This window comes from Bacillus sp. DX4.1 (assembly GCF_030348195.1).
Taxonomy (GTDB): Bacteria; Bacillota; Bacilli; order Bacillales; family Bacillaceae_G; genus Bacillus_A.
Window position 1 is genome coordinate 2,175,161 of record NZ_JAUCFT010000008.1, and the last position, 57,671, is coordinate 2,232,831.

Here is a 57,671-nt window from a genome sequence, read left to right on the forward strand (position 1 = left end):
ACACATTACGGCTTATACAAATAGTAAAATGTGGATAGCGATAAACATCGTTAAGAGTGAACGGTATCAACAACCGTATTGAACAAAAACATCCCTCATGAAAAGCCTTCAACGCTTATATTATCGGTAATCATTAAAGTATGCACAGTGTTATCGATACATCGTCCACATCCCAATATCCCTAAACCCTAATCGCTTATAAATCCGCCCAGCAGCGGGATTGTTATAAAATAGACAAAGTGTTCTTCCTTCAGAAGTGAAATCTCGAATCATTTTTTGCAATATAAGTGAAGCATATCCTTTCCCGCGGTGACTCGGATGTGTACATACACCAACGACCATAGCGGATAATAAGTTTTCAGCGGACGTTGAGGCAGAAGCAATGATTTCTCCATCTTTTTCAATAAAATACGTTCGGCCTGTATTGGTTTCAAGTGATTGCCGCAAAATCTTTTCTGACTGTTCGGTATGGGGAAATTCATCAATTTGGTTTCGAAGCTTCATAATTCGTTCTACGTCATGTATTGTTGCAAGTTGAATCGTAGAATCAATTGTTGTTTCAGGTAGTGCAGTGTCATTTGTACATTCGCAAAAGTACATTTTATTTTTTGTACTAAGCTGCAATGCCGGAATGTGTTCAAATTGCTCTACTATATTTGATTTTCCAGAGATTTTGAGTGGTCTATGAGAAGAAAGAATCGTTGTATAGTCAGTTGCAGAGAAGTCACTTTTTCCATATGGTATGAACGCATCATGAAAGCGTAGTAAGACGGATTGTAACGTCCCATTTTTTGTGAATATGCCCCACAATTCTTGAAAATCTGCTTCGTAACCGAATGCTTCAATGTCTCCAATGATAAATAGGTTAATTGCTGCTTCTTGTTTTAGAAAAGTAAGAACAAGTTCATGGTCTGCCTTTGTTAATTTTCGAATCATAATATCTCCTCTTTATTTGTTTTTTCTAAATATTAGTACTTATTGTTTTGGAAATCAATACAAAATTTTATGTTTAGTTCACAAGGTTTCGGAAAAACTAGGAAAGATATGACAAAGGAGGTTATGAACGGTGGATCATCCAATTCAAGGATTAATGAAAGCAGCGATGGAGAATTTAAAGGAAATGGTCGATGTCAATACAATCGTTGGGGAGCCTGTTCAAACGGCAGATGGCGGAGTAGTATTAACCGTTTCGAAAGTGGCGTTTGGCTTTGGCGCAGGTGGATCGGATTTTCAGACGAATGATGGACAGCGGGCACAAGGGAATCCGGCATTTGGCGGTGGTAGTGCGGGTGGTGTTTCTATTACACCAGTAGCTTTTCTTGTGGTAAATAAAGATGGCGTAAATATTCTCCATTTACAAAATGCAACACACTTAGCTGAAAAGATGATTGAGCTTGCACCACAAACGATTGATAAGATCCAATCTATTTTTCAAAAGAATGAAAAACAAAATGGAACGCAACAGCGACAAAATCCAGACGAAATCGCGTAAAAAATGCCTGTTTTCTAACAGGCATTTTTTCTTGTAATCAGTATGTAATAAAACTCATGAAATTGTAAATAGTTTTTGAAGTTTTTTCTATGTTTCTAAAAATTTTCATGATAAAATATGCTATAGAATTGAAACATATAAAACGAAGGTGGCTAGGTGCTTTGTCTGGAGGATCTGACCAAGTAAAGAATATGATATATATTAATGGTAATCGTCGAGGTCATTGTTTTATTACATCTGGAATAACGTTTGAAGAGTTTGCAAGTAACATCCCTTCACCACTTCATCAAGTTTTACTTTTAAAGCATAATTTTGAGTGGACAGATTTTCATTATCATACTTTATTCGAATATGTCGAAGAAGAGAACATACATAAATTAATTAAAGCAGAGATTGATGAATTTGATGAGTTTTGTTGGGTTGATTTTGATGATGCAAGCGATTTAGATGAATTGGAGCCAAAGGAAATTGCGGAATTGCTATATTTGGCTCACAAAAAAGAACCACTTGGAAGAGCGTTTTTCCCACTCTTGAAAAATAGATTTGTATATTTTTCACATGATGACGATTGGTACAATAAAGTGTACTACCGCAGAATGACGGATTTTGTAGGGATGCTTAGTAAAGTTATTCCATATAAGCTCGGTTCATTTGGGAAAAAACGATTTTCTTTCTTTCAAAAATCGAAAATATTTCCAGCTATTTCAAAAGAAGTTATTATTGGGCTTGTTCCGTTAATGGAAGATGGCATGTATATTGATTTAGCGGGGAAAATTGAGACAAGACGAGGTCTAGAAATTCCTGTATACGTAATCGGTTCGTATGAAAGTACGGATGAGGTGCTAGATAATATACAAGAGTTAAAAGAGGGCGCGTCAGAAACTGGTTGGCTCATTTTTGATAAGAAAGAACAAGAGTGGCAATGGGTTGTGGACTGAGAGAACTTGACGGTATGAGTCAAGTTTTCTTTCTTTTTAGAAAGGAGAAAAAATGAAGAAATATTATACAGCAATGGGTATTGTAAGTATTATCCTTGTTGCAGTACTACTTTTAACTTGTCCGAAAGAATCTGATTTTCAAGCTTATTTAGAAGACAAGTACGCTTTAATTTGTAAGGAAGATAATTTTGAATGTACGCAAAATATAAACAAACAAGAAGAGAAAATGAAGTTTGTGAGTAGCGACACGCGAAACGGTGTGTTCTTTATGAACGTAAAGCAAACTTTTGAAACAGAAGCTGGGAAAAAGAAAGAATACAGTGGAGTTGGGCTCTTCGGCATGTTCCTCTTTGTTTCGGAAAAGACTTTCTAATTATGATTAGAAGGTCTTTTTTTTGTGCGTTCGTTCATATAAATGAAATAAGACGAGCTAAGGGGGCATTGTGATGAAGAAAACATGTATTGTTTGCGGAGGAGAGGAATTCTTTTCATCCACCTTATATGCGCGAACAAAACAAGATTGGGCGTATGCACCAAATATGTATCGTTTTGAAAAGGTATTTATTGAGCATCGGGATGAAGAAAATTATCCTGTTTTCCAGGAGATTACTGCCAACCACTGCTGTGGATGTGGGCATATTATGTTATTTCACCAATGAACACACCAAGTGAAACTTGGTGTGTTTTTTAGAGTGCAGATAAAGCAAGTGGATACAATAGCGTGAATAAAACAGAAAAACTGCCAAATCCAATTGCTGTATATCCAAGTGTTTTTGCTCCGAAATTTACAGCTAATAAACCAATCAATATGGAAAGAGATCCTAACGTAACTGGATAGAAGGCAATCGAGAATAAAGAAAGAAACAGTGCTGCATAGCCGATAAGCGTACCAGTATCCGTTCCTTCTATTTCATGTGCAATCTCTTTACGACGACTTCTAATCGGAAGATGTTGCGGTGAGATTTCAGCTGCATATTCTTCCTTTTTTTCACCACTTTTAAAATGATGCGTCCGTTTTTTGTGCAATGTACATCCCTCTCTTTCAATTGGGTGTATCTTTATTATTTTGCATATCGAAGAAAACATGAGTATGAGTTATATCCAAATAAAGCAAAATTTGGAGAAACCGTTGGTCTGTTGCTATCTTATCCATCTCTCACTCAGAATAAACAGGAATTTGGGAAAATGATGTAGAATGAAATGAATGATAAAGTGAAACTTTTCTCAGGGTGGGGGCTTCATCACCCACTGAGAATGAGTCCGCACCAATCGGGTTCTTATAGGCAGTTTATCCCTTTACCTCACTTCTTTGCTTCTTGCAGAACTTAGAGGTGGCGGATTACTGCCCATTAGTGCGGGATAAATAAGTGAAAGTAGGGGGAGAAATGACAAAGTTTAATTGGCATGAAGCAGCACAGAAGAAATGGGATGATCGAGCGGACTTTTGGAATCAAAATAGTCAAGAAATGTGGGATCACGGGAGCCGTAGCACAATTATTCCTTTTTTTGAAACGTATGTACAAAAGGGAGTGGCAGTTCTAGATGTCGGCTGTGGTGATGGATACGGTACATACAAATTAAGCCATGCAGGATATAAAGCATGTGGTGTAGATTTATCAGAACAGATGATTCAAAGAGGAAAAGAGCGAGGCGAAGGCCCTAATTTGTCATTTGTAAAAGGAGACCTGTCATCTTTGCCGTTTGAAAATGAACAGTTTCCAGCAATCTTAGCCGTCAATTCATTAGAATGGACAGAAGAACCACTGCAAGCATTAAGTGAAATAAAGCGTGTTTTACAGCAAGATGGATATGCATGTATTGCTATTTTAGGTCCTACAGCGAAGCCGCGTGAAAATAGTTATCCTCGCTTATACGGAAAAGATGTGATTTGTAATACGATGATGCCATGGGAGTTCGGACAGCTTGCTCAGGAACAAGGATTTACACTCATCGATGGCATGGGTGTGTATAAACGAGGTGTAAACGAGCAAATGCTTGGACAATTATCGTTAGAATTGCAACAAGCATTAACATTTATGTGGGTGTTTATGTTCAAAAAATAAAAAAACTATTTTATTAGTTTTTTAACCAGGTAAATAAGTGCAGAAAATACAAAAAACTGATACAATATGGGCAGAAACAATTAAAGGGGGACTAGGGTATATGACAACTACTACAACAGTAAAATCCGATATTGAAATTGCACAAAAAGCAAGTATGAAGAAAATTCAAGAGATTGCAGCTGAATTAAACCTTTTAGAAGAAGAGTTAGAGCCGTATGGCCATTATAAAGGTAAGCTATCACTTGATATTTTTAAGCGCTTACAAACAGAGAAGGATGGAAAAGTTGTTTTAGTAACAGCAATTAACCCAACTCCAGCCGGAGAAGGTAAATCAACAGTAACAGTTGGTTTAGGTCAAGCTTTTAATAAAATTGGTAAAAAAGCAGTCATTGCACTTCGTGAACCATCTCTTGGACCAACGATGGGATTAAAAGGCGGTGCAGCAGGTGGCGGTTATTCACAAGTTGTGCCAATGGAAGATATTAACCTGCACTTTACTGGTGATCTTCACGCGATTACAACTGCAAATAACGCATTAGCAGCGTTCATCGATAACCATATTCAACAAGGAAATACACTTCGTATTGATACGCGTAAAATCGTTTGGAAACGCTGTGTAGACTTAAATGACCGTGCTCTTCGTAACGTTGTCATTGGTCTTGGTGGACCAGTTCAAGGTGTACCTCGTGAAGATGGCTTCGATATTACAGTTGCGTCTGAAATTATGGCTGTATTCTGCCTTGCTACAGATATTCAAGACTTAAAAGCACGTTTAACTCGCATTGTAGTAGCTTATAATATGGACAATGAACCTGTAACAGTAAAAGATTTAGGTGTAGCAGGTGCATTAACACTTCTGTTAAAAGATGCGCTAAAACCAAACTTAGTACAAACATTAGAAAATACACCAGCAATTATTCATGGTGGACCATTCGCAAACATTGCTCACGGTTGTAACAGCGTAATTGCAACAACAATGGCAGCCAAACTTGGTGATTATGTCATTACAGAAGCTGGCTTTGGTGCAGATTTAGGTGCTGAGAAATTCCTAGACATTAAAGCACGCGCAGCTGGTATTAAACCAGAAGCAGTTGTAATCGTGGCAACAATTCGTGCGCTTAAAATGCACGGTGGCGTAGCGAAAGATGGATTGAAAGAAGAAAATGTAGATGAGTTAGCAAAAGGAATGGGGAACTTACAAAAACACGTAGAAACAATTCAAGCGTTCGGTGTTCCATTTGTTATTGCAATTAACAAATTTATTACAGATACAGATGCAGAAGTTGCATACTTACAAAACTGGTGCAACGAGCGTGGCTACGAAGTATCCTTAACAGAAGTTTGGGAAAAAGGTGGTCAAGGCGGTGTGGACCTTGCAGAAAAAGTAATAAAAGTAATTGAAAAAGGTGACAACAAATACGCACCACTCTATGACTTAGAAGCATCATTAGAAGAAAAAATCCGTACAATTGCACAAAAAGTATACGGCGCAAAAGATATTGAATTTGCTCCGAAAGCTCGTAAGCAGTTGGCGCAATATGAAGGAGAAGGCTGGAGTAATCTACCAGTTTGTATGGCGAAAACACAATATTCTCTTTCTGATGATGCAACAAAATTGGGTCGACCATCTGACTTTGTTGTGACGATTCGTGAATTAAAACCATCTATCGGTGCAGGCTTCATCGTAGCGTTAACAGGAACAATGTTAACAATGCCTGGTCTTCCAAAAAAGCCAGCTGCACTGCAAATGGACGTAAATGAAGATGGGAAAGCAGTTGGTTTATTCTAAAAGGTTGTAATTCCTCTCTTTTATCTGTAAACTATATATACATCACACATGGCGCCTTTCGATGGAAAGGCGCCTGTTTTTTGGAGGAAATTATGTTTGATCCAACTGCTTTTGAAAATTTAAAAGTAATCGTTGAAGGAGCTGTCTATGATTTTGATTTGCATGGCGACATCCTTGTAACAGATCGAAAAGATATGATGGACCTTGCTTCGCTTAGTCGTATATATAACATTTCATTTCAACTGAATGAGCAAATTGAACCGTTAGTAGAAGCTACATTTTCACTAGCAGTTGATGCGAAGAATTTATCAGGTGAGATATTAGAGGTACCACAGTTTGTACCAGGTTGTGAAATGAAACTATTTTTTTCATTCCCGTTGCAGCATCCAGAAAAAGATTGTCAAGAAATCGAAGCGTTGTTACAATCCATATGGGGAAAAGAGCGAATGATTACGCAACAAATTTCATACGAATATAATAAGCAAGCGATTTCATATCATAACAAGGTAGGTATCGTATTCCAAAAAGCGATTACAGAAGACCATGTTGATGACTTAATAGCTGTTATTTCTCACATGATAGAAACGATAGGGACAATACAACATTTTCTTCAAAAATAGAGATAAAGGAGAAAACAAAATGATAAAAGACATGCAACCATTTTTACAACAAGCTTGGGAGAAGGCGGGTTTTAAAGAGTTTACAGAAATACAAAAACAAGCCATTCCAACTATTTTAGAAGGACAAGACGTTATTGCTGAATCTCCAACTGGAACAGGAAAAACATTAGCATACTTGTTACCACTTTTACATAAAATCAATCCGGAAGTGAAACAGCCACAAGTTGTGATATTAGCACCAACACGTGAACTTGTGATGCAAATTCATGAAGAAGTACAAAAATTTACGGCGGGCACTGATATCTCAGGAGCATCATTAATTGGTGGTGCGGATATTAAACGCCAAGTAGAAAAGCTAAAGAAACATCCAAAAGTAATTGTCGGCTCACCAGGACGTATTCTAGAGCTCATTCGTATGAAAAAATTAAAAATGCATGAAGTAAAGACAGTTGTATTTGACGAATTCGATCAAATTGTAAAACAAAAGATGATGGAAGCTGTGTTGGATGTGATTAAATCAACAATGCGTGATCGTCAACTCGTATTCTGCTCTGCAACAATGACAAAAGATGCAGAAGAAGTAGCGCGTGATTTTGCAGTTGAGCCACAATTGGTTCGTGTTAAACGTGCGGAAACGAAGAACCTCGTTGAGCATACGTATATCGTTTGTGAACGTCGTGAAAAAAATGATTACATTAGAAGAATTATGCATATGGGCGATGTAAGAGCAGTTGCCTTCTTAAATGACCCATTCCGCTTAGATGAAATTGCTGAAAAGCTGAAATACCGTAAAATGAAAGCTGCAGCTCTTCATGCGGAAGCAAACAAGCAAGAGCGTGAAGCAACAATGCGTGCATTCCGTACTGGGAAATTAGAAATCCTACTGGCGACAGATATTGCTGCACGTGGATTAGATATTGATGATTTAACACATGTAATTCATTTAGAATTACCAGATACACTAGATCAATATATCCATCGTTCAGGACGCACAGGACGCATGGGCAAAGAGGGTACAGTCGTTTCTCTTGTAACACCGCAAGAAGAGAAGAAATTACTTCAATTTGCAAAGAAGCTAGGTATTCAGTTCACAAAGCAAGAGGTATTTAAAGGTTCGTTTGTTGAATCAAAGCCGAAAGCGCCAAAGAAAAAGAAACCTACATTTACTGGGAAGAAGAAACCGAGATAAATAATAAAAAGACGTGTCTTGTAAGATAGACGGGTTCAGATTTGAAGTACAAAATTAAAAATAACCATTTAAAAAGAGGTGCAATTAGCACCTCTTTTGCATTTATTTTAGCAATTAAATTAGCACCTAAATTGGTTATCTTTTGATAATCTCAGTATATCGTTAAATCGTCCTTATCGATTTCTGGATCTTTTCCATTACCCTTGATAAAGCTAATATTGAATTTGTTGTCTCGAATTCTTCAATATCCAAGGAATGTTTTGCATTTTGGATAACCTCTATTTTAAAATTTGATTTACTTAATTGCTCGATTTGATTTGAATTGAAATGAGGGTCTTTGTCTCCAATAACTAAAAGCCCTTGATGTTCACTATTCAAGATTGAATCAAAAATCGAATCAAACTTTAACAGCGGAGTAAGTAAAATCATTTTTGACTTTAAAAAGTCATCTCTTTTCATTAGGTCATTAGCGATTGGTATAGTTCCGAGTGATTTACCTAAAAAAATCGTTTCATTGTATTGACCATTTTTAAGAACATCCAATATGACTGGATTTACATCATCCATCATTGTTTTTGATATTTCTTCAAGAGATTTTTTAAATAAATGTTCATCATAGTTGTAATGGATATGAACAATATCAATTTTGTTTTGAAGTATTGTCATAGTTGCATAATAAAATAGGGGCTTATCGTAATTGTATCCTGAACCTGAAAACATAAAGCAAATCGTTTTGGAACCCATTTCTATATGTGTATAACTAATCGCTTTGTCGTTTGTTTGTATCTCCTTTTTATTTCCTTTCATCATTTTCTCCTCCGAAACTTTTATAATATTATAACATAAATTACCAATTTTTTTTATAAAAAAAATCATCCTCTTTATAGCAGGATGATTTATCGGAAATAAATTATATCCTGTAAGTCAAAAATTTTTTTAGCAATTCCTAACCGTTGTGCAGGAGTACCAATGATTTCTTTTTTAATAGTACTCCAACAGAAGTCCCCTTCCTCAAGCACGTGCAGGGCACAGCCCAGGTGGTAGGGAGGGGATGAATGTTGGTCGTGCAGCACGAAATTTCTATTTCCTTTTTATGTCACATCATGTATGATAGTACTAGAAATAGATACGAACATGTATTCTATTTTGTGTTTAGGCATCTGAAACACTACAACGAAAAAAGGCATATGATGGCTTTTTTCGTGGGGATTCCAAATATCCAAAATTGAAAAAGTATAAAGAATATAACAGTCTCACTTTCACGCAATTTGGATTCAAACCGAATGGGAAACACCGTTTCGCAATGTCATTTGCGAATAACGGAAAATTATATAACAAACGACTAGGAGAAATCGATATCCTTTTTCATCGTCCGATAGAAGGAACTATCAAACAATTGATTATGAAACGTCAATCCAAGAGATGGTATGCTATTTTTAGTGTCGAAAGACAAGCTACACCTTCTTCTATTGATATAGAACAGGTAGTTGGTATAGATGTAGGGATAAACAAATACGCTGTTCTTTCAAATGAAACAGCATTTGAAAATCCAAGATTTCTTTGGCGGAAAGAAAAGCAACTTAAGAAAGCACAGCGTAATCTTTCGAAGAAAAAGAAAGGCTCTGCGAACTATAACAAACAAGTAGAACGGATTCGACATCTTCACGAAAAGGTAGCGAACCAAAGAAAAGATTGTTTACACAAATTAAGTTATCATCTTGCCCAAGAGTATTCGGTGATTTGTATGGAAAACCTCAATATCCGAAACATGGTTCGGAATCGAAAAGTATCAAAATCGATTTCTGATGCGGGATGGGGTGCTTTTCGCGGTATGCTTCTGTATAAGTGCGAGAAATTTGGAGGTCTACTTGTGAAAGTAGACCCAGCTTACACATCGCAAGATTGTTCTAGCTGTGGGAATCGTGTGAAAAAATCGCTTTCGATTCGGACACATATTTGTACAAAGTGTGGAACGGTATTAGACAGGGATCATAATGCGAGTCTAAATATTTTGCGAAAAGGATTAGAGCAATTACTTGTGAGAACGACTGAAACTGTAGGGCAAGGTTGTGTCCAAACAGTATAAACGACGCCTGTGGAGAGTATGTAAGACTGCTTGGGCCCCCCAAGCAGCAACGCTCTATGAAACAGGAAGCCCCTTCTTCAAACAACTCGTAAGAGTGTTAAGGAGGGGTCATTCACGAAGAAAACGCCTTTCTCAATAACAGTTTCTATGTATCCAATAATCTGATCAAATGTGAAAACTTGTAAGTTTGTATGTAAATCTTGTTCGGGGTACAACATATCATCAAAAATAAGCTTTCTAAAAGCTAAAACGTTCTCTTCTGCCACTTCCTCAATCTTTACTATATTTGCTTCCTGATTAAGGAGAGGAAAGAATTGCTGATCTCTATCGTAGTGATATAACAATTTGCCGTTTAATAATTTAAAATCATGATGGTACATAGAAAAAATCGTTTGATCGTGTTCTATTCTATTTTTGAGCCAGGGAAGAAAAAATCCGTTTAGCCAAGTATCATCGGCAATAAGGTGTGTGTAATACCCTAAAATAAAAGGGGAATCCATATATGATCCATATTTATGAAAAAATGAATCATAATCTATTCTTCTTGTATAGTTTTTTGTTGTACCAGCATAGAAATGTGAAGCTTCTTTTTCCTCTTTTGACAACTGCATCAGGAGCTACTCTACCGAGCAAGAAAGAAGTTTTATCCCGAATGGATAATTTCTCTGCAATACCATTTGTAATAATCAAATGCATAATTCGTGATCCCATGATGGACACCGCTATTTAATATATTCATTTTATAGTGTAGGCTGGATGTCTAATATGATTTTCCCTGTACTCTGTCTACTTTCGACCCATTCATGTGCCTTCCCTGCGTCTTGAAGTGAAAAACGTTTCCCAACCTCGATTTGTAGGCTACCATCACGTAAATAACGAAAAACTTGCTCTGCAGTGTGAAGGAGTAGATGAGGACGTTTCTTACGAGTTGTTCCAAAGCTAAAGCCAAGAATGGAACGGCAGCTTGCATGTAAATCTTTCGTCTGGAATGTCCCAATATCACCACTAGCATTACCAAAATGGACGAGACGACCGTAGTAAGCAAGACACTTCAAACTTTTCTCTGACACAGTTCCAGAAATGGAATCTAATATAACGTCAGCACCTTCTCCGTTCGTAAGTTCATTTACTTTCTCTACAAAATCGGCATCTTGATAACAAATAACATGATCAGCACCAGCTTCTAAAGCAATTTTCTTTTTTGCTTCATTTCCGACCGTTCCAATAGTTTTTCCAGCACCTAAAGTTTTTGCTAATTGAATAGCAGTTGTTCCGATTCCACCAGCTGCCGCATGAATAAGAATTGTTTCACCTTGCTGTAATCTTGCTACATTTGCAAGCAAATTGTAGCTCGTGAAAGATACGATAGGACAAGCAGCAGCTGTTGTGAAGTCAACTTCATCAGGTAATACAAAAGTAAGATTTTCATTTGCGACAACATATTCAGCATATGATCCGTTAAGAGGGAAGGCGATCACGCGCTGTCCTACTCGGATGTTTTTTACCTCCGATCCTACTTGTTCCACAATGCCTGCCGCATCTATACCAGGGATAAATGGGAGTTTTCCGTTTCCTTTTTTGCCATAGCGAGATTTAATATCAGCAAAATTGACACTTGTAGCGATTACACGGATTAAAACTTGCTTCGCGTTAATCGTTGGCATATCTACTTCTGTATATTTCATCATTTCAGGGCCACCAAATGCAGTTACAACAATCGCTTTCATATGTATGTCCTCCTCAATAGATTCTATATTTTATTTTAAACGGCATTCAATATTTGGAAAATTATATAATATTTATGAAAGGCTATAAGCAAACATTATAAAACGAACGATTTTAAATCAATTTATTGGTTTATATAAAAATTCTTAGATCACTATAAAATTTATTCCACAAAAATATGCGTTTAGATGCTAAGTTATCGCAAGCAAAAGGAGAAATAGGTGAAAAGGAATATGAGGAGTTTACAAAGTTTCTAAAAATCATTACGAATGCAAAGCTCGAATATGGTAATGAAGTTTCTTCTGTAGTAAAAGAGCCCGTGGTTAAATGGGCTCTTTTTTACGAATCTGTTTTTGATCCTTATATAAATAGCAAAACGAAGGTAACGATAAAGTTATTTCATCAAGGAAAAAATAAAGTTTTTTACATGTATTTTGTAGCTACAAAACTTTCCTTAATTTATCGTTGTTTTTGTTTGCTCAAGTTTTGTAAAGTAATCAATAATGCCCATCGCACTAATTTCCATATCAAGCTTTAATACTTTATAAATAGAATGTGTTGCTGGGACGCCTTGTTTTGCAAGATGAGAGGATACTTTCTCTAGTAATAAATCGCAAAGCTTTTGGCTCGCTGTTTCAAAGTCTTGCTCTTTTGCAAACACCTGCTTTCCAGTCCCAACAAAGATTGGAAGCCAATTTTTAAGCTGCCTATATACTTCGGAAACACGGGAAGAGGCACCGTAATGCCCAAAATAAATATAATCAACATTCATATGTTGAATGCGGTCTTTTGCAGCAATCATCGCATCTGGCTGAAATTGTGAAGGAGATGTTGTTGGTAAAAATAGTTCAACGCCGAGCTCTGCTAATTCCCGATAGTAAATGCCAATTGTATCACCTGTAAACATTCCATTTGTTAAAGAATCATGAATGCTAATATGATGCTTAGCATGACCAGGCGTATCATAAAATGTTAAGGTTCGATTTTCTGCGATTTGCAGTGTTTCACCATCTTGTACGATGTGGACTCGTTCTTCTGGAATTGGTAGGATTGGATTGAAGAGTTCATCGAAAGTATCGCCATATACCGCTTTTGCACCTTGTATGAGTTTTGCAGGGTCAATCATATGACGAGCACCACGCGGATGGACAAATAAAGTAGCATTTGGACATTTCTCCATCATTAAGCCAGCTGCACCGGCATGGTCCAGGTGAACATGTGTAACGATGATATTTTTAACATCAGTAAGATCAATACGCAATTGCTGTAATCCATTTAAAAGATACGGAAGAGAAGGGGCAGCGCACGTTTCAATTAAAGTGATTTCATCGCTGAGTAAGACATATGTACCTGTTCGCTGATCATGCTGTAAGTCATGATCGTCAATAAGATATAACTGTGGAGATAATTGTTCTACTTTTTTCACACTTATCACTCCTAGTAATCTATTATATTTGTATTATAAAAGAAAAAGCAGAAAACGAAAAATCGTTTTCTGCCTTTATGTAATGTGTTTAGTTATTTTGCTCTTTGCTAAGTGACATAATAAAGAATCCGACAAGACCACCAACTGCTGGAAGAGTAATCATTCCTGCAAGTGTAAAGTATTTACTTAAGAAAAGTCCATTTACATCCATAAACCAACCAGCGACGAATAATAACATCATATATAGTACGAAATAAAACTCACGATTTGAAAGCATTTCACGTTGTGCAGTTTTCATTATCAACACCATCCTTTTCTTTTATAATGGAATTGAAATGTCACAATTTAGAAGGTAAACTGTCACATTTTGTTCACAATTCAATTGTAAAACTTTCTAAGTGAATTGTCTAGTGGTTTGTGTCGAAATTTCGAACAAAAATAAAGCGCTCTCATTAGACAAGGAAGAGAAAGCATTTTATGATAAACATAAAGGTTACAAAAGAGAGGGGAGCAAGCATATATGACAATTTATGATTTTTCTGCAACAACGATAACAGGAGAAGAAAAATCGCTGAGAGACTACGAAGGAAAAGTGCTTCTCATTGTGAATGTCGCAAGTAAATGTGGCTTCACGCCGCAGTATAAAGGATTACAATCTGTTTATGAAAAATATAAAGAGCAAGGATTTGAAATTCTTGGTTTTCCATGTAACCAATTCGGAGGGCAAGAGCCTGGTGCAGAGGACGAAATTACGAGTTTTTGTGAATTGAATTACGGTGTATCCTTTCCGATGTTCGCTAAGGTCGATGTCAAAGGAGAGCATGCTCATCCGCTATTCAAATATGTAACGGAGCAAGCACCAGGTATACTTGGTATGAAGTCAGTTAAGTGGAACTTTACGAAGTTTGTAGTAGGGCGTGACGGCAAAGTGATTGATCGTTTTGCACCGAAAACGAAGCCGGAAGATTTAGAGAAAGAGATTGAAAAAATACTTTCATAAAGTGAATAGGAAATAAACTACATAAGTGATGGTAGTTTATTTCCTATTGTTTATGAGTGCTATTAATGAGGGCGGACGGAAATAAAACATACGTCATCTAAATTAATTTCTACAATTTTATCTACACCTTGTATTTTTATTTTAGCTGGGGGTCTTAAATCATCATCAACATCGTCTTCCTGAACAGAAATTAATATACCTTGAATAGGTTCTTCCTCATCTTGCAGCCGAATCGTAATTTTCTTTCCAATAAACCTTTGTAAGTAAAGTGCTAAAGAAATACCGAAGAAAGTGTTAATTAAAATAGGATTAGCTGCTACTGTTTTTCCAAAATGTAGTATTAAATCTAGCCGTAGTGGTGGGGTGAAGTTAAATGGGAAAGGCTGAGGAGAAGGTTTTTGATTGTGATTTCGCTTCAATAAACAAAGTTGTAAATATGGGATTAGTAATCTTCCTTCTTCTTCGTTAGTTAACTCAATAAAATCTTTTCCTGCATTTGTTAAAGTTCCAAACAATTTTTCTTTTGTAGTGTCACATGCAACAATTGCCTGTACTTCTAAACCGCGAAGTGTTAAGAGAAAAAGCTGTAAAGCTCTTGTAATTTCTGCATCTCTTGGATTTGAAATAACATGAAGTAAGTTATTGGCTTCTTCAATGCACGCGTGTAATTGATCTAATTTATCTTGTGGAAGTGAACTGTTAGGGGAAGGGAAGCTTGGTGTAGTATTACGAAAGCAAGTAGATAATGGATGGCAAGGGGAGACATCAAAATGAGTTGGAAACCAAATTTGGTTTCGGTTGTCCGTTTTCATTGTTTGTAGAATGCTCCTTTCATATCAAAAAATATAGCTAGTATAATAGATGCGATTTTCATACATTGTGTGTCATCATTTACCCCATTGCAATTGAAAAAGGCTATCACCTACTCTTTGTAAGAGGGATAGCCTTTTTGAGTTAAATTCCTGGTATTTGTTGAATGTTTGGAATTTCAAATCTACCATCTTCAATAAAAAACACTTCAATATCATCAATGTGTATACGTGCGGTCATATTGTCAAAATCATTAATATGAGTTGTTTCAACTTTAATGAAAGCATAATCACCTTGTACATCAACAATGGTACCGATAATCATAAATGGGAATTGTGCAATGAGAATGAATACGCGGCGACCGATATGGCTTTCAAATTCTTGTGCAACATTAGCGCGGCGTAATTCATTAATTAAAGGATTGTTAACTGAACTTCTACACACCGGAGGAAGCGGTTTTTTATCTTTAACATGATCTTGATCTTCCATGTTTACACCACCTTTATCATTATTATGGAATTGGAAAACGTGTTTCCGGATCAAACGGTAAGAAGAAGGCAATCATCTCAATTGCAAAATTAAGAGGTGTAGGAAATTGGAAAAATGGTGCATTGCTCATTTTAATTGTGACAGGATAAAGTGTAATGAAGCCGTCTGTTACTCTTACAATTCTTCCGGTAAAAATAGGGCGAAATGTTTGTCCTAATATATTTAACTGATCAGAGCGAGTAGTCAATAAAATATTTTTTCCTAATAAATCGCCAAATACTTGGTTTTCAGGTAATGTTGCGTTGTTTTCTAAAGGGATTTTTTTCTTTTGTGAACTTTCCAATTCAGTTGGTTGTTTTCCATGCTCATGTATTAAATTATTTTTTAGCATACGTATGGCGTGAGATCTCGTGGTATGTACCAGGAGAACAGACGCATATGCCCCCTTTCATTATGAATTTTAACTACCAATCTATTATTATGCGAATCATTTTACTTTTATTTCTATAAAAGTAAAATGATTACTGTTTGTTTTTTTGTGTGTCCTTTTATTTCTCTTCTTCATACGCTAAAGAGAATAAGTAAAAGGAGATGTTGTCTTTTGTGGTTTAATAAACAAAAAACAGCGGTATCAATTCCGTATTTTAATGCTCCGAGTGTAGTACAAAAGAAGAACAGTCTGGAATATAGAGAACAAAAAATAAAATTTCCAATTGTTAAGGAGGCACAAGTCAAAAAAACGATAGATAATAGAGATCATGTATGTGAAGAATTGACCCCATTGAATTTTAATGGTTTAAAGGATAGAGTGAATTTCCGCCTTTTAAAAAATATTGGAAATGTAATAGAAATAACAATGCGCTGTGATGGGAATAAGAAAGAAACCATTGTTGGGACGATTCAAGAAGTAGGTCCAGATTTTATCCGCGTACTACAGGAGCAAAAAGTGATAGTCACAATATTATGGGAAAATATTAGAGAGAAAACAGAGGTATCAATTCCGTATTTTAATGCTCCGAGTGTAGTACAAAAGAAGAGCAGTCTGGAATATAAAGAACAAAAAATAAAATTTCCAATTATTAAGGAGGCACAAGTCAAAAAAACGATAGATAATAGAGATCATGTATGTGAAGAATTGACCCCATTGAATTTTAATGGTTTAAAGGATAGAGTGAATTTCCGCCTTTTAAAAAATATTGGAAATGTAATAGCAGTAACAATACGCTGTGATGGGAATGAGGAAGAGATCATTGTTGGGACGATTCAAGAAGTAGGTACGGATTTTATCAGCGTACTACAGGAGCAAAAAGTGATAGTCACAATATTATGGGAAAATATTAGAGAGATTCGTTTGAAAGATGGAGAAGTGATAGTGATTGAGCAACTTGAAGAAGAAGAAATGATAGTAACTGAGCAACTTGAAGAAGAAATGATTGGAATTGAGCAACTTGGTGCAGAAGAAATGATTGGAATTGAGCAACTTGGTGCAGAAGAAATGATTGTAATTAAGCAACTTGATGAAGAAGAAATGATAGTAACTGAGCAACTTGAAGAAGAAGAAATGATAGTAACTGAGCAACTTGAAGAAGAAATGATTGTAATTGAGCTACTTGATGCAGAAGAAGTGATTTAGATTGTACCTTAAGCAGGAAATATGAAGGCTATCCCAATAAAATAGGGATAGCCTATGTTTTTAAGGGTTACATAAAGGTGGTAGTTTGCTATTTTCCCTTTTTAGAACACGAAGGATACCCCACATTCCGAGTTCGATATCCCAGCGAATATTGCCAGAGCGGTACATATAATCTCCTGGTATTCCATTTAGCCCCCCAGCTCCATGTGCAATGACGAGATTTGCTCTGGAACCAACACTATTTTCTCCTTGGACAGCGGTAAAGGTTGAGTTTAAATTATTCTCATTTCGAAGCCATGAATGACCATGTATTGTAAAAACATGCGCTCTCGGTTTATCAGCAGGGAAAGTATAACGAAAGATAATTGGATCATCTACATGTGCAAAAAAGATTGGTGTTGCAGGATCTCCATGTATTTTCGAATTAAATACTTTTGAGACATCAGGATTTATTTTCAAGCGATGAATAATGCGCTCTGAGCGATAGTTAAAACCACGAGATCCTTGATCTTCAGGGTCTTCCAGTTTTTCTTCCGGTATTATAAAAATTGGCTCGGGATCGATAATAAGATTTCCGTCTTTATCTACAAGGCGAACACCGTCATGCATGAATAAAGCAAATTCACGAAATTCTGGGAAAAGAGGATGTGAAATAATTGCTTGATTACTAGTTCGTATTGGAGTACGTGTTATAGGATGTAGATGAACAGACCCGGTTTGTTCTGTAATTAGCATACCAAAAGCTCCGTGGTGCCGGTGACTACGTAAATCAGCCATATCCCATAGATTACAAGAGCCAACATTACGATCAATAAACCACCGATACGTAATACTTTCCCCTGGCGCTACGGTTTGATCAGGATTAAATCCAACTGTAGCACCGTCTGAGCCAAGGACGTCATATGCGACCATTTGCGCATGAAGAGAAATTCGTCTTGATGGTGTGAAAATAACATCCTCATCAGGCACTTCTGGATAACCATGAGATTCTCCTTCATTATGAAATGGCTCTGTTAATTGGTTGTGGAGTGTAATCTCTACACATTCACCAGTATTGGCACGTATTATAAATGGTTCGGGATTTATTTTCCCATTTTTAATATTCTCAACATCTTCTTTTAAAGCAAAAATAATGCCAAATGGATCGTGATCACCAGCTTTGTTATATTTAATCTTTGATTGAAATGCGACGACTTCAAATCTTCGAACTGGTGTACCTGGGGGACAAGGATCACCAGGATCTGTTGCTGGTGGCGGATTTTCCCCAGTAGGTTTTGGCAATGGTTTTGTTCTTTTGGGTGGTTGCGGTCGGTCTGGTAGAGGGAATAGATCAGGAACCCGCTCTTTAAATGCCCGGAAAATCCCCCAAGATCCGAGCCAAATATCATCAATTCCACCGTAATAGTACAGCATATCAAAATTGCCATCGCCTTCAACCGCAAATTCAGCTGTAAAAGCTTCTGATATTCCAATAGTTTGTTGCTGAGTAAATTCTGATTCTAAATCCGGACGATTTCTACGCCAACGTTGTCTGTGTAAGTTAAAGCTATGAGATTCCTCATGGGCGCCTTGAAATAATCGAATGCGTACCGGATCACCATTATAAGTTTGTAATAATGGTGTCACAGGATCTCCATGAAGGAAAGAGCTAAAAACAAAAGCTGGGTCAGTTTCAGGATTTGTTAATCGTGCTGATAGCGGTTCATTTCGGTAATTAATTGCCATAACGCCAGGGTCACCATCGGAACCTGAAAATCTAGGTGCATTAAGTGGTCTGCCCTCTTCATTAAAAAGAAGCGAAAAGTCATGAACAAATAAGGCGAATTCACGAAAATCAGGAATGAGTGGATTTGTAATAATAGCTTGTGTACCAGATGATAAGGTGTCTCCTGAACGAGGATCGAGAAATTTTGATCCTTTGGGTTCGATACATATTCCTGCAAACAAACCATGTTGTTGGTGTGAATTTGCAAATAAATGATCATGAAAGAAAACTGCTTTCAATTCAACATCTGCAAACCATTGCATTTGAATTGTTTCGCCTCGCAAAGCGCTGCTATCATAATTCCAGCCAACATTAGCACCATCGGCAACAAGAGGGTCGAATTTGACGAAGTGTACATGAGTAGCAGATTCGTATGTTCGTTCTACAAGTTGAAATGCATTTCCACCTAATGTTTCTGGAAACTTATTTGTATAGTTAATACGAATACATTCACCAGCATTCGCACGTATGACAAAGGGTTCTGGTTTTTTACGACCAGATAACACATCTTTTTCATCTTCTTCTAATACAAATATACGACCTTCTGGATCATTCCAGCCTTCTTCGTTATATACAATAGGCACTTGAATACCAACGACATTAAAAATTCGTTCTATTTTTGTACCTTCAGGACAAGGATTAACAAATACTGCACCAGGACGTGCATTTGGATCAAATTGATTGATTTCAAGCTCTGTTGATTTGCGGCCACCTACAATTCCAAGTGGTGGACGGGGGGCTTTACAACCAAAAACACCAGGAATAAAGTTTGGAAATCCAGGCTTTTCGCGTGTAGGCGCAGGTGGAATTGGTCGATCAGGAAGCGGCTGTAATGCTGCAATTGGTACACCGTTTGGATAATATTGACTACCATCTTGTAACGTGTTAAAAATACGATTCATGCCCCACATTCCCTCACCAAAATGAGGGTAAAGATGACAATGAATAATAACATCGCCAAATGCGCCTTGTAAGCTGCCTGCACCGTATAAAGGTGAAACAGTAAACGTATTTTGTGGACCGATAGATACTGAATCAACCTCCATGGAGTTGACATTATTACGTTCAAACAACCATTGATGGACATGATAATGAAAGACATGTGTTTCTTTTACCCCACCATGAATAACACGGATTTTAAGGGGATCCCCTACGTAAGCGCGTAAAATAGGGGTAGTTGGATCACCAAATACCCAAGAATCATGGTGAACTTCTTCGCCTTCACAATCAGGGCAAACAATACCTTCTTGGATGAGACGAACACGATTTCGCATTGGCTCAGATCGATAATTAACGGAGTGTGTCTCACTATGTTGTAATGTATGAGGATCAATTGGTTTTGCGCCTGTTAAATCTTTGACTTCCATTTCATCATGGAAAAACCATGCGAATTCCCGAAAGGAAGGCAAAAGTGGGTTATGAATGTCAGCGTAAATTCCGCTGTTAATAGGTAAGCCAGTTATAGGATCGGTCCATGTAGAGCCTTTTGGCTGTACCATTAATGCACCAAATAAACCATGTACGTTACTTCCTTCTTCACTAGAGAGAGGATTACCTAAGTCAGTGAAAAGATGAATCTCTTCATGAATGATGTCCCACGTATAAATTAGTTTCTCACCAGGAGGAACAGTAGTGTCCTTGTTATTTCCAACAAACGCTCCATCTGAAGTCTGTACATCGTACTCTGCTAACTGAATATGCATGGAAGTGCTAAAAGGTAATTGATTTTCGAAGGTGACTTTTACCGTATCTCCTACATTGGCACGAATAACGAGTGGTTGCACGAGATCTACTGTTGAAAATGGATTTTCCTCTACGAGCTTTTTTACTTTACTTACATTTTCTTTTAAAACATACATCTTGCCTTCCGGATCGTGATCACCAAAGTTGTTAATCACAATTCGAATCGGGATGGCAACTACATGATACTCCCTCAGCATTATATCAAGCCCCCCTTCAAATTAGAAAGAATCGCACTCTATCTCAAATATAAAAAATAAAATACAAAAATATTCATATTCTATTTATTTTTTACAAAAAAAGGTAATTAAAAAATCCTCTCCATTCATGAAATATTATATTACATAATAGAATGCTTACTTGAAAACAAAGCAAAAGTATAGTGTGTTTTCTTTGTTTGATGAACATGTATAGATGTATCAAACAAAGGAGAATGGTTAGTGATTGAATAATGAGGAATACTGCTCCAGATGTATATAAATTCATATAAATAAAATAGGTAAACATATTATAGGTGAATAAGAAACCTGTCAAAATACAAGCATACAGATGAAATTTAGAGAGAAGTGGCTGTATAAAGAGTTGCTTTTGAAAAACAGCTATAAATAAATAACTTCCTCCTAAAATAGTAACAATATATAAATAAATGTTTTCAAAAATTATTGTAAAAGGAGAAGGGAATATAGTTAGGGTATACGTTGTCAAACTTTTTGCAAAAAGAATAGAGATTACCCATAAAATACAGACTAAGTTTGAGCGAGATAGACAGAAAAAGCTAACAAAAGCTAGCAAAACTAAAAAAATCCAGGAAACCCCATATATAATATCAATTGGCAGTGTGAATATTTTCTCATCTAGATCAAAATCAATTGTACTAATGGATTGGAATATGAGTAAAAGTAATGTCGTTAGCAAAAAAAATAATTGAAAGATAAAAAGGTTAGCTTGATAAAGTTTGAAATTTGTAGATTCAGCCGGTTTAAACAGTAATCCCCATATAATCCATCCGATTAATATAATGATGCCAAAATAATGAAACACACTAGTAGAATAAAGAAGTGTTATCCAAGTGTGTTCTGAAATGGTTGCGAAAATATTTCCGCAAAATTGCGAATCATACTTGAGTTGGAAGAGAGAACGAAATGAAAAGATGGATTGATTAGCGGTCTCTTCTGAATATACGTCAATTGTAAATATGTAAGAATCACGAACGATTTCTCCAGTATTCATCGGTATATAATAAATGACTGTATATACACCGTTTTTTAATAAAGGCAAACGTAAAGATAAAGTCGTTTCGTCATTCGAAAATTCAAGTGGACTGTTAACCATGTTCGTTCCTTTTTCGTCAAAAATTTGAACGGTAGCTTTTTCTTTATTAATGTGAGCTGGAAAAGTCATTGAAAGCTCTAATGGGGAATTTGTAAGTTTCTGGTTTGGAATTGGATTTGTTTGTATGATGTTTGTTTCCGCAAAAACTTGTTTTGTTTGCAAAAAAAGACAGATAACACTTAATAAGATGAGCATATGTTTCCATCTAAGAAGTTTGCACATAACCGAATCGCTCCTCCACTAAACCTTGATTAATTCCGAACGGAAAAGCGTAGCAAGATGAAAGATAAAAATACGACTACAGTTGTGCAAATAATTAAGAAAGCGGGTTGTGTCGAATGTAAACCGAGCATCGGCCCCATGAGTCCGGACATAATACCACTTGCGACACCAGTTAGTAGTGTTTGATAATCAACTAACGCTCCAAACACAACGCCGACAGCAACAGCAATTATTGTCGTTACAATTGTAATAACCACTTCACCTAAGGGAAACTGTGATCCGAGAACGGTACCAACAGCTAAGCCAATGGCTGTACTAGATAGCATTGCGATATTCATACCTAAGTGATAGCCTATGAGATGCCGAGATTTGTACAAATGGTAGTATGAAATAGCTGCGATAAAAAAGTAGCTAAATAAAATGATTCCACTTAAAAAATTCATTTGTGTTTTCACCTCCATAATAAACTATGAGTTACCATCATAAAATATTTATGATGAATGAAGAAAAAGGAGGTTTGTATGGGGGAGAAGGGTATAACAAAGGTTCGTGATGAGGATCCGCTTGTTTTGGACTATAAGGAAAAAAGGGGAGAAGGATATACATCTCCAGCTAGTGCTTTGCCGACTCATGAATTAAAGATGCTTCAGGAATACATGCATGGTGTTAATTTAAAAGTACTAGGTGAATGCTTACCAGAGCGAAAACAAGTGATGATGCTAATGAAGTTTTTTAAGCATAAACGTTATCAGCGCGTGGAAATTTTTTCGAATCGAGGCGGGGGCAGTGTACATACATTAGCGAAAGTAAATGAAATCGGTAGAGATTTTGTTGTGCTTACAACATTAACGGAACGCATTTTTATCCCGTACACAGCGATTCAAAGTGCGAATATTCCTTATGCGATACCTAATGTTTCCACATCTCATCAGCATTTAATATATGATGAAACTCTCCGAAAGAAATTGATGCTACAGTTTGGGAAAACCGTAGCAGAACAAGTGAATTTGAAACAGCAGTTTTTTGAAGAAGCATTTATGAATCATTTGCAATTGTGGGAAGGTATGTATATAAAACTATACGACCAAAAAGAAATGTATACAGGACGAATTACGAAAGTGACGAACGAATATATTTACCTAAAAAAACGTAGTAAAACAGAAACAATATTAATAAAAGATATTACCTTTATTAATATCATGCGTGTTTTCACCATGTTTGCTGGTTTTATAAAAGGGATAAAGAAAAGAATTCATCAATTGCGTAAAAAAACATAGAGATGATGTATGCCCTAGCTAATTGTTCATTATGATAGGTTTAAGAAAGACATAGAAAAAGAAGCTCTGGTATGAGCTTCTTTTTCTATGTACATTATCGTTCACATGCGACTCCATCGCCGTCACGATCTAACTTACGACTATAGCCAGGTTGACCGCTATATAGAGGTGCTTTACCAGCATTTTTCACTTCTGTACAGTTTTTGTAGTATGCGTTACTATTATTTTCTGCCGGAGCAGGTTGTGTTTGTTGCGCTGCTTGTTGTTCCTGTTGTTTACGAGCCTGCTCGTCAGCTTGACGTTGCTGTTCTTCCTGTTGTTTGCGGGCTTGTTCGTCAGCTTGGCGTTGCTGCTCTTCCTGTTGTTTGCGAGCCTGTTCGTCAGCTTGACGTTTTTGCTCTTCCTGTTGTTTGCGAGCCTGTTCGTCAGCTTGACGTTGCTGTTCTTCCTGTTGTTTCTGAGCTTGTTCGTCAGCTTGGCGTTTTTGCTCTTCTTGTTGTTTCTGAGCTTGTTCATCAGCTTGACGTTTTTGCTCTTCTTCTTGCTTACGAGCCTGTTCGTCCTTGTCTTTCTTTTCTAGTTCTTGTTTCTTTTCTTCTTTTTCTTTTTTCTCAGCTGCAATTTTTTTATCTGTTGCGGTTGCCTTTCCTAAAGAAGGGTTCGCAATGTTACCTAATGCTATAGCACCGACAAATAAAACAGCAGTAATTAAAAATTGTTTTTTTGCCACACCAGTTTTCTTAATAACGGATAAGATTGCTAAGATAAGAAAGAAAATAAATAGAATTAAACATACATTAGCAAAAAAGTTCACAATAGGGTGTTTGGTTTCCGCAGTGCTTGTTGCTGATGTTAAGAATGAAATAATAAAACAAATAACTGCAGGCCTACCATATTTCATTGCTTTTCCATTTTTCTTAAAGAAAGAAATGATGCATAAGACTAGTAAGATAAGAGCTGCTAAAAATAAAATTGCACTTATGTTATTCAAAAATGTCATTTTTTATACCTCCATTTGTAAGATTTCCCTCATTGATTATATAAGAATATGATAGGAATTATATAGTTCTAGCTAAAATAAGAAAATTAAGTTTGTTCTCATAGAGATATCTATTCTTTTTATTGGTATATAAAGAAAAAAGATTATATAAATTCATTTTGATTTTTCGACATATAGCCGCGGCTATGGATAACAAAAGGTGACCTGCACTCGTTTTCTCTCTTTGTTTTCACTGTGTCTGGGGCAGGAAAAGGATCTGACCGCTTCTATGCATGGCCGGATGCTCTCTCCCGCCTAAAAAGAAGGGTTTTATGTCGATTTTTTAATTTGTATTTATATAAATTCCTATTACCTTTTTTCAGCAAGCTTATAGATTATTAGTAATTCTTCTGAAAGGAGGTCTGTAAATGGATTTACAATTAGTAGTAACTTGTATTTTACAAGAGAAGGGGATAGAGGGTTATGTAATGATAGGGAAGAGGTTATACATAGACCTGTTGTATCAAAGGAAGGTCGGGGACTAAATATTGATAGTCAATTGGTAGAATGGGCAAAGCAAAAGGCGAGAGAGGATGGGCAATCATTGCGACTAGATTGCGTAGCTACCAATGGGTTTTTACGAGAGTGGTAGATGGGTTTACTTTGTTTCAGTGCGGAGAAACAAGAAGAAGCATTTCTAGGAGTATAAAAAGAACTGTACCAAAATCCCAGATATAATGGACTTTTGGTACAGTTTCTTAATTTACAAAACTAGTATGTTTTGTTTTCCATCTTTCTAGGGAGATGAATACCCAAAAACTATAGATACCTAGTGTAATAATAATTAAAATCCACTAAAAGTAAAATGATGATATTTGTTTTTTTTGTGTCCTTTTATTTCACTTCTTCATACGCTAAGAAGAATAAGTAAAAGGAGATGTTGTCTTTTGTGGTTTAATAAACAAAAAACAGCGGTATCACGTCCGTATTTTAATGTTCCGAGTATAGTACAAAAGAAGAACAGTCTGGAATATAAAGAACAAAAAATAAAATTTCCAATTGTTAAGGAGGCACAAGTCAAAAAAACGATAGATAATAGAGATCCTGTATGTGAAGAATTGACCCCATTGAATTTTAATGGTTTAAAGGATAGAGTGAATTTCCGCCTTTTAAAAAATATTGGAAATGTAATAGAAGTAACAATGCACTGTGATGGGAATAAGAAAGAAACCATTGTTGGGACGATTCAAGAAGTAGGTACGGATTTTATCAGCGTACTACAGGAGCAAAAAGTGATAGTGAAAATATTGTGGGAAAATATTAGAGCGATTCGTTTTAAAGAAGGGGAAGTGATAGTGACAATATTACGGGGAAATATTAGAAAGATTCGTTTTAAAGATGGAAAAGTGATAGTGAGTAAGCGACTCGATGCAAAAAAAATGATTGGAATTGAGCGACTTGACGCAGAAGAGATCATTGTAATTGAGAAACTTGGTACAGAAGAAACGATTGAAATTGAGAAACTTGATGCAGAAGAAACGATTGAAATTGAGAAACTTGATGCAGAAGAAACGATTGAAATTGAGAAACTTGGTACAGAAGAAACGATTGAAATTGAGAAACTTGGTACAGAAGAAATGATTGAAATTGAGAAACTTGATGCAGAAGAGATGATTGAAATTGAGCTATTTGATGCAAAAGAAGTTATGCCTTAAGCAGAAAATATGAAGGCTATCCTAATAAAATAGGGATAGCCTATTTGTTTAAGAGTTACATAAAGGTAGTAGTTTGCTATTTTTCTTAAAGAATGAAAATGTACATAGAATAATAGCGGCTAAGAATGAAATTGCAATAATAGTGTTCCAAAAAGTCGGCTCTTTATTTCTTAGTTTACTTTAGAATTTCTGTTATTCCCCACATGCTGAATTCGTAATAATATTCTGTTCTTTCAATACATACCCCGAATTCTAAATCATCACCAACTAATACAAAATCCCCATACCCACTTAGAAATCTTGATATGACTGATAAATCTTCTAGATTATCGAATACTTCAGTGATATTCAGCTTAACTGCTTCAATTTCACCTCCTCTAGAGAAAAAGAGTCTTCCCTGATTAACAGGAAAATTAATAGTTTTAACTGTTTCTTTTAACAGCGCTATTGATAGTTTTCCATTTTCTTTATAATTTGTGTCACCGAAAATTTTTATGTCTGAAGTTTTTTCTAGTTTACTAAATAATTCTTTACAAAATAAATCATTAGATTCTGCATCCATAAATGATTCTTTAGAAATAGTAACAATGAATGTCATCAAAAATTCCACCAAGGGAAAATCAAGCATGTTTTTAAGAAACCAAAACAGTATAAAGAGACCGCCTTTATGAACATTTTGCGGCTTCAAATCATGAAGCGTTTAGATTGTGAGATTACGTATGGTAGTTACACAACACCGACGCGAAAAGAATTAGGGCTATCAATAACACACTATAATGATGCCATTGCAATTACAAATCCGAAAAAAGTACGAGAATATCAGCAAAGTGGTGAGTTTCGCATCAAGCAATTTAGAAAGAAAAAGTGTTCTCTTCATGAAGCAACTGCAAGAAAAGGAAGAAAAACGAAAAATATAACAGCGAAAAGAAATAATAAAAATACACCGTATGTAGGCACACTTTATCTAGGTGATAAAGTGAAAGCGTTTGGGCAAGTAGGATTTGTGACAGGATTTACAAGGAAGATGGTGTATGTGCAAGATATAAATGGTCATTATATACAAAATCCTGCTAAATCTTATAAGCAAGTGAATATATCGGATATTGAATGTATACACCACAATAACAATTGGCAGTTTTCACAAGTCAGTTAGGCGATGCCTAACCGAAATTCATCCCCACCTTATCGCTTGGCTATCGCCCGTCACGCGCTTGAAGATGGGGACTTCTTTCGGGAAATACATTAAAACTGCTCATTCTTCTCCCAAGATTCTACAATATAATGAGCGATCGTTGGGTTATAACCTTTTCCGATTAAGAACATAATCGCAGCAATTTCCGTCATTGCGTGTTGGGGGGATGTATGCTTTGCTTCTTTCATTTCATAATCTACCCATGGTTTGACGAAGTTCAAGACTGGTTGTTTTAAGGATAAGAATTGTGTACCGACTGCTTGCTGGATTTGTTGTGGTGTTGGTTCTGCTGGTGTTGTAGGAACTGGCGGCGAAATTTGTATTTGCGCCGGATCTAATGTAGGTGCTGGTGGAGAAACACGTGGGTTATAGTATGGCTGGTACATTTGCGGTTGTTGATATTGCGGCTCTTGCTGTTGTGGTTCCTGGTATTGTTGTTCTGGATACTGTTGCCCAAAATTTTGTTGGTAGTGTGGTTGCTGCGGATAAGGTTGTTGATTTTTATAGAACATTTTGTTTCCTCCTTCATGATACTGAATACAACATAGTGTATGGGCAAACAAGAAAATGTGTGATGAAAAAATGAGGGCGTGTTACAATAAGAAACTGGGTGAAGATAAATGAAAAAACAAGAACAAATACAAAAAACAGTTACGTTTGTAAAAAACATATTAGAAAAAGATGCAAGTGGGCATGATTGGTATCATATTGAGCGTGTACATAAATTAGCGATTTCTTTGTCTGAACAAGAAGGTGGAGATCGTTTTGTGATTGAAATGGCAGCTTTACTTCATGATGTAGCGGATGAAAAGTTAAATGAAAGTGAAGAAGCTGGCATGAAAAAAGTGTCTGATTGGTTAGAAAGGTTACAAGTTACAGAAACAGAAATGGAATATATCCTTCATATTATTGCAAATATGTCTTATAAAGGTGGACATGGCGGGAAAGTAGAGACGCTAGAAGGGAAAATCGTTCAAGATGCAGACCGCTTGGACGCCCTTGGTGCGATTGGTATTGCTCGTACGTTTGCTTATGGCGGGGCAAAGGGACGTTTAATGTATGATCCGAAAATTCCGCCGCGTGAAGCGATGACTAAAGAAGAGTATCGAAAAAATGATGAGCCGTCTTTAAATCATTTCTATGAAAAGCTCTTGAAGCTAAAAGACTTAATGAATACAGATGCAGCGAAACAGGAAGCGGAAGTGCGTCATCGTTATATGGAGCAGTTTATTGAACAATTTATGAAAGAGTGGAATGTACAAATATGAAAATGCTAACAGTGGAAAACGTATCAAAATCATACGGAGATAAGCCGTTATTTGATGGATTATCATTTAGTATTACAGAGGGACAGCGTGCAGGGATTATCGGTGTAAACGGCACGGGAAAATCAACATTATTAAAAATTATTGCGGGTGTAGAAATTCCAGATACAGGTGACATGACGCATTCCCGTGGTTATACAATTAGCTATTTATCACAGCAGCCTGATTTCAATGAAAATTTAACGGTACTTGAGCAAGTGTTCCATGGGGACACACCACTTATTCGTCTTCTTCGTGAATACGAACAAGCGTTATTAAACATAGAAAAAGATGCAAGTAATGAAAAAGTACAAGAACAATTATTTGCGGTGCAGCAACGTATGGATGCGATGAATGCGTGGGAAGCGAACGCCAATGCGAAATCGTTGCTAACGAAATTAGGAATTACAGATTTCACTGCGACTGTTGGGAATTTATCTGGTGGACAAAAGAAACGTATCGCAATGGCACAATGCTTTATTGAAACGCCAGATCTATTAATATTAGACGAGCCAACGAACCATCTTGATCATGAAACAGTAGAGTGGCTAGAAGAATACTTATCACGTTATACAGGAGCAGTTTTACTTGTAACGCATGATCGATACTTCTTAGATCGTGTTACAAATCGTATGTTTGAACTAGAAAATGGAAAGCTTTATAGCTATGAAGGAAACTATAGTACATTTTTAGAAGCGAAAGCACTTCGTGAAGAGCAAGAATTGGCGCAAGAATCGAAACGACAAAATTTATATCGCCGTGAACTAGCTTGGATTCGCCGCGGTGCCAAAGCTCGTTCTACAAAACAAAAAGCTCGTATTCAACGCTTTGATGAATTGCAAGGACAAGATGGACCAGCAGCGAAACAATCAGTTGATATTGCACTGAGCGGTAGCCGATTAGGTAAAAAAGTACTGGAGTTAAAAGATGTAACGAAAACATTTGGTGATAAAACAGTTTTGCATAACTTTAATCATATCGTAAAACCAGGTGATCGAATTGGTATTATCGGAGCAAATGGAAGCGGGAAATCTTCTTTATTAAACATGCTTGCAGGTAAACTATCACCTGATAGCGGTGAAATTGAAGTAGGACAAACTGTAAAAATTGCATATTATACGCAAGAAAATGAAGAGATGAACTTAAATCAACGTATGATTGAATATATTAAAGAAGTGGCTGAAGTCATTCATACGACAGATGGAAAAGTAATTGGTGCATCACAAATGCTAGAGCGCTTTTTATTCCTACCACATTCACATGGGACACCAATTGGAAAACTATCAGGCGGTGAAAGAAGACGTTTGTATTTATTACGTATTTTGATGGGCGAGCCGAATGTACTTCTATTAGATGAGCCGACAAACGATTTAGATACGCAAACGTTAACGGTGCTTGAAGACTATTTAGAAGATTTTCCAGGTGTTGTTCTTACCGTATCGCATGATCGTTATTTCTTAGATAAAGTGGTAGACGAATTGTTTATATTTAGTGGAGATGGACAAGTTAGTGGCTTCTTGGGAAGTTATAGTGATTATTTAGATGTGCAAAAAGCACAAGCAGTTTTAGTAAAAGCAGAAGTTCAAAAAGAAAAGAAAGTAGAAGAGGCTCCAAAGCAGCAACGCAAACGTAAACTTTCGTATCATGAACAGCGTGAGTGGGAAACAATTGAAGATAAAATTGCCGGGCTAGAAGAAAAGGTTGAAAGTATTACAGAAGAACTTGCAAATGTAGGCTCTGATTTTACGAAGGCACAGCAGCTTTCTGAGGAGCAACAACAAACAGAGGAAGAGCTAGAGAAAACGATGGAACGTTGGAGTGAACTATCTGACATCGTTGAAGGATTAAAATAAAAACAAGCTGCATATATTGCAATGTAAAGAGAAAAACTTTACACTATTGGTAGAACCTATTATAGGAGGGAAATAATGAGAACATCGAATCCAATGTTAAAAAAAGAGGCATTTCGTAAAGAAGGTACAAGTGCTTCTGCGATGACGATTGGCGGAACGGTAGGCAAAACATTCATTATGCTGGTATTGCTACTTGCGACGTCTGTCTACTCATACATACAGATGTATAATGAGAAAATGCAAATGTCAGTTTTAATTGGTGCATTAATTATTGCTACCATCATCGCATTTGCATCTATGTTCTTTCCTCGTATCTCACCTATTGGAGCACCAATTTATGCTGCAGTAGAAGGTATTGTGTTAGGAAGCATTTCAGCAATGTATACACTTCGCTTTGGTGATTCTATCATTTTACATGCTGTATTACTAACAATTTCAATTTTATTTGCAATGTTAGTTTTATTTGCGACTCGCGCGGTGAAAGTAACAGATAAATTCCGTACAGGTGTAATGGCTGCAACATTTGGGATTATGATTATGTACTTAATCGTTTTCTTGTTACAAATGTTCGGTGTTTCCGTTCCATATTTACACCAAGGTGGAACGATCGGTATTATTATTAGTGCAGTTGTAATTGTAGTTGCTGCATTAAACTTACTATTAGACTTCGATTTCATCGAAAACGGTGCACGCGGCGGGGCTCCAAAGTATATGGAGTGGTACGGTGCAATGGGTCTAATGATGACATTAGTATGGTTATACTTAGAAATTCTTCGTTTCGTTTCTTATTTCACGAAGAATGACTAATTGAAAGAAATCCTGCATGTTTGAAACATGCAGGATTTCTTTTTGTATTTTTTCAGATTTAAAGTTATTGTTTCATTGTATGAATATATCATTTTGCATTTTTTACCTACTCTATATTTTTGTCTACAATAAAGAAAAAATGTGAGGTGGTATAGGTATGATGAACAGAGTCGTATTAATCGGAAGACTGACAAAAGATCCAGAATTATACTATACAAAGCAAGGGATTGCCTACGCACGTATATGCATCGCTGTAAACAGAGGGTTTCGGAATAGTTTAGGAGAACAGCAGGCCGACTACATTTATTGCGTAGTATGGAGAAAATCTGCCGAGAATGTATCAGAGTATTGTCAAAAGGGATCACTTGTTGGAATTACGGGTCACATTCATACGAGCAATTATGACAATGAACTAGGGAAGAGAGTGTATAAGACGGAAGTTGTGATTGAACGGATTACTTTTTTAGAGAAAAAGCAAGAGCGAGCGTCTCAGTAGGAATATGATTCCAGAACATGTTACAATACAGCTAAGAACAGCAATAAAGGAGAGTTTTTTTACGTGAAGATTAAAGCAATTGAACCAACGCCAAGTCCAAATACAATGAAAGTTATCTTAAATGAAGTATTACCATCAGGAGCACGTAATAATTATACAAACGAAAATGCAGAACAAGCACCAGAACAAGTGCAGCAAATTTTAAAAATCGAAGGTATTAAAGGTGTATATCATGTAGCAGACTTTTTAGCAGTTGAACGAAATGCGAAGTATGACTGGAAAGTACTTTTACAACAAGTTCGTGCTGTGTTCGGAGAGGAAGTAGCAGAAGAAGATGAGCAGGAACAACTCTCACATTTTGGTGAGGTGAAAGTATTCATTCAAATGTTCTTTACGATTCCAATGCAGGTGAAATTAACAGATGGGACAACGGAAGAACGAGTAGGATTACCAGACCGTTTTAAAGAAGCGATTATGAAAGTGCAAATGTCAGCACCTAACGTTGTGAAAGAACGAAAATGGGTCGAGCAAAGTACACGTTACGGTAATTTTGAAGAGATTGGAAAGGAAGTTGTTGAAGAAATCGTTGCGGCATATTCCGCTGAACGTGTCGAAACAACTGTTAAAGAATTATTGGAGCAGGCTGGCAGGGCAGAAGTGACAGTTGCAAAATGTGTGCCATATAAAGTAACAGAAGAAATGATGGCAGATTCTGATTGGAAAAATCGTTTTGCGGCTCTTGAACAAATGGATCCAACAGAAGAAGATATCCCTGTGCTGAAAAAAGCGTTAGAGGATGAAAAAGTATCGATTCGTCGCCTTGCAACAGCTTACTTAGGGATGGTAAAAGGTGATGAAGTATTGCCGTTATTATATAAAGCATTGCTTGATCGCTCTGTAAGTGTGCGCCGTACAGCTGGTGACTGCTTATCTGATGTTGGTGATCCAGCGGCTATGTTTGTCATGATAAAATCGCTCAAAGATCCAAGTAAATTGGTGCGCTGGCGTGCAGCAATGTTCTTATTTGAACTTGGTGATGAAAGTGCGATTCCAGCACTTCGCGTAGCACAAGATGATCCAGAGTTCGAAGTAGCGATGCAAGCACGTCTAGCACTGGAACGTATTGAAGGCGGAGAAGAAGCAAAAGGGTCAGTTTGGAAACAAATGACGGAGTCTCGTAAAGGGGAGTAATCGTATGATTGTTTTCTATGATAGCTGGTGTCCCATGTGTACGGCTGTTGCAGAGCGTACAAAAAGGCTCGATAAAAAAGGACATATGAAGTTTGTTTCTTTTCGTGATAAAGATGTAGTAGATGAGTATCATCTTTCCGAGGAATTACAAGGGAAAATGGAACAGCGACTTTACATTCTTAAAGATAACGAGTGGTATGATGGGATTGGAAGCGTATATGTATTAGCGAAAGCTGTGCCAATTTACTGGTTTGCAGTTCCATTTATTAAGCTATCTATGTTACTCGGATTTGGAAATACAGTATACGATTACATTGCAAACAGAAGAAAACTTGTACCAGTTGGTCACTGCCATGAAGGGGTTTGTGAAATTCCGGTAAAAAAATGAGGGCATCGCCATCTTTCTTTTGCACCTATTATGAGAGCGTGATATGATGGATTTTGAATGAAAGTTGAAGGAGCGATTACAAGATGTCAAATGCATACGAAGAATATATGCGTCAAATGGTAATTCCAATGCGTCAAGAATTAGTGCGTGCTGGATTTGAAGAATTAACAACTGAAGAAGATGTAAAGCAATATATGGACAATGCGACAGGTACAACATTAGTTGTTGTAAACTCTGTTTGTGGCTGCGCAGCTGGCCTAGCGCGTCCATCAGCTGGTCAAGCGGTTGTGCGTGCTGAAAAACAACCTGACCATCTTGTAACGGTATTTGCAGGACAAGATAAAGAAGCAACTGGGGCAATGCGTTCTTTCTTTGGAGATATTCCTCCATCCTCACCATCTATGGCGTTATTAAAAGGAAACGAAGTTGTTCACTTCGTTCATCGTCATGAAATCGAAGGTGCAACAATGGAAGACATTATTAACAATTTAGAACAAGCTTTTGAAAAGCATTGCTAAAAAGGGGGAGAATGATTCTCCCTTTTTTCTTTATATTGAGGTGAAAAGATGATTGTAACAACAGCAGGTCGAACAAATGAGGAAATGACAACATATGCAAAGAACATTGCGAAAGAATTACAGTGTTCTTTCATTGTGCGAAATGACGTACCCGTATACAAATTACACGAGCAGTATGAGCAAGATGTACTTGTCGCTGGGAAAAATCGATTAGCTATTTACCCAAAAGGTACGGAAGAATCATTTTTCTTTCATCCGAACTCTGCAATGTTTCGTGTGAAGCGATTAATGCGAGGAGAGAACGATCCATTTCTGCAAGCAGCAAAGCTAGAAGAAGGAATGAGCATGCTCGATTGTACACTTGGGATGGCATCGGATAGTATTGTAGCAAGTTATGCGGTTGGACAAGCGGGAGAAGTAATGGGACTCGAAGGAAATCGTTATATGGCTTACGTAATTGGCAAAGGTCTGCAGCAATGGGATGCAGGTGTTGCAGAAATTGATGAAGCAATGAAACGAATTATAGTACAGCAGACAGAGCATTTTACTTTTTTACAGCAATGTGAAGATAACAGTTACGACGTTGTATACATAGATCCGATGTTTGAAGAAACAGTCATAGAATCAGATGGGATTCGTGGTTTAAAACACTTTGCTTTGTATAGCGATGTCACGGATGAAACAATTGCGGAAGCAAAGCGTGTTGCGAGAAAGCGCGTTGTATTAAAAGATCATTTTCGTAGTACACGTTTTGAAAGACATCATTTCTTTGTGTATAAACGAAAAAGTGCGAAATTTCATTTTGGTGTAATTGAAACTTGCTAATTGTCTGAAAAGATGTATAATAAGCAATAATAAATTACATATGATGTCGTAGATGAAGAGAGTAGTCCTATTCAGAAGTAAAGCGAGCTAGGGGTGGTGAGAGCCTAGTGCGGAGAAGGGGATGAAACGCACTTCGGAGACGCTGCTTGAAATGAATAGTAGAGTAAGCCGGGGCCCCCTGTCCTCGTTATAAACGGGAAAGTGGTTCGAATCGAACAACAAGGGTGGTACCACGGGTGATAACTCGTCTCTTTTCTAGAGACGAGTTTTTTGTGTTCAAAAAATGAGGAGGGATCGTATGGAATATAAAGTTCAATTTGCAGGATGTCTATCTCAAATCTTACCATCAGAAGTATCGTTAAAGCAGATTACAGGGTTGATTGAAACGCCGAAGCAAGATGAATTCGGAGATGCAGCATTTCCTTGTTTTACACTCGCGAAGCAATATAAAAAAGCACCAGCATTGATTGCGAAAGAAATAGCTGAGAAACTAGACGATCCATTTTTTACAAAGGTAGAAGCAGTTGGGCCATATGTAAATGTATTTTTCAACCGCCATACAGTAAGTAACAAAGTGTTACAGACAATTTTAGCTGAAAAAGAAGAATATGGGCAGAAGCATTTTGGTCAGGAAAAGACGGTAGTGATTGATTTTTCATCTCCAAATATCGCAAAACCGTTTTCAATGGGTCATTTACGTTCGACGATGATCGGAAATTCATTAAAGCATATTGCTGTAAAATGTGGTTATGAAGTTGTCGGCATTAACTATATCGGAGACTGGGGAACACAGTTTGGAAAATTAATTACCGCTTATAAAAAATGGGGTAATGAAGAGCTTGTAAAAGAAGATCCGATTCGTGAACTATTTAAGTTATATGTGCAATTTCATGAAGAAGTAAAAGAGAACCCAGAGCTAGAGGAAGAAGGGCGGGCATGGTTTAAAAAATTAGAAGATCACGATGAAGAAGCGGTCTTTTTATGGAACTGGTTCCGTCATGAATCGTTAAAAGAATTCTCTCGTATTTATGAATTACTCGGTGTGGAGTTCTTTAATTTTCAGGGTGAGGCTTTCTACAATGATAAAATGGATGATTTCGTCCAGCTTTTAGAGGAACATCATTTATTAGAAGAATCAGATGGCGCGCAAGTTGTAAATTTAGAAAAAGAGGGGATGCCGCCATGTTTAATTAAAAAATCAGACGGGGCTACGCTGTACGCAACGCGTGATTTAACAGCGGCATTGTATCGTCAAAACACATATGAATTCGATAAAGCACTGTATGTAGTAGGAGCAGAACAAAGTTTACACTTCACACAGTTTTTCACTGTATTAAAGAAACTTGGTTATGATTGGGTAGATGGAATGGCACATGTACCGTTTGGGCTCATTTTAAAAGATGGTAAGAAAATGTCGACCCGTAAAGGGAAAGTGGTATTACTGGAGGAAGTGTTAGAAGAAGCCATTACACTTGCGAAACAAAATATTGAAGCGAAAAATCCAGGTTTAAAACAGAAAGAAGAAGTTGCCAAACAAGTTGGAGTAGGGGCGATTATTTTCCATGATTTAAAAAATGAACGTATGCACAATATCGAGTTCTCAATGGAAAAGATGTTAAAGTTTGAGGGAGAAACAGGACCGTATGTACAATATACACATGCACGTGCTTGTTCGCTTTTGAGAAAAGATCACGTTGAATTTGAATCAGAAGACTTTGGGCTAAGTGACGATATAAGCTGGAATATTATGAAACTGTTACATGGATTCCCGCAGGTAATTGAAACTGCTTTTGCAAAATACGAGCCATCTCATATAGCGAAATATTTATTAGATGTTGCACAAGCATTTAATAAATACTATGGTAACGTTCGTATTTTGGAAGAAAATGAAGAGAAGGAAAGTAGATTAGCACTCGTATACGCGGTGAGCGTTGTACTGAAAGAAGGATTGCGTTTGCTTGGAATGGAAGCGCCTGAAGAGATGTAAGAATTGCATAGAGTATCAATTGTATATAAAATATGAACAACTTCATAAAAATTTAATGAGACTAAAATTATTAGAGGATAATATGTTCAATATGACGCATATATCCTCTTTCTTTTTACATAATTAAATGCCTATGCAGGATATGTAGGAATGCGTCTAGTATATACAGAATGCCTAGGTAGGAATAATTTTTTAACGACGATGATATAGAAACGTGCTAGGAGAATAAACTGTAGTTTTCTAAACATAAAGAAAGGGGTTTGTTACATTGGAAGATTATTATTGGGATAACAAGTTTGATTATTTAAGAGATACAAGAGATTTATATTACAATGATGACTATTTAGGATTTTTAGTGAATTCAGTTTGGAAAATTTCTAAACCAGTACATATTATTGACTATGGTTGTGGATATGGCTATTTAGGACTTAAACTATTACCGCTGTTACCAATAGGTTCAAGATATACAGGCGTTGATAAAGGAAAACAATTGATTAATAAAGCAAAGAGTCTGTTTCAAAACTTTCCATATGAAACTGAATTTATTGAGGCGGATGTTACTGAAATTGAATTAGAAAGTAAGTATGATATAGCAGTTTGTCATGCTTTTTTACTACATATGGATGATCCAATAAAAATGTTGCAAAAAATGATCAGTTCCGTCATTGATAAGGGAAATATCATATGTTTTGAACCACACTGGATTTCTAATATGTCTTCGTACAATCTTAACAAACTTGATCAATCAGAAATTATTCAGCTGGGTGTTCTTCAAAAATTGTTTGAAAAAGATGCAAAACGAAATGGGAAAGATGGAAACATCGGGATTAAATTACCGACATACCTAAGTGAATTAGGCGTGAAAAGCATTGATTGCCGAGTTAGCGATAAAGTTAATTTTCTCGACTTTAACGTAAATCAAACAGAAAAACAGAAATTGTATGATTCACTTAGTGAGGAAGGCATAGGTACCACTCCTGCTGAAAAGGAAGAATTTATTGAACGTTTAATAAATCGAGGGGTTACATGTAATGCAGCGCAGGATCAGTATGAAGCAGAATTGCGATTTTCTAACATATTCAACATTGATTCTGCATTAACCTATGCTCCAAGTATGAAAATAACTTTTGGAGTAGTAAGAAAATAGGTAGTATAGATCTTGAAGTTGAAAATAAAGAAAACCTTTCATAAATCAACATGATAAAGTGAAACTTTAATCAGTAGGAGGGATTTTCATCTCCCACCAACCAAAGTATTAATGTACGCAAATAGGGAGAGAAAACTTCCAACATATTGGAAGCTTTCTTTTGTAGTTGTTCTTTTTTCTGAGTATAGTTATTTTTATTTCTCTCATAAGAATCAATGTTATTTTTTCATTTTCCAAAGAAACAAACAAAGATAGCATAAGAGAAGTAAACTAAAGATGTAGAAAGCATTTGTTAATCCGAATACATCTGATAAGCCACCACTTAACATGGGACCGAAAAACATACCAATCGAATAGGCTGTATTGTAGATAGCAAATAGTATACCGTATGCACGAATTCCGTTTTGATCTGCAAGATATGTAAGTTCTGGGAGTGCGGGTGCTAGTAGAAAACTAAAACTAATTCCAAGTATCGCAAGTACAAATATTTCAAGGAAAGTATGAGAAACAATTGCTGTAAATGGGAAACATAAAGCAGCAATAATCATCCCAATCACCATCGTTTGTTTTCTACCAAACTTAGTTGAAAGTGTTCCAATAATTGGGGCGGTAAATCCATATGCGAGAGTTGGGACAGCGAATAATAGTCCAATTGTTCCAGGGCTGAGGTGTAAGATATCTTGTAAGTAGAGAGGAAGAGTTGGCTCTAAAGCGCTAGGTAATGCTGATCCTAGTATAATAATGCCAATAATCATAAATAGGGAACGCATCTTGAAAATAGATTGATAGGAAATTCGTTGCTTTGTATCGTGTTTTGGTTCATCGCGAAGTAATGTAATGCGTAATATACCGTCAATGAGAGCGATGGTTGCTGCGACAATAAAGGGAAGATGATAACCGCCCCATTGATACAGTAAACCCCCAATTGTTGGGCCAAGTAGCATGCCAGCTGCTTGACCAGATAAGGCTAAACCCATTGCTTTTCCGCGTTCTTGGAGGGGAAACACATCTGCAAGAAGGGCTAATCCAGCTGTCCATGTTGCAGCTGCAGATATACCTTGTAGCATTCGTGCTAGAACGAGTAACCAAAAACTATTCGCAAGTCCAAATAATATAGTTGCAGCTGCGAGTCCAAACAAACCTAGAATCATAGGACGGCGTCTTCCTACTTTATCAGAAACCATTCCTAAAATGGGGGTAGCAAGCAGTAATGTAATGGCATAGCTACCGAATAAAAAGCCAATCTCAGTTTGCGAAGCACCAAGTGTTTCTGCGTATCGTGGTAAGATTGGCACAATCATTCCATATATAAGCATATCAGTAAAGGCAGCTACTGCTACAACCCATAAAGCAGCTTTTTGCATGCGAGACATTTTCACCTGAGCTTTCATCATCTTTCCTCCACTTTGTTCTTTTCTTCTAATCCAGCTAGCATTTTTTCTAGTTTTTCAATGAAACAAAGCTGCATCTCACATTGTTCATAAATATTTTCAAAAATAAGGGTTACATGTTCTGGAAGATCTATCATTTTCTTTTTGATAGATTGTCCAGCTTTCATATTTTCGTACATTTCTATAATTGTCTGTTTTTGATCTTGTAAAGCGGATGAAATATTTTGAATTGAAACAGTATCGGTGTTGAAAAAAGTGAGAGCTGTATATAGCTGCGTTGGGAAAGCGACAGAAGATTGCTGGAATGATTGTATCATTAGTGAATGAAACTCATCCTTTCCAGAAGCTGTGATGCTGTAAATCGCTTTGGAACGATTTCCTGTTTTTTCAACAGCGTCTAGTTCTACCAATCCTTCTTTATCCATCTTTTTTAAAGCGTGATAAATGGAAGCAGGGAAAACGCCTGCCCAAGTATCAGTTTGTGCGGATTGCATAGCTTGCTGTAATTCATATCCAGACATAGGACCGTATTGCATTAGTAAACCAAGTACCATTAACCTTGTCATATATAGCCTCCGTTCTATTAGAAAACATTTAATACTAAACGTTTAGTATTAAATTGAATATATCTGGTAATTTTTATTTTGTCAATATGTGGGTGTTTTTGTGTACAGATTTGTAAGAATCTAAACGATGGAAAGGTAATATATTTAACTATATAAATCCATTTTGATTTTTCGACATATAGCCGCGGCTATGAATAACAAAAGGTGACCTGCACTCGTTTTCTCTCTTTGTTTTCATTTGCATGGGGCAGGAAAAGGATCTGACCGCTTCTATGCATGGCCGGATGCTCTCTCCCACCTAAAAAAAGGGTTTTATGTCGGTTTTTTAATTTGTACTTATATATATTAAACAATGTTCAAAAATAGTTGTTTTTAACTGTTTTTGAACATTGTTTAATAGTTCCATATTGAATACACGATGCGAACTGTGTAAAATCAAAGCAAGTAGACGAGAAATCCTTATTTTGGATGCGGATTAAAATAATTATTCGAGGTGAATGCATGCTAGAATTTAGGCGGCTGGAAACATGTTTGAAAGAGAAACGATTTTTAGATGGGTTATATGACGTAAATAAAGAACTGACAAATATAAGAGAAGTCAATACGCTTTCGTATGTGAAAGAATGGCTATCAACTATTTCATCAGCAGAGGAGTGCTACACACTTATTCGTCTTACAGATGAAGGGCTTATGCATCAATATAGTGCATTTCTTACTCGCTATTCTTATAAAAAATTCCCAAGTTTGAAATCGGTCTCTTTGTATTGCGATGAGCTTATTGATGAACGTAAAGTTCTTGATGCTGAAAAATTATTAAAAGATTCCTTGCAAGATGCAGCGGAAGATCAAATAGACTCGGATACATTATCTAAAACATATTTTACGTTAGTACGTTGTCTTCTTGAAATGAAACGAAATGAAGAAGCGTTACAATATATGAAAAAAGCAGAGCAGTATAGTAAACGCCCGTTGTTTGACAAATGGGGTTATTTTTACATACAAACGGGGGAATGGGATAAAGCAGAGCAGTCACTTTTAGCTGGGAAGCAGAGTGAAGAGTGCCAAGAGTTAGCAACCTATTTGCTTTCACAGCTATATGCTTATAGAGGGGAACATCAGCAAGCGTTACGACTCATTGATGATGCGATGGAAAAGTTTCCACAAGTACCGTATTTCTATTTTGAAAAAGTGAAAAATTTAGTAGATTTACAGTGTTATGAAGAGATGATTGATTTGCTAGACCAAATTAATCGTATGCTACCGTATCATGCTTATAAAAATTATTTTGTGCATTTGCGTGCGGAGGCACTGTATAAAATGAATAAAAGTGAGGAACTGCTAGCTTTATTAAAAAAGGAAACATGTTTAAAAGATTCAATATATCATAATATAGAAAAATATCCTGATGGAAAAAAGGTTCAGTTACCGTTAGTGCCAATTGTACAAAAGGATAATTATTGCGTACCGGCAAGTTTAGAAATGATGTTACGTTTATGGAAAGAAGAACGTACGCAAGATGAAGTGGCAAATCATATTTTTGATGTAACAGGATCGAAGTTTTCAGACACGGTTCTCTATTTAGAAGAGTTAGGCTATGTTTGTCGTTATTTTAAAGGAACAGAAAAGCTTTACAAGCAGTTAATTGATCAGGGGATCCCAGTATTGCTGAGTTTAGATATTGAGCATGCATCGCATGTTCAAGTGCTTGCTGGATACGATGAGCAGTTGCAATCCTTTTCTATTCAAGATCCGAATTTCTTGGAGCCGCTTCTTGTTGAATATGATAAGTTTCAGGAAAGGTATCGTTATACAGACTATTTATCGATTGTTTTTGTGCCGAAGGAGAAAGTAGATCAATTGTTATGCTTATCGTCTGAAGAAGATGCGTATTTCCGAAAATTATTTACGCTCACGGATCATCTGGAAGAGCAGGATAAACTAGGAATCGAAAAATTAGTAGCATTTTTACAAGAGCAGAGAGAGATTCCTTATACATGGTTATATGCAATTAAACATTTAGACGTCGAAGTAAATCAAGAGTTTATCCTTTCTTGCGTGCAAAGTTTAATGAAGGTGTATCCAGATTCAGATTTTGTGAAACTGCACAGTGCACAATGCTTTATTCGTCTTCGTGATATGGAACAAGCGGCAGACATGTTACAAAGTGTACAGAAAAAGAAAAATCAAGCGTTGTATCATTTTATAGCAGGACGATATGCTTTAGAGAAAGAGAACTATGAAGAAGCAATTTTAAGTTTTCAATCATCTTTACAATTAGATGCAGATCAGCCGGTAGCGTGGAGTTTTCTAGCATTATCGTATATGTATATGGATCAGTCTGAAAAGGGATTAGAGATGTCTCATATTGCTATCCAGCGTCATCCTGAACGGTTTGTCCTCGTGAATCATGGTTTGATTTTAATGGATTTGGAGTGCTATGAACAAGCGTATCACATGTTTAATACGTTACTGAAAGATTACAAGTATGAAGCACATATATGGTATGAACGAGCTCGCTGTGCGCGTCAACTTGGAAAATTATATTTAGCAATAAAAGGATTACACATAGCAATTCAATTGGATGAGACAGCACCATATTCATATGAGGAGCTTTCGGAAATATATGAATATGATTTAGAAGATGAAAAAAGTGCGGAAGATATTTTATTGCAAGGAATCTCAAAGTGTGAAGATCCGTCGACAATCTATGTTCGATTAGGAGATTTATATTTTCAAAGTGATCGATTTGACCGAGCAGAAGAAATATATAAACGTTGTCTAGAAGAAAATAATCAAGATGTTTTTGCTCATCTTGGTTTGGTTCAAATTTATATGGCGCAAGAACAGTATGAGCAGGCGAAACAATATATTGTAAGTGTAGAAAAGCAATTTGAAAAGAATCATGATTTTCTCATTAATGCTGGTATGGCGTTATGGGATGCGGAAGTCGAGCTAGGGGCAAAGGAAGACCAATTAAAGACCGTACTATTTATGTTGGAAGACGGGATTCGCTATTTACAAAATAATATAGCGGATGTGTTAGAGGAGTATGTAAACCGGATTGAAGGAACATCATTTGTTCAGCGAAGTATCGCATTTTTAAAACAACTTGCGAAAGAGCGAGCGGAGCACATTGAGTATAGCTGTTATGTTGGCATTTTATACGAATCACTTGGGCAATATGGTCAAGCAATGAAACGATACTATTATGCAATAAATCAGCAATCGAGTACACTTCCGTATTATCGCCTTGGCGAGACATATATGGCATTAGAGCAAATTGAACAAGCAAAAAAGGCGTATGAAACATGTCTGGAAATCAATTCGCAGTTTACTGTCGGTCATTTCAAATTAGCTGAAATATATGCGATGGAAGAAAATATGTCAAAAGAACAATATCATATGCTACAGGCGATGAAGCAAGATCCATTAGGTGTGGATATGGAGCATTTGGCTCAGCTATCAGTGGAAAATCAGCTTCATAAAGAGCTCCTATCTGAGTTATTAAAATTAACTGGAAGAGTAGCTGAAATGTGGCGTTTAGATGCACTTGCATACGTATATGGTGCCGCTGGAGACTCCGAAAAGGAACAGGAACTTGTGGAAGAAGCGTTGCAAATGGATAAAGAACATCCAGAAGTGATATTCCATTATGCAAAAGTACTTGCTAAACAGCGTAATCCAAAAGCAATTTCACTTGTTACAAGTGTGATGAAGCGCGATATTCATAACGAACGCGCATTTGAATTGTATGTACAAGTGATGGAGCAACAGCGAAAATTACCTCAAATACGAGATGCTCTCCACTTGCTTCCTATCACGAAAAAAGAAAGAAGCTTTACCTTTATGTATACGGCGACTGCTATAGCAAATCGACTTGCTGAAAAACAGCAAAATGAGCAGCCGAAAAAGTCGATCTTTACGAGAGCATTTTATCGCATGAAAAATCGCGCGAAAGAGATTTATTCGCTTACAATGGTCATTGATTTGTTTGAAACCTCATTAAAATTGAATGCGAAAAATAGTCTGGCAGCGCAGCGATTAGCTGAGTTTTATGAAAACGGAAATATGATTGCAGAAGCAATAGAAGTATTACAAACAGCTTTAGAAAATGTTTGGGATTTTGATGCTGCCCAGCAATTTGCCACACTCCTCCTTAATCACGGGGATGGAAATGAGGATATGATACGAGATGCTCTCCGTCTAACGAAACAAATGTTACAAGAACAGCCACATCATTACGATGTTCTTGTATTGCAATCGCATGCACTGTTTGAGTTAGGAGACGAGAAAAAAGCAGAAAAAATCTGCTTGCAATTAGTTGAAACAATGCCTTTTGTAAGTAGAGGATTTCTCGCTCTAGCCGATATATATCGAAGCCAAGAAAGATTTAAAGAAGCCATTAATATGTTAGAGAAAGGGCTTACACATCATCCACATGAAAATGCAATCTATCTGGCTTTAGCAGCTTCCTATCATCAAGATGGAAGAACAGAAAAGGCAGAAGAACTCATGTGTCATGTTCTATCCTTTGACCCCTCAGATTTATTAGTACGTTACAATCATGCATGTTATTTAGCGATGTTAAACCGAAATGAAGAAGCAAAAGCAGAGCTTGAAACGGTACTGCAGGAGGACGAAACAGGACTTTTTGCAGAGATTGCAGAAGAAGATGAAGATTTGAGTGAAGTGTGGGGGGCTGTGAAGAGATGATTGATTTTTAAATTATGTATAAATTGCAATATAAAGTGAAACTTTTCTCAGTAGGGGTCTTCATTCCCACTGAGAATGAGCCCTCACTAATCGAGCTCTTATGGGCAGTTATCTCCCACCTAACTTTTTTGCTTCCGCAGAACTTTCAGGTGGGAATATTACGGCCAGTTAGTGCGGGGTAAAAATATATTTTTCGAATTGATTGACAATCGGTAGTGAGATGGAATAAAATAACTGTTAATAAAAGTATACAAATCTGAAGACGAGAAAGAGTAAAATATCGTGCTGTTCTCCAGAGAGCCGGTGCAGTGCTGAAAGCCGGTGTGCAGTCTATATTTGAAAATCATCTCCGAGGAGCCGTGGCTGAATCGAGTAAGCTCGGACGGATGTCTACCGTTACAAAGAACGCGTATGTTAGTACGTTGCTAAGCGCTATTGATGATAACATCAATTGAACTAGGGTGGTAACGCGGGTAAACCCGTCCCTATCATTAGGGACGGGTTTTTTGTGTGCTTTTAAACATTTCAAAGGAGTGATTGTACATGGAAAAGGTAGATGTAAAAGAATCAGCTGTAGGGAGAGAAACACGAATTCGCAAGCAGTGGAACGAACAGAATATCTTTGAACAATCGATTCGGAATCGTGAAGGCGCACAATCCTTCGTTTTTTATGAAGGGCCACCAACTGCAAATGGACTTCCACATGTTGGTCATGCGCTAGGGCGGACAATCAAAGACTTAGTTGCGAGATATAAAACGATGACCGGGTATAAAGTACTTCGTAAAGCGGGCTGGGATACCCATGGGTTACCGGTTGAATTAGGTGTAGAAAAGCAACTTGGCATTTCTGGTAAGCATGAAATTGAAGAGTACGGAATTGAACCGTTTATTCAAAAATGTAAAGAAAGTGTATTTACGTATGAAAAGCAGTGGAGGGAGTTTACCGAGAGCATCGGGTACTGGGTTGATATGGATGAACCGTACGTTACATTAGAGAATTCTTATATCGAAAGTGTGTGGCATATTCTTGGAACGATTCACGAGAAAGGTTTGTTATATAAAGGGCATCGTGTTTCACCGTATTGCCCGAGCTGTCAAACATCATTAAGTTCACATGAAGTGGCGCAAGGGTATAAAACGGTTAAGGATTTAAGTGCAACGGTCAAGTTTAAAGTAATGAATAGTGAAAATGAATACTTTCTTGGATGGACAACAACCCCGTGGACACTTCCGGCCAATGTAGCATTAGCTGTGCATCCAAATATGGACTATGTACGAGCACAGCAAGGTGATTCTGTTTACATTGTTGCGAAAGAACGTGTAAACGATGTGTTAAAACAAGACTATAAAGTACTATATGTTCATAAAGGTACAGAACTACTAGAACTTTCCTATCATCCGCCGTTTCATATGAATGAAGTTACGAACGGTTATCATGTGATAAGTGCGGATTTTGTTACAGGAGATAGTGGTACGGGGCTTGTTCATATCGCACCAGCTTATGGGGAAGATGACTATAAAGTGGTGCAAGCGCATGGGTTATCCTTCCTTCATGTTGTGGATGAAAAGGGTGAATATACTGCAGCTGTTCCGTTCTTACAAGGGAAATTTGTGAAAGAGTGTGATGTTGATATTGTCCGTTATTTAGCTCAGGAAGGCTTGCTATATCATAAAGAGAAATACGAACATAGTTATCCGCATTGTTGGCGCTGTGATTCACCATTGCTTTATTATGCAGGAGAAAGCTGGTTCATTCGGACAACTGCGATTAAAGAGACTTTCTTAAAGAATAATGATACAGTCACATGGTATCCAGAACATATGAAGCACGGACGATTCGGAAAATTTTTAGAGAATATGGTGGACTGGAATATTAGCCGAAAACGATACTGGGGTACACCGCTAAATGTATGGGAATGCGAAAGCTGTGATCATCAATTTGCACCGAAGAGTATTAGTGAATTAAGAAATCATAGTGTAGGAAATACAGATGAGAATTTAGAGCTGCATAAACCATATGTAGACGAAGTGAAAGTGTGCTGTACGAAGTGTGGTGGTTCAATGAATCGTACTCCAGAAGTAATCGATGTCTGGTTTGATAGCGGTTCGATGCCGTTTGCACAGTATCATTATCCATTTGAAAATAAAGAACTTTTCGAGGATCAATTTCCGGCAGATGTAATTGCTGAAGGTGTTGACCAAACGCGCGGTTGGTTTTATAGCTTACTGGCAGTATCGGCTTTGTACACAGGAAAAGTACCATACAAACGTGTATTATCTCTTGGGCATGTGCTAGATGAACAAGGACAGAAAATGTCAAAAAGTAAAGGGAATGCCTTAGATCCAGTAGAGTTAGTCGAGAAATTTGGTGCGGATGCACTCCGCTGGGCTCTCCTCGTTGATAGTGCACCGTGGAATGCAAAGCGCTTTTCAGAACGAACGGTGCAAGAGGCGAAATCGAAGATGGTTGATACACTCGTGAATGTGTATAGCTTCTATGTGTTATATGCGAATTTAGACCAATACGATCCGAAGAAAAAGTATGAAACGAAGCGAACGAAATTAGATGAATGGGTACTATCACGTCTCAATAGTACGACGAAAAAAGTAAGAAAAGCGTTAGAAGCATATCAATTTACAAATGCAGCGCGGGAAATGGCAGTACTGGCCGATGAAGTGAGTAATTGGTATGTAAGACGTTCGCGCAATCGTTTTTGGGAGTCTGGCATGAATCCTGAAAAGGCAGCTGCTTATGAAACACTTCATGAAGTGCTTGTTACAATTAGTAAATTAATTGCGCCGTTTACTCCATTTGTAGCGGAAGATATTCATCTTAATTTAGAAGGTAGCAGTGTCCATTTAACAGATTACCCAGTAGTAGATGAAACGTTTATTCACACAAAGTTAGAACTAGAAATGGATGCTGTTTTACAAGTTGTCGAGCTCGGACGCAGTAATCGAAATCAGCATGCATTAAAAGTAAAGCAGCCATTAGCGGAACTAGTATTACTCGAGCATCATGAGCAGAAAGTGGACTGGGAATCCTATCGTGATATCGTCATGGATGAACTGAACGTAAAAGAATTTCATGTAGAATTAGATGAAACAAAGTATACATCGTACCAATTAAAGTTGAATTTTAAGACGGCAGGACCGAAATTTGGAAAGAGCGTCAATGCAGTAAATCAATGGCTAAAACAATTATCTCAAGAGAAAGTACAAAACTTCGTTTCAACTGAGAAAGTACTGCACAAGCTTACATCAGGGGAAGAAATTGTAGTAACACTTGAAGATGTATTAGTAGAAAAAGTACCGAAAGCAGGATTTTCTAATGCTACAAATGGAAAATATACAGTTATGTTAGATACGAATGTTACAGATGAATTGTTCCAAGAAGGAGTGGCACGTGAATTTATTCGAGCTGTTCAAGAGTACCGAAAACAGTTGAATTTACCAGTTAACTTGCGAGTAGATGTTATTGTTGACACAGATGATGAATTACAAAACACATTAACGAAGCATAAAGGATTATTGGAAGAAAACCTTTTAGTAAAGCAATTTACATTCCATGCATTATTAAAAGAGGATGATGAAATTTCTTTAGGTGAGAAAAAGGTTCGGATTAAGTTAAGCCCAGCTAGCTAAATCTAAAAAATAGTATGTAAATGGAAAGTTCGAATGTTATATGATTCGAACTTTCTTTACTGTAGTATGTCGACCATAAAATTATCTTTTTAATAGTTTAGTAGCGTATTATCCAGTTATCTTTCTCATAATCCATTCTATAGGTCCTCTAGAAAATTTCTCTCGCCACAAAAAACTAAACAATACACTAAAAATGAAAAAGCAAGTAGCGAACGTTAAAACAAAAACTAAAGACTGATTTTCAAGTTTGTTTAAGAGAATCAATGTTCCTATACCTAAAATTACATGGCTCACATAATGAGTTAAAGTTAACTGTCCCGTTTTAATAATGGTTGTAATAAACCAATTTTTTTCATACTTTTCAGTAATGTATAAGCAAAGTATTAAGGTTATTAAAGCAGATCCTGTAGCAGATAAGATGTATAAAACATTCGGTAAAATAGGTCCTGTATTGAATAAAAAGGTGGAAGCTTCCTTTCCGATATAGGGGATAAAAAAATGAGTGAATGCTTTTGACAACAATTCAGTAGTTGCTGTAATCATTAGGCTCATTATTAGTAGTTTGTTTCTAATTTTATTATTATGAAGATCCATTCGCCCAATCAACATACCAATCAAGAAGAAAGAGAACCATGGAAAAATGGGGTGGTAGCCGTTAAAGAATAAGTTACGAAGAAATCCTTTTAAGGACCAAAAATCTATATAGTTGATAAATGGAATTGGACCTCCCCAGCCTTCAAAGGCATTAAATGTTAATTGAAGATATTGTGCAGTTAGTAAAATGATGATAGACAACCAGAGTAACAACCTTTTATTAACTGTAATTAATAAGGCTGCAATAAAAAGATAAACACCATAGTAATGTAGTATATCACCGGTCCAGTCGATTACATATAACAATAACCCTAAAACAAACAAGAACAGTGACCGTTTCCATATCATTTTTCGACTCTTCATAATTTGTGTTTGATCATGACTAGCGACAGATGATATAGTCATGAGGGAAATCCCTATACCAGCAAGTATGACAAATAAAGCAGAAGCGCGGCCCTCAAATAGTGACATAAAAGTTATTAACCATGGAGGGCCATTACCTTCAGCCCCCGTTATCACCATAAAATTGACAATCAGCATCCCAAACATGGCCCATGCTCTGGCAAAATCTAAACCAGAAATTCGTTTTTTAACTTCCATGGGGATTACGTCCTTTAAATATACTATGCACAGCTTCAATCCATATTTGCTTATAATCCATGTGTCTATCAAACATCATGAAATTCCCTATATTATCAAGTACCAATGCAAGTACATGTGCTTTTGAGGTTAGGTTATCATTTACAATAAGTTGTAATGAGCCTGCTTTATTAAGGAGAGCTTCAAAACCATTTAAATATTCTCTTTGTATGGCAAGTAGTCGCTCGCTGTACATGTTATTTCTAGATGCGAGTAACATGTATTCTTGTAAGACGCGATTAAAATGAGGGTCCTTATTCTGTTCGTCAATCATGTTTAAACCAATTTTAATACATTTCTCAATAAAGTTATCCTGTGTAAATTCTTCCGTTTTAAAGAATGTTGAAAATTGAATTGCCTGACATAGTTCATCAAAGACACCTTCAATTAATGCATCTTTGGATTTAAAGTAATAATAAATAGAAGGTTTTGCTATCCCGACTTCCTCGGCAATCATTGTGTATGTTGTCTTGGCAATCCCGTGCTTTGCAAATAAACGATAACTTGCCCCGATTATTGAAGAAAGAGTTTCCTCACTTTTACTCATCATGAATCCTCCTACAATATAAGATTATATTCAGAGTATCATTCCTTATTATATTTTTCAACCTATCGTTAGGTAAAAAATAGCCTATTTTTTATTTAGTTCATATTCATTATTATTGGTTTTATTGCATAACTGAAACGATAAATTTCAAATTAATACTCATAGCGAATAATATCTTTCGAAAGTATTTATCGTTTTCATACTAAAATGTTGAGAAAATATTACTTTACTTATTTATATAAAAAAGAGAAAGGTAATATAATCAATCTTATAGAATTACTCGTACATTCAAAATTTATTTAAGAGAGTGGAGAGTGATTCTATTGTTCAAAAAAAGAGTTGTAGCAATTGCTACGGCAATCCCGTTAGTTTTTGGCGCGATATCTACTGCTTCAGCGGTAGAAGAAACACAGGTAAAGATAGAGAGGTTTTCACCTCAAGGAAAAGCAATGGACTATTTAAAAGCAAATGCTATGCAGTACTCGTTGAAAGCCGATTTATCAGATTTACAGTATGTTTCTACTACTGAAACACAGGTAGCATCCTATGTAAGGTTTCAACAAGTAGTAAATGGTGCTCCTGTATTCTCAAAGCAAGTAACAGTTACACTAAGTGGAGAAGGGAATGGATTACTTGCGGTTTCTGATTATCAGCCTGTCCAAAATGTGAAAGAAATAAAGCGAAAGATTAGTGAAAAAGAAGCAGAACAGAAATCACAATCATATGTTGCTGGAGTAGAAACTGAAAAAAATTTATGGGCGCCAACGATGCAAGAATTTGGATATATCATTGAGGAAGGAGTTGCAATTCCCGTATATCGCGTTGTAGTCCATGCTAATGAACCATTCGGTGCGTGGGAAACATTTATTGATGCTGAAAGTGGGAAATTGATTAAAAAGGTAGATATAAACCGTAAAGCGGAAGGAACAGGTAAAGTATTTTTGCCAAACCCTGTAGTATCAAGTGGTAGTTTAACTGGATTGAAGGATAATAATGATGCAGATTCAGCAGCATTAAATAATCAATTAAAAACAGTTACTTTAAAAGGTTTAAACGGTACAGGCTTTTTAGTTGGAGATTATGTAACGATTTCTTCAAAAGCAAATACGAAATCTACATCCCTCCAATTTAATTACACGCGTTCTAATGATAGCTTTGAAGATGTTATGTCATACTACCATATTGATACTTTACAACGTTATATACAACAAATAGGTTTTAAAAATATTAACAATCGATCTATTAAAGTAAATGTGAATGGAACGAAAGCTGATAATTCTTTCTATTCTCCTTCAACCAAGGCGTTAACATTTGGTACTGGTGGAGTAGATGATGCAGAGGATGCTGGAATCATCGCGCATGAATATGGGCACTCCATTCAAGATAATCAAGTACCAGGCTTCGGAAATTCTGCAGAAGGCGGGGCAATGGGAGAAGGATTTGGAGATTTCTTAGGTGCGACTTATGAGGATGCTGTATCAACGACAGGGTATGGAAAAGCGTGCATTGGAGAATGGGATGCGGCTTCATACTCTAGTTCGAACCCAACATGTCTGCGGCGATTAGATAACAATAAAGTATATCCAAAAGATATTGAAAATGAAGTACATGCAGACGGGGAAATTTGGGCACAAGGCCAGTACGAAATGGCACAAGCTTTCGGGCGTGATATTGCAACGGAAATTATTTTACAATCACATTGGTCACTTACTCCAAATGCCACATTTCGTGATGGTGCCAAGGCAATTAAACAAGCGGATGCTCTTCTTTACGGAGGACAACATGCAGCTGAAATTGATCGAATTTGGGCAGCAAGAGGAATTAGTACGAATTAGGAATACCACTGAATCATCATGAAAAACCCAACATAATTGATGCTATGTTGGGTTTTTTGATGAATATTGTTGTTTACCAAAAAATATATTTATAATTTTCTATAAGTGTAGGAAATTTACAGATTAGTAGCCAGTGAATTTTTATCCATTAAGAATGCGATATAATCCGTAATAATAATTTGATTTCTGGCATTGGGTACTCTGTATCACCGTGAATATTTAGTGTCATAAGGCCAGAGAGAACTGTAAAGTAGCAGGAAATGAGATTACGAGGATTACCCTCAGCAAATACGCCTAATTTTTGGCCCTCTATGAATAATGGCTCCAATTTATCGACATAAACTTCCATAGAATATTGTTTGAGTAGTACTTTAGCTTCTTCGGGTACTTCATCTGATGTGCGAGCCTGATGAATTAGCATGAAACCAAGTTGATTTTCTTCATCGAGTATATGCTGAGTTAAAGCTTTTATTTTATCCATTGGTGATCCTGGTAGATGATAGAAGCATAGGCCATCAATTGATTCTTTCATTGCCCGTTGAACGAGTGTAGTGAAAAGTTCATCCTTTGATTTAAAATAGCGATAGAGCAGACCTGGGCTGATATTTGCTTCAGTAGCAATCATACTCATTTTCGTTCCGTTGATGCCCCGGCGTGCGAAGACTTTAAGGGCAGATTCCATAATTTGTTCCTTTCGCTCATTACGAATCTGTTGTAACTGATCTTCATTTAAAGGTGACAATAGGATTTCTCCTCTCCGTAGTAGTATTTTCTAATGACTGAAGAAACAATTGTGATTTATTTTTCAAGAGCTGATGTATTTTCGAGAAAAGACCTCTACTCAAAATAATTACTGACTTACTGACTTGAAAGCTGTCTGAGAGAATGTAGGAACAATTTGATCTAATACGTCCTCTAATGGTTGACCATAGGTTAGTAAAAGCTCATGGAGGAAGTGATGCCCTTCATTAGATGAAGTGAGAATGGTCTGTACCATTTTTGGATTAAAGATAGTATGTGGGGAGATCGCCAATGAATTTACTGCCCAATACAGTCCATATAGTTCGAAATTTCGCTCGGTTGTTGCATATTTAAGATATAAATCCATATATTTTTGGCCAAAAGAAATTCCTTTCAATTGCTGTGAACTTACATATTCGACACCTTTCCACTGCAAATCAGTAGCACAATTGAGCCACCAAGCTGGCTCGATCACATCTTGCATTTTTTTGAGAACTCTTTGTTCAAAATGAGGAGTAGGATTATTTTGTTGTTCTTGCAAACAGGATTCGAGTACTTCTACTTCAATTGCAGCAACGGTCATTCCCTGACCAAAAATTGGGTCGTAAATACAGAATGCGTCTCCCAAAACTAATAATCCAGCTGGCCATCGGTGCATTTGTTCAAAGTGATGACGAAACAGTTCTGGAACGCGATAACTTCGAGGAGAGGATATTGGTTCAAACCCTTGCAAGATTTCGCCGATTATCGGACTTGGGAGCTCAGTAATAGCCCGTTCAAAGTCTTCGGCATTTGTAGGAGGATAATGTCCACCTGGACGATAAAGTAATACCTCAGCTACATTATTTTCAATAAAGGAAAATACTCCTGTAAAAGTTTCGTTAGCGGGCTGCCCTGCAATGTTAATTGTATCCCATTTTTTTGTGAGATGTGATAGATGGGAAGGAACCTTATAACGACGGGTACTATATCCAAGAGAGACTTTCAAACGATCTGAATCTGGTACATCATAGCCGTAATCTTGAAGCCAATTTACTAACCTAGAGGAACGACCACTGATATCAAATATCAAATCAGCATTCAGTATTCGTACTTGCTCGGATTTTCCACGTTCCCGGACTTGAATTCCTGTAACAGTTGTCTGATCTATCGTCATTAACAAGCCAATTACATTATGATTTGTCAGAAAACTAACATTAGGAATTTTTTGTACACGTTTACGAAGGGCCCACTCAAGCAATGCCCTACTAAACTTGATATCATTTCGTGGGTATTGCATTTCTATAGTGCCATATTGATTCATGTTGTAGACTATTTTATTCAGCACTGAAGGTGCCCCTTGTGCTACTAAATCATTTTCATAGCCTGGAAAGAGTCGTTCTGTAATTAACTTACCACGCTGGGTAAAACGATGTGGATGAAAAGCTTGTGGAGTGCCAGATCGGTTGTCTGGTTTTTCTGGAAAATCATCTTTATCAACTATAAGCACCTCTTTATAATAAGCAGAAAGTACTTTTGCAGTTAGTAATCCTCCAATACCGCCTCCAATGATAATAACTCGCTCTGTTTTCCCCTCTGTAAGTGCATACTTGGTATTAGTCATAATCGTAATCCTCCATTCATAAAGTGAAATTTTAATCAGTGTTTTTTCATTCCACACTGATTATTAGTTGATCAAATTTGGCTTTTACTGCCTGTTCATACGGGATAAATGGTTTAACTAATGAGTAAATGAATCATTCATTACTAAGTTATGTTAATTTTTTGAAGTGTGAACTGGAAAATCAAAAATAATTATGAAGTGACTCTTTATATCTGCATGAAAAATAAAATATTCTGCACCAATATAAGTGGAGAAAGCTAAGTTTGGAAGTTGAAGAGCAGTTGAAGTTTTTAACACTCTATCCGAAAGAATTCTCCTTCCTCAAGCGTGTGCAGGGCGATAGCCCAACGCTAGGTGGGAGATGAATTTCGGTTTGGCACAACCAAAAAATTTTTGATAAACTAGACACATGAAGTTCTTTGATAACTTGATATATAAGGTTGCAGGAAGAAAACACAGTGCGAAAACCAAGCCGTTCGGTTCCTGCGTAAAATATCAACCGTAAAAAAGAACGTCCAAGCGTTGGACATCTAGGGGTGGAATAACCCGAAGTAACGCTCAGGGAGACGAAAGGTTGCTTTCGTCGTGGAACTGAGAAGCTCCCACTTCAAAATTCATTAGAATTTAAGTGGGGGTAGTTCACAAGAAAAAATTATACAAAAAGGCGCTATCCTTTCCTAATATGTCTACAGAAAGAACAACGCATTTTTGAATTTAATATATTTGTTTTGTAAGTTTGAAAATGGTGAGACTGTGTGAATCATAAAATGTGTTTTGTGATGTATCTAATTTAATTGCTTGAAGGTGTATGATTGTTGTAACTACTTGGATTCTAGATAAAGAAATTTTTATAGTATTTTCACAAATAATGCTTTCTGATTGTGCAGAAGGATTTCATTTTTTGGATTCTTTAAAAACAAAATGCTCTTTAAATTTTCTTCCTTCAACTTTTTGACCACTTATTGAAGGGATCGCGTGGAATGGCTTTAGAAGAAATCGTCCAAAACTGGATGAAAAAATCGGAAAATAATGAAAAAACACCTTGCATTTTTTAGATTAAAGAGATAGAATACTCTGTAAATATAAAAAGTGATGAACAGGAAAAGTACATGATGCAAGGGTCTACAGAGAGCAATCGACTGCTGGAAAGATTGCGACACCGCATGATGGAAGGACACCTGTGAGTGTTGCTTTGAACGTGATAATTAGTAAAAGCGAACGGTACCTACCGTTATCAGGTCTAAGATGGTCAGTATGACAATTTGGGTGGTACCGCGGAAAAATCCGTCCCTTTTATAGGGGCGGATTTTTGTATTCTTTGAAAGGAGGTGAGCGGTCGTGGATGATGACGATGACAACAATAATGTAAATAAATACGTAAATATAGGAGGCAGAAATGATGGAGCGAAAAATGAAACGATCGCTCATTACTGAATGTAAAACGTCTGAAAAGAAAGTTGTTCGTCTACAAGGTTGGGTGAAAAAGATTCGCCATTTAGGCAATGTCAGTTTTCTATTATTGCGTGACCGAACAGGAGTCATTCAATGTGTGTTAGAGAAAGAATTAGCTGGTTATAAAGCAGATGTGGAAAGTGTTGTTCAAATTACTGGGGAAGTGGTGGAAACAACAAAAACGGAACTAGGTGTTGAAGTGCTCGTGCATGACATTCAGTTATTGAATTCCTCAGAACCACTTCCATTTGAAGTAAATAAAAGAAAGTTACAAGTCGGTTTAGATCAAATATTAAATGAGCGTGTACTATCACTTCGACATGAGTGTATTCAAGCGATATTTACAATTCAATCGACGCTTGTACAGGGATTTAGTGAATTTCTAATAGAGAACGATTTCATACGTATATTTACACCGAAAATTGTTTCACAAGGAGCAGAAGGGGGAGCGAATGTTTTTAAGTTTCCATACTTTCAAAAAGAAGCGTATTTAGCTCAATCGCCACAGTTTTATAAACAAATGATGGTCGCAGGCGGATTGGAACGTGTTTTTGAAATTGCTCCTGTTTATCGAGCGGAACATCACAATTCTTCCCGTCATTTGAACGAATATATATCTTTAGACGTAGAACTCGGTTTTATTGAAAGCTTCCATGAAGTAATGGAGCTAGAGAAAAATCTTTTACGTTATATGTTTGAAAAAGTAGAACAAAACTGTCAAAAAGAATTACAACTCCTGAAAGTCACAATACCTGTTATTGCAGAAATTCCAAAATTAACACTTGCAGAAGCACAGCGCATATTGCAAATAAAATATCGGAAAGAATCACCGGCAGGGGACTTAGATTCAGAGGGAGAAAAATTGCTTGGAAAGTACGTAAAAGAAACATACGGTAGCGATTTTGTTTTCATTACTCATTATCCGAAAGAAACGAGGCCGATGTACACGATGCCAAATAAAGAAGATGAGGCAATTACAGATTCGTTTGACCTGCTGTATAAAGGGTTAGAAATTACATCGGGTGCCCAGCGGATTCATCAGTATGATATGTTACTTTCTTCTTTTCAGGAAAAAGGATTACATGTAGAAAACTTTCAATCGTATATCAATACATTTCGTTACGGCTGTCCGCCTCATGGTGGATTTGCAATCGGATTAGAGCGACTTGTTTATAAATTTTTAGAACTATCGAATGTTCGGGAAGCGAGTGCATTTCCGAGAGACTGTACGCGTCTTATACCATAGTAGTAAAAATGTTAATGGTCTTCATTCGAGAATGAAGCTGTGGATTGACAGATTTAAAGACGTAGCAACGAAATATTTCGACAATTATCTTGCTTGGTTCTTGTTTGTAGATAGCCGAAGCAATGAAAGTACAAAACACAATATCAAAGAGTTTCTTTTATCTTCGTTTGTTTTTGAAATGACAGATACTTATAATAGCTTGCGTTTATTAAAATTTAGTATTTAAGAGTTTTCACAAACACCAAAGGATGTGTATCTATGCAAGAGTTTTACCACTCTAAAAAGAAAAAAATTAGAGGACGGAAGCGACACAAAAGAAAAATTGATAGATGGAAACAAAATGTAATTAACTTGGATATGAATTACATTCGAGAGAATCAAAGGGATTATGCTAAGTTATGGATTCATCCCTTTTATGCGTTAGTACGTACAAACCCACCAAATTGGTATAATCGTTTATTATTAAGTGAAATGATAGATGTATATCTGGATTGGTATGAAAAAATGACGAATGAAAATGAGGACTTTTATCTAAAAATTTGGTTGTATGAACCTGACTTTATTAGTTCACAAATTGTTGTTTCGTATAAGGACTGTATAAAATTTTACGATGATACTTTTGACAAATATACTATTACAAAGGCTTTTCCATTTCATAAATATGAATCATTGAAAGATAAGTTGGCTTTGTTTGAATGGGA

The 57,671-nt window shown here is 36.7% G+C and carries 48 protein-coding genes, 5 pseudogenes and 3 other annotated features (1 of these 56 cut by a window edge); of the genes and pseudogenes, 31 read left to right on the plus strand and 22 right to left on the minus strand.

Annotation, left to right across the window (positions count from 1 at the left end; all coding sequences use genetic code 11):
- Window positions 1-150: 150 nt before the first annotated feature.
- Window positions 151-936, minus strand: coding sequence for a GNAT family N-acetyltransferase (locus QUF99_RS14015; RefSeq protein ID WP_289370818.1), 786 nt, complete (start codon window positions 934-936; stop codon window positions 151-153).
- Window positions 937-1,066: 130 nt separating this feature from the next.
- Between QUF99_RS14015 and ytfJ the strand changes: the two genes are divergently transcribed.
- The 4 genes from ytfJ (at window position 1,067) to QUF99_RS14035 (ending at window position 3,089) form a co-directional block, all read left to right on the plus strand.
- The gene (gene ytfJ, locus QUF99_RS14020; RefSeq protein WP_289370819.1) at window positions 1,067-1,492 is read left to right on the plus strand and encodes a GerW family sporulation protein; all 426 of its coding nucleotides are present in this window, start codon (window positions 1,067-1,069) and stop codon (window positions 1,490-1,492) included.
- A 161-nt stretch (window positions 1,493-1,653) separates the two neighbouring features.
- A complete protein-coding gene (locus tag QUF99_RS14025; protein WP_289370820.1) occupies window positions 1,654-2,430 on the plus strand; it encodes an oxalate:formate antiporter in 777 nt (258 codons plus the stop codon).
- Between the two features lie 52 nt (window positions 2,431-2,482).
- A complete protein-coding gene (locus QUF99_RS14030) occupies window positions 2,483-2,803 on the plus strand; it encodes a hypothetical protein (RefSeq protein ID WP_289370822.1) in 321 nt (106 codons plus the stop codon).
- Between the two features lie 73 nt (window positions 2,804-2,876).
- Window positions 2,877-3,089, plus strand: coding sequence for a hypothetical protein (locus tag QUF99_RS14035; RefSeq protein ID WP_289370823.1), 213 nt, complete (start codon window positions 2,877-2,879; stop codon window positions 3,087-3,089).
- A 28-nt stretch (window positions 3,090-3,117) separates the two neighbouring features.
- Here the strand turns inward: QUF99_RS14035 and QUF99_RS14040 are convergent, their stop codons facing one another.
- Window positions 3,118-3,456 carry a permease gene (locus tag QUF99_RS14040; protein ID WP_289370825.1) on the minus strand — a complete coding sequence of 113 codons (339 nt, stop codon included), beginning with the start codon at window positions 3,454-3,456 and terminating at the stop codon, window positions 3,118-3,120.
- A gap of 359 nt (window positions 3,457-3,815) precedes the next feature.
- Between QUF99_RS14040 and QUF99_RS14045 the strand changes: the two genes are divergently transcribed.
- The 4 genes from QUF99_RS14045 to QUF99_RS14060 all read left to right on the plus strand — a co-directional run bounded on the left by QUF99_RS14045 (window position 3,816) and on the right by QUF99_RS14060 (window position 8,091).
- Window positions 3,816-4,493 carry a class I SAM-dependent methyltransferase gene (locus tag QUF99_RS14045; RefSeq protein ID WP_289370826.1) on the plus strand — a complete coding sequence of 226 codons (678 nt, stop codon included), beginning with the start codon at window positions 3,816-3,818 and terminating at the stop codon, window positions 4,491-4,493.
- Between the two features lie 100 nt (window positions 4,494-4,593).
- On the plus strand, window positions 4,594-6,282 hold the full coding sequence (locus QUF99_RS14050; RefSeq protein WP_289370827.1) for a formate--tetrahydrofolate ligase: 1,689 nt from the start codon (window positions 4,594-4,596) through the stop codon (window positions 6,280-6,282).
- 92 nt (window positions 6,283-6,374) lie between these two features.
- A complete protein-coding gene (locus tag QUF99_RS14055) occupies window positions 6,375-6,902 on the plus strand; it encodes a hypothetical protein (RefSeq protein WP_289370829.1) in 528 nt (175 codons plus the stop codon).
- A 19-nt stretch (window positions 6,903-6,921) separates the two neighbouring features.
- Window positions 6,922-8,091, plus strand: a complete 1,170-nt coding sequence (locus QUF99_RS14060; protein ID WP_289370831.1) for a DEAD/DEAH box helicase — start codon at window positions 6,922-6,924, stop codon at window positions 8,089-8,091.
- A gap of 162 nt (window positions 8,092-8,253) precedes the next feature.
- Here the strand turns inward: QUF99_RS14060 and QUF99_RS14065 are convergent, their stop codons facing one another.
- A complete protein-coding gene (locus tag QUF99_RS14065; protein ID WP_289370832.1) occupies window positions 8,254-8,898 on the minus strand; it encodes an alpha/beta hydrolase in 645 nt (214 codons plus the stop codon).
- Between the two features lie 361 nt (window positions 8,899-9,259).
- Here QUF99_RS14065 and QUF99_RS14070 point away from each other — a divergent pair.
- A pseudogene (locus QUF99_RS14070) lies at window positions 9,260-10,177 on the plus strand (RNA-guided endonuclease InsQ/TnpB family protein); the annotation flags it as partial.
- A 77-nt stretch (window positions 10,178-10,254) separates the two neighbouring features.
- Here QUF99_RS14070 and QUF99_RS14075 read toward each other — a convergent pair.
- Window positions 10,255-10,888, minus strand: a pseudogene (locus QUF99_RS14075) (hydrolase).
- 29 nt (window positions 10,889-10,917) lie between these two features.
- A complete protein-coding gene (locus tag QUF99_RS14080; protein ID WP_289370833.1) occupies window positions 10,918-11,904 on the minus strand; it encodes a quinone oxidoreductase family protein in 987 nt (328 codons plus the stop codon).
- Between the two features lie 176 nt (window positions 11,905-12,080).
- Here QUF99_RS14080 and QUF99_RS14085 point away from each other — a divergent pair.
- A pseudogene (locus tag QUF99_RS14085) lies at window positions 12,081-12,440 on the plus strand (DUF3600 domain-containing protein); the annotation flags it as partial.
- Here the strand turns inward: QUF99_RS14085 and QUF99_RS14090 are convergent.
- Window positions 12,357-13,328, minus strand: a complete 972-nt coding sequence (locus QUF99_RS14090; RefSeq protein WP_289370834.1) for an MBL fold metallo-hydrolase — start codon at window positions 13,326-13,328, stop codon at window positions 12,357-12,359. The pseudogene QUF99_RS14085 and the gene QUF99_RS14090 overlap by 84 nt on opposite strands.
- Window positions 13,329-13,416: 88 nt before the next feature.
- Window positions 13,417-13,626, minus strand: a complete 210-nt coding sequence (locus QUF99_RS14095; protein ID WP_289370835.1) for a DUF3925 family protein — start codon at window positions 13,624-13,626, stop codon at window positions 13,417-13,419.
- A 222-nt stretch (window positions 13,627-13,848) separates the two neighbouring features.
- Between QUF99_RS14095 and QUF99_RS14100 the strand changes: the two genes are divergently transcribed.
- Window positions 13,849-14,328, plus strand: a complete 480-nt coding sequence (locus tag QUF99_RS14100) for a glutathione peroxidase (RefSeq protein ID WP_289370836.1) — start codon at window positions 13,849-13,851, stop codon at window positions 14,326-14,328.
- Between the two features lie 62 nt (window positions 14,329-14,390).
- Here the strand turns inward: QUF99_RS14100 and QUF99_RS14105 are convergent, their stop codons facing one another.
- The 3 genes from QUF99_RS14105 to QUF99_RS14115 all read right to left on the minus strand — a co-directional run bounded on the left by QUF99_RS14105 (window position 14,391) and on the right by QUF99_RS14115 (window position 16,018).
- A complete protein-coding gene (locus QUF99_RS14105; RefSeq protein WP_289370837.1) occupies window positions 14,391-15,140 on the minus strand; it encodes an LSm family protein in 750 nt (249 codons plus the stop codon).
- A gap of 142 nt (window positions 15,141-15,282) precedes the next feature.
- Entirely contained in the window at window positions 15,283-15,627 is a 345-nt protein-coding gene (locus QUF99_RS14110) for a hypothetical protein (RefSeq protein WP_289370839.1), read from the minus strand.
- 22 nt (window positions 15,628-15,649) lie between these two features.
- Window positions 15,650-16,018, minus strand: a complete 369-nt coding sequence (locus QUF99_RS14115; protein ID WP_289370841.1) for a hypothetical protein — start codon at window positions 16,016-16,018, stop codon at window positions 15,650-15,652.
- A gap of 210 nt (window positions 16,019-16,228) precedes the next feature.
- Between QUF99_RS14115 and QUF99_RS14120 the strand changes: the two genes are divergently transcribed.
- A complete protein-coding gene (locus QUF99_RS14120; RefSeq protein WP_289370842.1) occupies window positions 16,229-17,260 on the plus strand; it encodes a hypothetical protein in 1,032 nt (343 codons plus the stop codon).
- Between the two features lie 60 nt (window positions 17,261-17,320).
- Here QUF99_RS14120 and QUF99_RS14125 read toward each other — a convergent pair whose 3' ends face one another.
- From QUF99_RS14125 to QUF99_RS14135, 3 genes are all read right to left on the minus strand, one after another.
- Complete coding sequence (locus QUF99_RS14125; RefSeq protein ID WP_289370843.1) at window positions 17,321-20,965, minus strand: multicopper oxidase domain-containing protein; 3,645 nt, start codon at window positions 20,963-20,965, stop codon at window positions 17,321-17,323.
- A gap of 91 nt (window positions 20,966-21,056) precedes the next feature.
- A complete protein-coding gene (locus tag QUF99_RS14130) occupies window positions 21,057-22,319 on the minus strand; it encodes a copper resistance CopC family protein (protein ID WP_289370844.1) in 1,263 nt (420 codons plus the stop codon).
- 29 nt (window positions 22,320-22,348) lie between these two features.
- A complete protein-coding gene (locus QUF99_RS14135; protein WP_289370845.1) occupies window positions 22,349-22,762 on the minus strand; it encodes a hypothetical protein in 414 nt (137 codons plus the stop codon).
- A gap of 78 nt (window positions 22,763-22,840) precedes the next feature.
- Between QUF99_RS14135 and QUF99_RS14140 the strand changes: the two genes are divergently transcribed.
- Window positions 22,841-23,596, plus strand: a complete 756-nt coding sequence (locus tag QUF99_RS14140; RefSeq protein ID WP_289370846.1) for a hypothetical protein — start codon at window positions 22,841-22,843, stop codon at window positions 23,594-23,596.
- A gap of 94 nt (window positions 23,597-23,690) precedes the next feature.
- On the opposite strand, the gene QUF99_RS14145 is transcribed toward QUF99_RS14140, so the two are convergent.
- Window positions 23,691-24,596, minus strand: a complete 906-nt coding sequence (locus QUF99_RS14145; RefSeq protein WP_289370847.1) for an excalibur calcium-binding domain-containing protein — start codon at window positions 24,594-24,596, stop codon at window positions 23,691-23,693.
- Between the two features lie 926 nt (window positions 24,597-25,522).
- Between QUF99_RS14145 and QUF99_RS14150 the strand changes: the two genes are divergently transcribed.
- Window positions 25,523-26,290, plus strand: a complete 768-nt coding sequence (locus tag QUF99_RS14150; RefSeq protein WP_289370849.1) for a hypothetical protein — start codon at window positions 25,523-25,525, stop codon at window positions 26,288-26,290.
- Between the two features lie 175 nt (window positions 26,291-26,465).
- Here the strand turns inward: QUF99_RS14150 and QUF99_RS14155 are convergent.
- A pseudogene (locus QUF99_RS14155) lies at window positions 26,466-26,879 on the minus strand (YxiF family protein); the annotation flags it as partial.
- Window positions 26,880-26,957: 78 nt separating this feature from the next.
- Between QUF99_RS14155 and QUF99_RS14160 the strand changes: the two are divergent.
- Window positions 26,958-27,443, plus strand: a complete 486-nt coding sequence (locus QUF99_RS14160) for a hypothetical protein (protein ID WP_289370852.1) — start codon at window positions 26,958-26,960, stop codon at window positions 27,441-27,443.
- 89 nt (window positions 27,444-27,532) lie between these two features.
- Here the strand turns inward: QUF99_RS14160 and QUF99_RS14165 are convergent, their stop codons facing one another.
- On the minus strand, window positions 27,533-27,994 hold the full coding sequence (locus QUF99_RS14165) for a hypothetical protein (protein WP_289370854.1): 462 nt from the start codon (window positions 27,992-27,994) through the stop codon (window positions 27,533-27,535).
- Window positions 27,995-28,102: 108 nt separating this feature from the next.
- On the opposite strand from QUF99_RS14165, the gene QUF99_RS14170 reads away from it, so the two are divergent.
- From QUF99_RS14170 to QUF99_RS14215, 10 genes are all read left to right on the plus strand, one after another.
- Entirely contained in the window at window positions 28,103-28,750 is a 648-nt protein-coding gene (locus tag QUF99_RS14170; RefSeq protein ID WP_289370855.1) for an HD domain-containing protein, read from the plus strand.
- The gene (locus QUF99_RS14175) at window positions 28,747-30,639 is read left to right on the plus strand and encodes an ABC-F family ATP-binding cassette domain-containing protein (protein WP_289370857.1); all 1,893 of its coding nucleotides are present in this window, start codon (window positions 28,747-28,749) and stop codon (window positions 30,637-30,639) included. The genes QUF99_RS14170 and QUF99_RS14175 overlap by 4 nt, the downstream gene beginning before the upstream one ends.
- A gap of 75 nt (window positions 30,640-30,714) precedes the next feature.
- Window positions 30,715-31,446, plus strand: a complete 732-nt coding sequence (locus QUF99_RS14180; RefSeq protein ID WP_289370859.1) for a Bax inhibitor-1/YccA family protein — start codon at window positions 30,715-30,717, stop codon at window positions 31,444-31,446.
- Window positions 31,447-31,603: 157 nt separating this feature from the next.
- Window positions 31,604-31,942 (plus strand): single-stranded DNA-binding protein, encoded by a 339-nt coding sequence (locus QUF99_RS14185; RefSeq protein ID WP_289370860.1) that lies wholly within the window; start codon window positions 31,604-31,606, stop codon window positions 31,940-31,942.
- Window positions 31,943-32,005: 63 nt separating this feature from the next.
- Complete coding sequence (locus QUF99_RS14190) at window positions 32,006-33,133, plus strand: conserved virulence factor C family protein (protein WP_289370861.1); 1,128 nt, start codon at window positions 32,006-32,008, stop codon at window positions 33,131-33,133.
- A 4-nt stretch (window positions 33,134-33,137) separates the two neighbouring features.
- Window positions 33,138-33,521 (plus strand): thiol-disulfide oxidoreductase DCC family protein, encoded by a 384-nt coding sequence (locus QUF99_RS14195; protein ID WP_289370862.1) that lies wholly within the window; start codon window positions 33,138-33,140, stop codon window positions 33,519-33,521.
- Window positions 33,522-33,604: 83 nt separating this feature from the next.
- Entirely contained in the window at window positions 33,605-34,039 is a 435-nt protein-coding gene (locus tag QUF99_RS14200; protein WP_289370863.1) for a BrxA/BrxB family bacilliredoxin, read from the plus strand.
- 48 nt (window positions 34,040-34,087) lie between these two features.
- Window positions 34,088-34,864: a class I SAM-dependent methyltransferase gene (locus QUF99_RS14205; RefSeq protein ID WP_289370864.1), complete on the plus strand. Its 777-nt coding sequence runs from the start codon at window positions 34,088-34,090 to the stop codon at window positions 34,862-34,864.
- A gap of 40 nt (window positions 34,865-34,904) precedes the next feature.
- Window positions 34,905-35,119, plus strand: a binding site (T-box leader).
- A 43-nt stretch (window positions 35,120-35,162) separates the two neighbouring features.
- A complete protein-coding gene (gene argS / locus QUF99_RS14210; RefSeq protein WP_289370865.1) occupies window positions 35,163-36,851 on the plus strand; it encodes an arginine--tRNA ligase in 1,689 nt (562 codons plus the stop codon).
- Window positions 36,852-37,119: 268 nt separating this feature from the next.
- On the plus strand, window positions 37,120-37,998 hold the full coding sequence (locus tag QUF99_RS14215; RefSeq protein WP_289370866.1) for a methyltransferase domain-containing protein: 879 nt from the start codon (window positions 37,120-37,122) through the stop codon (window positions 37,996-37,998).
- Between the two features lie 218 nt (window positions 37,999-38,216).
- On the opposite strand, the gene QUF99_RS14220 is transcribed toward QUF99_RS14215, so the two are convergent.
- The gene (locus QUF99_RS14220) at window positions 38,217-39,389 is read right to left on the minus strand and encodes an MFS transporter (RefSeq protein WP_289370867.1); all 1,173 of its coding nucleotides are present in this window, start codon (window positions 39,387-39,389) and stop codon (window positions 38,217-38,219) included.
- Complete coding sequence (locus QUF99_RS14225) at window positions 39,389-39,955, minus strand: PadR family transcriptional regulator (protein WP_289370868.1); 567 nt, start codon at window positions 39,953-39,955, stop codon at window positions 39,389-39,391. Before QUF99_RS14225 ends, QUF99_RS14220 begins: the two co-directional genes overlap by 1 nt.
- 501 nt (window positions 39,956-40,456) lie before the next feature.
- Here QUF99_RS14225 and QUF99_RS14230 point away from each other — a divergent pair.
- A complete protein-coding gene (locus tag QUF99_RS14230; RefSeq protein WP_289370869.1) occupies window positions 40,457-44,668 on the plus strand; it encodes a bacteriocin-processing peptidase family protein in 4,212 nt (1,403 codons plus the stop codon).
- Between the two features lie 250 nt (window positions 44,669-44,918).
- Window positions 44,919-45,158, plus strand: a binding site (T-box leader).
- A 53-nt stretch (window positions 45,159-45,211) separates the two neighbouring features.
- Complete coding sequence (gene ileS, locus QUF99_RS14235) at window positions 45,212-48,313, plus strand: isoleucine--tRNA ligase (protein WP_289370870.1); 3,102 nt, start codon at window positions 45,212-45,214, stop codon at window positions 48,311-48,313.
- Between the two features lie 108 nt (window positions 48,314-48,421).
- Here ileS and QUF99_RS14240 read toward each other — a convergent pair whose 3' ends face one another.
- Window positions 48,422-49,507: a DUF418 domain-containing protein gene (locus tag QUF99_RS14240; protein ID WP_289370871.1), complete on the minus strand. Its 1,086-nt coding sequence runs from the start codon at window positions 49,505-49,507 to the stop codon at window positions 48,422-48,424.
- The gene (locus QUF99_RS14245; RefSeq protein ID WP_286125241.1) at window positions 49,497-50,093 is read right to left on the minus strand and encodes a TetR/AcrR family transcriptional regulator; all 597 of its coding nucleotides are present in this window, start codon (window positions 50,091-50,093) and stop codon (window positions 49,497-49,499) included. The genes QUF99_RS14240 and QUF99_RS14245 overlap by 11 nt, the downstream gene beginning before the upstream one ends.
- Before the next feature lie 323 nt (window positions 50,094-50,416).
- On the opposite strand from QUF99_RS14245, the gene QUF99_RS14250 reads away from it, so the two are divergent.
- Window positions 50,417-51,928: a M36 family metallopeptidase gene (locus QUF99_RS14250; protein ID WP_289370874.1), complete on the plus strand. Its 1,512-nt coding sequence runs from the start codon at window positions 50,417-50,419 to the stop codon at window positions 51,926-51,928.
- Window positions 51,929-52,076: 148 nt separating this feature from the next.
- Here QUF99_RS14250 and QUF99_RS14255 read toward each other — a convergent pair whose 3' ends face one another.
- Entirely contained in the window at window positions 52,077-52,670 is a 594-nt protein-coding gene (locus tag QUF99_RS14255; protein ID WP_289370875.1) for a TetR/AcrR family transcriptional regulator, read from the minus strand.
- 108 nt (window positions 52,671-52,778) lie between these two features.
- Window positions 52,779-54,272, minus strand: a complete 1,494-nt coding sequence (locus QUF99_RS14260) for an NAD(P)/FAD-dependent oxidoreductase (RefSeq protein ID WP_289370876.1) — start codon at window positions 54,270-54,272, stop codon at window positions 52,779-52,781.
- Window positions 54,273-55,355: 1,083 nt separating this feature from the next.
- Window positions 55,356-55,567 (plus strand) — a binding site (T-box leader).
- 104 nt (window positions 55,568-55,671) lie between these two features.
- Here QUF99_RS14260 and aspS point away from each other — a divergent pair.
- From aspS to QUF99_RS14275, 3 genes and pseudogenes are all read left to right on the plus strand, one after another.
- On the plus strand, window positions 55,672-56,970 hold the full coding sequence (gene aspS, locus QUF99_RS14265) for an aspartate--tRNA(Asn) ligase (protein WP_289370877.1): 1,299 nt from the start codon (window positions 55,672-55,674) through the stop codon (window positions 56,968-56,970).
- Window positions 56,957-57,196, plus strand: a pseudogene (locus tag QUF99_RS14270) (IS1595 family transposase); the annotation flags it as partial. The gene aspS and the pseudogene QUF99_RS14270, both read left to right, overlap by 14 nt.
- Window positions 57,197-57,228: 32 nt before the next feature.
- Window positions 57,229-57,671, plus strand: the 5' portion of a protein-coding gene (locus tag QUF99_RS14275; RefSeq protein ID WP_289370878.1) for a hypothetical protein. 196 nt of this gene lie beyond the right edge of the window; 443 of the gene's 639 nt are visible here — the first part of the coding sequence; it begins with the start codon at window positions 57,229-57,231; its stop codon lies off the right edge, out of view.

Bases quoted from the DNA above. Each gene is read 5' to 3' on its own strand.
- QUF99_RS14015 (WP_289370818.1), bottom strand. From the start codon at position 936: ATGATTCGAAAATTAACAAAGGCAGACCATGAACTTGTTCTTACTTTT.
- QUF99_RS14030 (WP_289370822.1), top strand. From the start codon at position 2,483: ATGAAGAAATATTATACAGCAATGGGTATTGTAAGTATTATCCTTGTT.
- QUF99_RS14035 (WP_289370823.1), top strand. From the start codon at position 2,877: ATGAAGAAAACATGTATTGTTTGCGGAGGAGAGGAATTCTTTTCATCC.
- QUF99_RS14045 (WP_289370826.1), top strand. From the start codon at position 3,816: ATGACAAAGTTTAATTGGCATGAAGCAGCACAGAAGAAATGGGATGAT.
- QUF99_RS14050 (WP_289370827.1), top strand. From the start codon at position 4,594: ATGACAACTACTACAACAGTAAAATCCGATATTGAAATTGCACAAAAA.
- QUF99_RS14055 (WP_289370829.1), top strand. From the start codon at position 6,375: ATGTTTGATCCAACTGCTTTTGAAAATTTAAAAGTAATCGTTGAAGGA.
- QUF99_RS14060 (WP_289370831.1), top strand. From the start codon at position 6,922: ATGATAAAAGACATGCAACCATTTTTACAACAAGCTTGGGAGAAGGCG.
- QUF99_RS14065 (WP_289370832.1), bottom strand. From the start codon at position 8,898: ATGAAAGGAAATAAAAAGGAGATACAAACAAACGACAAAGCGATTAGT.
- QUF99_RS14080 (WP_289370833.1), bottom strand. From the start codon at position 11,904: ATGAAAGCGATTGTTGTAACTGCATTTGGTGGCCCTGAAATGATGAAA.
- QUF99_RS14095 (WP_289370835.1), bottom strand. From the start codon at position 13,626: ATGAAAACTGCACAACGTGAAATGCTTTCAAATCGTGAGTTTTATTTC.
- QUF99_RS14100 (WP_289370836.1), top strand. From the start codon at position 13,849: ATGACAATTTATGATTTTTCTGCAACAACGATAACAGGAGAAGAAAAA.
- QUF99_RS14105 (WP_289370837.1), bottom strand. From the start codon at position 15,140: ATGAAAACGGACAACCGAAACCAAATTTGGTTTCCAACTCATTTTGAT.
- QUF99_RS14110 (WP_289370839.1), bottom strand. From the start codon at position 15,627: ATGGAAGATCAAGATCATGTTAAAGATAAAAAACCGCTTCCTCCGGTG.
- QUF99_RS14115 (WP_289370841.1), bottom strand. From the start codon at position 16,018: ATGCTAAAAAATAATTTAATACATGAGCATGGAAAACAACCAACTGAA.
- QUF99_RS14125 (WP_289370843.1), bottom strand. From the start codon at position 20,965: ATGCTGAGGGAGTATCATGTAGTTGCCATCCCGATTCGAATTGTGATT.
- QUF99_RS14130 (WP_289370844.1), bottom strand. From the start codon at position 22,319: ATGTGCAAACTTCTTAGATGGAAACATATGCTCATCTTATTAAGTGTT.
- QUF99_RS14135 (WP_289370845.1), bottom strand. From the start codon at position 22,762: ATGAATTTTTTAAGTGGAATCATTTTATTTAGCTACTTTTTTATCGCA.
- QUF99_RS14140 (WP_289370846.1), top strand. From the start codon at position 22,841: ATGGGGGAGAAGGGTATAACAAAGGTTCGTGATGAGGATCCGCTTGTT.
- QUF99_RS14145 (WP_289370847.1), bottom strand. From the start codon at position 24,596: ATGACATTTTTGAATAACATAAGTGCAATTTTATTTTTAGCAGCTCTT.
- QUF99_RS14160 (WP_289370852.1), top strand. From the start codon at position 26,958: ATGAACATTTTGCGGCTTCAAATCATGAAGCGTTTAGATTGTGAGATT.
- QUF99_RS14165 (WP_289370854.1), bottom strand. From the start codon at position 27,994: ATGTTCTATAAAAATCAACAACCTTATCCGCAGCAACCACACTACCAA.
- QUF99_RS14170 (WP_289370855.1), top strand. From the start codon at position 28,103: ATGAAAAAACAAGAACAAATACAAAAAACAGTTACGTTTGTAAAAAAC.
- QUF99_RS14175 (WP_289370857.1), top strand. From the start codon at position 28,747: ATGAAAATGCTAACAGTGGAAAACGTATCAAAATCATACGGAGATAAG.
- QUF99_RS14180 (WP_289370859.1), top strand. From the start codon at position 30,715: ATGAGAACATCGAATCCAATGTTAAAAAAAGAGGCATTTCGTAAAGAA.
- QUF99_RS14185 (WP_289370860.1), top strand. From the start codon at position 31,604: ATGATGAACAGAGTCGTATTAATCGGAAGACTGACAAAAGATCCAGAA.
- QUF99_RS14195 (WP_289370862.1), top strand. From the start codon at position 33,138: ATGATTGTTTTCTATGATAGCTGGTGTCCCATGTGTACGGCTGTTGCA.
- QUF99_RS14200 (WP_289370863.1), top strand. From the start codon at position 33,605: ATGTCAAATGCATACGAAGAATATATGCGTCAAATGGTAATTCCAATG.
- QUF99_RS14205 (WP_289370864.1), top strand. From the start codon at position 34,088: ATGATTGTAACAACAGCAGGTCGAACAAATGAGGAAATGACAACATAT.
- argS (WP_289370865.1), top strand. From the start codon at position 35,163: ATGGAATATAAAGTTCAATTTGCAGGATGTCTATCTCAAATCTTACCA.
- QUF99_RS14220 (WP_289370867.1), bottom strand. From the start codon at position 39,389: ATGAAAGCTCAGGTGAAAATGTCTCGCATGCAAAAAGCTGCTTTATGG.
- QUF99_RS14225 (WP_289370868.1), bottom strand. From the start codon at position 39,955: ATGACAAGGTTAATGGTACTTGGTTTACTAATGCAATACGGTCCTATG.
- QUF99_RS14230 (WP_289370869.1), top strand. From the start codon at position 40,457: ATGCTAGAATTTAGGCGGCTGGAAACATGTTTGAAAGAGAAACGATTT.
- ileS (WP_289370870.1), top strand. From the start codon at position 45,212: ATGGAAAAGGTAGATGTAAAAGAATCAGCTGTAGGGAGAGAAACACGA.
- QUF99_RS14240 (WP_289370871.1), bottom strand. From the start codon at position 49,507: ATGGAAGTTAAAAAACGAATTTCTGGTTTAGATTTTGCCAGAGCATGG.
- QUF99_RS14245 (WP_286125241.1), bottom strand. From the start codon at position 50,093: ATGAGTAAAAGTGAGGAAACTCTTTCTTCAATAATCGGGGCAAGTTAT.
- QUF99_RS14260 (WP_289370876.1), bottom strand. From the start codon at position 54,272: ATGACTAATACCAAGTATGCACTTACAGAGGGGAAAACAGAGCGAGTT.
- aspS (WP_289370877.1), top strand. From the start codon at position 55,672: ATGGAGCGAAAAATGAAACGATCGCTCATTACTGAATGTAAAACGTCT.